The organism is Geitlerinema calcuttense NRMC-F 0142 (genome assembly GCF_030285425.1).
In genome coordinates, this window is sequence record NZ_JASVEJ010000036.1 from 1 (window position 1) to 40,703 (window position 40,703).

At 49.3% G+C, this 40,703-nt stretch carries 29 protein-coding genes and 1 riboswitch; of the genes, 18 read left to right on the top strand and 11 right to left on the bottom strand.

Annotated features, from left to right (window positions below):
- Positions 1-189: 189 nt before the first annotated feature.
- Positions 190-1,032, bottom strand: coding sequence for a nitrate ABC transporter permease (ntrB, locus tag QQ055_RS09320; RefSeq protein ID WP_286004599.1), 843 nt, complete (start codon positions 1,030-1,032; stop codon positions 190-192).
- Between the two features lie 104 nt (positions 1,033-1,136).
- Positions 1,137-1,308, bottom strand: a riboswitch (cyclic di-AMP (ydaO/yuaA leader).
- Positions 1,309-1,587: 279 nt separating this feature from the next.
- On the opposite strand from ntrB, the gene QQ055_RS09325 reads away from it, so the two are divergent.
- The 4 genes from QQ055_RS09325 to QQ055_RS09340 all read left to right on the top strand — a co-directional run bounded on the left by QQ055_RS09325 (position 1,588) and on the right by QQ055_RS09340 (position 7,246).
- Entirely contained in the window at positions 1,588-3,543 is a 1,956-nt protein-coding gene (locus tag QQ055_RS09325; RefSeq protein ID WP_286004612.1) for a cation:proton antiporter domain-containing protein, read from the top strand.
- A 151-nt stretch (positions 3,544-3,694) separates the two neighbouring features.
- On the top strand, positions 3,695-4,510 hold the full coding sequence (locus tag QQ055_RS09330) for a phytoene/squalene synthase family protein (protein WP_283358090.1): 816 nt from the start codon (positions 3,695-3,697) through the stop codon (positions 4,508-4,510).
- 121 nt (positions 4,511-4,631) lie between these two features.
- Positions 4,632-6,269 (top strand): tetratricopeptide repeat protein, encoded by a 1,638-nt coding sequence (locus QQ055_RS09335; RefSeq protein WP_286004600.1) that lies wholly within the window; start codon positions 4,632-4,634, stop codon positions 6,267-6,269.
- Positions 6,270-6,496: 227 nt separating this feature from the next.
- A complete protein-coding gene (locus QQ055_RS09340; protein ID WP_432806011.1) occupies positions 6,497-7,246 on the top strand; it encodes a hypothetical protein in 750 nt (249 codons plus the stop codon).
- Here the strand turns inward: QQ055_RS09340 and QQ055_RS09345 are convergent.
- The 3 genes from QQ055_RS09345 to QQ055_RS09355 all read right to left on the bottom strand — a co-directional run bounded on the left by QQ055_RS09345 (position 7,243) and on the right by QQ055_RS09355 (position 13,066).
- Positions 7,243-8,280 carry a CHAD domain-containing protein gene (locus QQ055_RS09345; RefSeq protein ID WP_286004601.1) on the bottom strand — a complete coding sequence of 346 codons (1,038 nt, stop codon included), beginning with the start codon at positions 8,278-8,280 and terminating at the stop codon, positions 7,243-7,245. The two genes, QQ055_RS09340 and QQ055_RS09345, sit on opposite strands and share 4 nt — an antisense overlap.
- Before the next feature lie 18 nt (positions 8,281-8,298).
- Positions 8,299-11,523 carry an EAL domain-containing protein gene (locus QQ055_RS09350; protein WP_286004602.1) on the bottom strand — a complete coding sequence of 1,075 codons (3,225 nt, stop codon included), beginning with the start codon at positions 11,521-11,523 and terminating at the stop codon, positions 8,299-8,301.
- A gap of 109 nt (positions 11,524-11,632) precedes the next feature.
- Positions 11,633-13,066 carry a sensor histidine kinase gene (locus QQ055_RS09355; protein WP_286004603.1) on the bottom strand — a complete coding sequence of 478 codons (1,434 nt, stop codon included), beginning with the start codon at positions 13,064-13,066 and terminating at the stop codon, positions 11,633-11,635.
- Positions 13,067-13,413: 347 nt separating this feature from the next.
- Here QQ055_RS09355 and trpB point away from each other — a divergent pair, with 347 nt between their 5' ends.
- From trpB to QQ055_RS09375, 4 genes are all read left to right on the top strand, one after another.
- Complete coding sequence (trpB, locus tag QQ055_RS09360; protein WP_283358084.1) at positions 13,414-14,655, top strand: tryptophan synthase subunit beta; 1,242 nt, start codon at positions 13,414-13,416, stop codon at positions 14,653-14,655.
- Between the two features lie 289 nt (positions 14,656-14,944).
- Positions 14,945-15,829, top strand: coding sequence for a hypothetical protein (locus QQ055_RS09365; RefSeq protein ID WP_283358083.1), 885 nt, complete (start codon positions 14,945-14,947; stop codon positions 15,827-15,829).
- A 136-nt stretch (positions 15,830-15,965) separates the two neighbouring features.
- Positions 15,966-16,595, top strand: a complete 630-nt coding sequence (locus tag QQ055_RS09370) for a ribonuclease H-like domain-containing protein (RefSeq protein ID WP_286004604.1) — start codon at positions 15,966-15,968, stop codon at positions 16,593-16,595.
- A gap of 226 nt (positions 16,596-16,821) precedes the next feature.
- Complete coding sequence (locus QQ055_RS09375; protein ID WP_283358081.1) at positions 16,822-17,781, top strand: Npun_F2552 family protein; 960 nt, start codon at positions 16,822-16,824, stop codon at positions 17,779-17,781.
- Positions 17,782-18,069: 288 nt separating this feature from the next.
- Here QQ055_RS09375 and QQ055_RS09380 read toward each other — a convergent pair whose 3' ends face one another.
- Positions 18,070-18,561: a peptidoglycan-binding domain-containing protein gene (locus QQ055_RS09380; RefSeq protein WP_069968822.1), complete on the bottom strand. Its 492-nt coding sequence runs from the start codon at positions 18,559-18,561 to the stop codon at positions 18,070-18,072.
- A gap of 478 nt (positions 18,562-19,039) precedes the next feature.
- Here QQ055_RS09380 and QQ055_RS09385 point away from each other — a divergent pair, with 478 nt between their 5' ends.
- Positions 19,040-19,231 (top strand): hypothetical protein, encoded by a 192-nt coding sequence (locus QQ055_RS09385; protein WP_284474475.1) that lies wholly within the window; start codon positions 19,040-19,042, stop codon positions 19,229-19,231.
- A gap of 23 nt (positions 19,232-19,254) precedes the next feature.
- Here the strand turns inward: QQ055_RS09385 and QQ055_RS09390 are convergent, their stop codons facing one another.
- Together QQ055_RS09390 and QQ055_RS09395 are read right to left on the bottom strand one after the other, a co-directional pair.
- Positions 19,255-19,908, bottom strand: coding sequence for a response regulator (locus tag QQ055_RS09390; RefSeq protein WP_069968824.1), 654 nt, complete (start codon positions 19,906-19,908; stop codon positions 19,255-19,257).
- 85 nt (positions 19,909-19,993) lie between these two features.
- Positions 19,994-20,662, bottom strand: a complete 669-nt coding sequence (locus tag QQ055_RS09395) for a ComF family protein (protein ID WP_284474474.1) — start codon at positions 20,660-20,662, stop codon at positions 19,994-19,996.
- 543 nt (positions 20,663-21,205) lie between these two features.
- Between QQ055_RS09395 and QQ055_RS09400 the strand changes: the two genes are divergently transcribed.
- From QQ055_RS09400 to QQ055_RS09430, 7 genes are all read left to right on the top strand, one after another.
- Complete coding sequence (locus QQ055_RS09400; protein ID WP_284474473.1) at positions 21,206-23,527, top strand: putative PEP-binding protein; 2,322 nt, start codon at positions 21,206-21,208, stop codon at positions 23,525-23,527.
- 59 nt (positions 23,528-23,586) lie between these two features.
- On the top strand, positions 23,587-25,110 hold the full coding sequence (gene trpE, locus QQ055_RS09405; protein WP_284474496.1) for an anthranilate synthase component I: 1,524 nt from the start codon (positions 23,587-23,589) through the stop codon (positions 25,108-25,110).
- A gap of 75 nt (positions 25,111-25,185) precedes the next feature.
- Positions 25,186-25,527 carry a (2Fe-2S) ferredoxin domain-containing protein gene (locus tag QQ055_RS09410; RefSeq protein WP_284474472.1) on the top strand — a complete coding sequence of 114 codons (342 nt, stop codon included), beginning with the start codon at positions 25,186-25,188 and terminating at the stop codon, positions 25,525-25,527.
- A gap of 172 nt (positions 25,528-25,699) precedes the next feature.
- A complete protein-coding gene (locus QQ055_RS09415) occupies positions 25,700-26,743 on the top strand; it encodes a hypothetical protein (protein ID WP_284474471.1) in 1,044 nt (347 codons plus the stop codon).
- Between the two features lie 432 nt (positions 26,744-27,175).
- Positions 27,176-27,559 carry a hypothetical protein gene (locus QQ055_RS09420; RefSeq protein WP_284474470.1) on the top strand — a complete coding sequence of 128 codons (384 nt, stop codon included), beginning with the start codon at positions 27,176-27,178 and terminating at the stop codon, positions 27,557-27,559.
- A 47-nt stretch (positions 27,560-27,606) separates the two neighbouring features.
- On the top strand, positions 27,607-28,395 hold the full coding sequence (locus QQ055_RS09425) for a YdcF family protein (RefSeq protein ID WP_286004605.1): 789 nt from the start codon (positions 27,607-27,609) through the stop codon (positions 28,393-28,395).
- A 58-nt stretch (positions 28,396-28,453) separates the two neighbouring features.
- Entirely contained in the window at positions 28,454-28,678 is a 225-nt protein-coding gene (locus tag QQ055_RS09430) for a hypothetical protein (protein ID WP_069968828.1), read from the top strand.
- A gap of 156 nt (positions 28,679-28,834) precedes the next feature.
- Here QQ055_RS09430 and QQ055_RS09435 read toward each other — a convergent pair whose 3' ends face one another.
- On the bottom strand, positions 28,835-32,095 hold the full coding sequence (locus tag QQ055_RS09435) for an NACHT domain-containing protein (RefSeq protein ID WP_286004606.1): 3,261 nt from the start codon (positions 32,093-32,095) through the stop codon (positions 28,835-28,837).
- A 123-nt stretch (positions 32,096-32,218) separates the two neighbouring features.
- Here QQ055_RS09435 and QQ055_RS09440 point away from each other — a divergent pair, with 123 nt between their 5' ends.
- Entirely contained in the window at positions 32,219-33,904 is a 1,686-nt protein-coding gene (locus QQ055_RS09440) for a protein kinase domain-containing protein (protein WP_286004607.1), read from the top strand.
- A gap of 39 nt (positions 33,905-33,943) precedes the next feature.
- On the opposite strand, the gene QQ055_RS09445 is transcribed toward QQ055_RS09440, so the two are convergent.
- From QQ055_RS09445 to QQ055_RS09455, 3 genes are all read right to left on the bottom strand, one after another.
- Positions 33,944-35,851 carry a WD40 repeat domain-containing protein gene (locus QQ055_RS09445; protein ID WP_286004608.1) on the bottom strand — a complete coding sequence of 636 codons (1,908 nt, stop codon included), beginning with the start codon at positions 35,849-35,851 and terminating at the stop codon, positions 33,944-33,946.
- 98 nt (positions 35,852-35,949) lie between these two features.
- Positions 35,950-36,813, bottom strand: a complete 864-nt coding sequence (locus QQ055_RS09450; protein ID WP_286004609.1) for a thermonuclease family protein — start codon at positions 36,811-36,813, stop codon at positions 35,950-35,952.
- A 138-nt stretch (positions 36,814-36,951) separates the two neighbouring features.
- A complete protein-coding gene (locus QQ055_RS09455) occupies positions 36,952-39,477 on the bottom strand; it encodes an MASE1 domain-containing protein (RefSeq protein WP_286004610.1) in 2,526 nt (841 codons plus the stop codon).
- A gap of 391 nt (positions 39,478-39,868) precedes the next feature.
- Between QQ055_RS09455 and QQ055_RS09460 the strand changes: the two genes are divergently transcribed.
- Positions 39,869-40,684, top strand: coding sequence for a J domain-containing protein (locus QQ055_RS09460; protein WP_286004611.1), 816 nt, complete (start codon positions 39,869-39,871; stop codon positions 40,682-40,684).
- Positions 40,685-40,703 lie beyond the last annotated feature (19 nt).

The following is a 40,703-nucleotide window of genomic DNA, read 5'->3' on the forward strand; positions in this document are numbered from 1 at the left end:
AAAAGAGAGGAAGACTTGATGACTATCAACTCAGCACTTTCTTCTCACTCGGAACACCGCTGCTTGGCGTGCAAGCTACGGAACTCAGAACCGACTCAGCACTTCCTCTTCTGACTCGGAACACCGCTGCTTGGTGTGCAAGCTACGGAACTCGGAACTTTTGCACTCGTTTTCCCCACTCAGCACTCTTTAAGCGGCTTTGCGGTGGGTGACGAGGAGTTGAATTTGTCCGAGGGCGTAGTCTAGGAGGAGGCCGGTGACGCCGATGACGAGGACGGCGAGAAATACGGAGTTGAGGTTGAGGCGGTTCCATTCGTTCCAGACGAAGAACCCAATTCCGACGCCTCCGGTGAGCATTTCTACGGCGACAATTACTAGCCAAGCAATCCCTAAGCTAATTCGCAGGCCGGTGAAGATGTAGGGGAGGCTGGCGGGGAGGATGATTTTGTACACTTGCCGCCACCGGGGCATTTCTAGGACTCTAGCAACGTCGATGTAGTCTTTGGAGACGCTTTGAACCCCTAACGCGGTGTTGATGATGGTTGGCCAGAGGGAGGTGATGAAGATGACGAAGATGGCGGAGGGATCGGCTAGGTTGAAGATGGCGAGGGCAATGGGCAACCAGGCTAGAGGGGATACGGGTTTAAAGATTTGAATTAACGGGTTCAAGGCCAGCATGGCGGGTCTGGACATGCCGATTAAAAAGCCGAGGGGGATGGCGACTAGTGCGCCAAGTCCAAAGCCAATGAGGACGCGTCTGAGGCTGGCAATTAGCAGCCAGCCAATGCCTAGGTTGCCGGGGCCGCGTCGGAAAAAGGGGTTGAGAACGTAGTCGAGGTTGGCGGCGAAGGCTTCGGGGGGGGTGGGCATCAGTTCGGGCTTGAGCCATGCGACCACCCACCACAGCAGGATGATGCCTAAAAAGCCTAAAGCCGGGTAGAGTAAAGTCTCTTGCAGGAGGGCGGGTTTGGCTTTGCGCCATGCGGCTTGACCTGCGATCGCGATCGCAGATACGTTTAGTTGCACTGACATCTTGTGTGACCTCAGAGTCGAAGGCGGTTATCTTGCACCAGAACAGAACCAGCCAGGGACACTGATGGATGTCAAAACATTTTTGAGTAAAAATGCTGACTTTACCAGTCTCCTCTCAAAGCCTACGAAGTTAGCTGACGGGCGAGGACTGAGAGATGTCCTTCAAGAAGAACCTCGATAATTTCTGGAATGTCGAGGTTGCGGATCTTGATTAGCCCCTTGATGGGTTCCTCCGCTCCAGCTTGGGCGACAAGCTAGATTAGGCTGACTTATTTGGTGCTATTCGGCTTACTATAGCATTGCTTTTCTCCGATGTTCAATCCCTCTTAAGTCAGAGGTTAGATTTTTTTCTAAGAGCGTCAAATTTGCTACAAATTCTTGAAGAATTCAGATAATATCGTCATCAGGCCATTTTGGACTAGGAGTAAATTTGTGAGCGATTTCGGGTTCAATTTTAATTTTGGGCCAGCGTTATTTCTTCAGGCTGCCTCAACGCATAACCTAGCCCAATTAAACGTTCAGCCAATTACTGAACCCGTTCCAGTATTTTTGATTATGATGGCAATTATGTTAATTGCCCCGCTCTTGTTTGAGCGCATCAAGTTACCTGGAATTGTGGGGCTAATTATCGCAGGTGTGGTTGTTGGTCCCAATGGTTTAGGAATTTTAGAACGCGATGCAAGTATTGTTCTATTAGGAACCGTTGGTCTGTTGCTTTTGATGTTTATGGCGGGTTTGGAAACAAGCCTAGATGACCTCAAATATAGCGCAGATAAAGCTATTGTTTATGGCTTGGCAACCTTTGCTTTTCCCATGCTAATTGGTACGGGAGCTATGTTATTAATGGGTTATGGCGTTTTGGCTTCTATTTTGGTTGCCTCCTGTTTTGCCACCCATACGTTAATTGCACTTCCTATTCTCTTAAGATTGGGAATCATGCGAACGACGACGGTTACAGTTACGTTAGGCGGTACATTAATTACTAATGTTTTAGGATTATTAGTCCTCGCTGTCGTCATTCGGGCGCATGGCGGCGATCTAAACCTCGGCTTTTGGTTATTCTTGATCCCTTCCCTCACCATTTATACTTTTGCAACTTTATGGGGCGTTCCCAAAGTTGGGCGATGGTTCTTTCGTCGCTTTGGTCATGATGAAGGTGCAGAATTCACTTTTGTATTTGCAACCTTATTGGTGGTTTCATATGCCGCAGAACTGATTCAAATTGAACCCGTCATTGGAGCCTTTTTAGCTGGAATTGCGATTACTCAATTAATTCCTACCCTGAGTCCGCTGATGAACCGGATTCAATTTATTGGGAATAACTTATTTATTCCCTTTTTCTTGATTTCCGTGGGGATGTTAATTGACCCGATGATTTTAATTAACGAACCGCGATCGCTCTTAATTGCTGGGGTGATGATTGCCGCCGAAGTCACTGCTAAATTCCTTGCGGCTTGGGTTCCCAGTAAATTCTTAAAACTGCAATTTCCTAACGTCATGGTGATGTTTGGGCTATCAGTTGCTCAAGCCGCCTCTACCCTGGCAGCCATTACCGTTGCTTACGAAGTTGAACTGGTCGATCAACTGACCGTAAACGGGATTATTGCCATGATTTTAGTCACCTGTATTGCTTCTCCGTGGATTACCGCCCGTTGGGGACAACAGATGAAACCCCAAGAAGCGGCCGCTCCGGTTGCGGTGGAAGATATACAATTAGGCGATCGCGTTTTAGTCCCCGTCGCCAACCCCAACACCGAAGACAACCTGCTGCGACTGGCGATGATTTTAGCCAAAAAGGTGAATGGCACCCTGCTTCCTCTGCATGTTCTAATCGATCAAGACGGGAGAGTCACAGAAGCCGCTAAAATTCAGCAGCGCCAACTCCTAGAAGCCGCCGAAACCGCCGCTAACGCCGCCGTCATTGACGTAGAACCGATTGGACGGGTAGACGACTCCATCGATAAAGGAATTATCCGCGCTGCGGCAGAACACCAAGCCGGGTTAGTGATTTGCGGTTGGAAAGGTTACTCCACCTATCAAGAAAACTTCTTTGGCAGCGTTATTGATAAAGTAGTGCGTCGGGCAACAGTTCCCGTCTTAATTAGTCGCTTTCCCCATTCGATTAATAATACCGCCCGCGTGTTCTTGGCGATCGCCCAGATGGAAACCACCTCCGCCGCCTTCCGCCAAACCATCGGTTTAGCCAAAAATATCGCCACAGAACTCAAAGCCACCCTGCACCTCGTCCTCCTGGTGAATACCACAAAAACCAATCGTCCTCCCCTAGATGTCGAAGACTTTGGCTTAGAATCTGATACCCCCGTGCAACAAGTACGCGGAAACTTTGTCGCCAAACTCAACCGGATGCTGCAAACCGATGACTTATTAATTCTGACCGCCGGAACCCATCCTCACATCTGGGGTTTACCCGCGCTGGGTGTAGAACCCGAAACCATTGCCCGCAACCATCAAAACATTGCGATTATCGTAGTTCACTTTCCCCGCAGATAGCCCCCCAACTCCGCAAATCTGCGGATCTATGAGGGTTCGCTATGATAGGCTGACTGCAAGCTGGGTTCATCAACGGGTTCAACCCAAAGGTGTAACAAACCGAGCAAACAAGATAAGCTTTGCTTGGTGGATATTTGGAGGAGTGATACGGATGGATTTACGTACAGATGCACTAGAAATTCTTAAAGAAACCAGCCGCACGTTTTATATCCCAATCAACCAACTGCCCCCCCGCTTGCAGGAAGCTGTGGCGTCTGCATACCTCTGTATGCGAGCCATTGACGAGATTGAAGACCATCCCACCTTAGATAATCCAACAAAAGCTAAACTGCTCAAAGCGATTAGTTTAACGTTGCAAGCCGCCGTGGATGGGTTTTCGCTCGATGCATTTGTTAGCGATCTTAGCCCTTACAAAAATACCTTAGAAGAGGTAACGGTACGGATTCGCGAATGGGCCTTACTTGCGCCCGAAAGTATCGCCCCCCGCATTTGGGATGCCACCGCCGCGATGTCCGATCGGATGGCCTATTGGGCGGAACGCAATTGGCGGGTGGATACGGAAGCCGATTTAGATCGTTACACCTTTGGGGTGGCGGGAGCGGTTGGGTTGCTGCTATCTGACCTGTGGTCGTGGTACGATGGCACGCAAACGAACCGAACGCAGGCGATTGGTTTTGGACGCGGATTGCAGGCGGTGAATATTCTCCGCAATCATCAAGAAGATGGCGTGCGGGGGGTAAGTTTCCTTCCAGAGGGTTGGCAAGCGCCGGAGATGTTTGCCTATGCTCAACGCAATTTAGCTTTAGCCGATGCTTATACCGATGCCTTACCCGTGGGGCCCGCGCTGACTTTCTGCCGCATTCCTTTGGCGTTAGCGCATGGCACCTTGGATGCTTTGGCGAATGGCAAGGAAAAACTCAGCCGTTCTGATGTGATGGCTTTGTTGGAACAATTGAGCCAAAAATAGTGGCAATTTTGGAGGTTTGCGGATAGGGTTGTTGGTCAGATAGCGCGATCGCTCTTATCGTATCGGTCTTTGCGGTTGAGCGCGATCGCCTCAGCCCCTCTTAAGCTTGTTGAATTGTCCTATGCGTCGCTTTTTCTTGGCATTGCTTCTGCTGGTTAGTCTGTTGTACTCTCCTCTGGCTGCTGTAGCCGTTGAGTTGACGCCTCAATGCGATCGCCTTGGTGAGTTCCATCATCCGATCTCGACAGACTCCCCGCTAACCCAATGCTATTTCGATCGAGGGTTAGTTCTCACCTATGGGTTTAACCACGCAGAGGCGGCGCGTTCTTTTCAACAAGCGGCTCAACTCGATCCCGACTGTGCGATGTGTTACTGGGGAATGGCTCTGGTTTTAGGCCCCAATATTAATGCAGCAATGGATTCAGAAACCATTCCAGAGGCTTGGCAGGCACTTCAGAGGGCGCTATTGTTAAGCCCAAAGGCCAGTCAATCTGAAAGAGATTATATTCAAGCTTTAACTCAACGCTATTCTTTAGACGCCACCGCAGATCGAGCGAGTCTGGATATTGCCTACGCCGAGGCGATGCGGGAACTCTCCCAGCACTATTGTGAAGATTTGGATGCGGCGACGCTGTTTGTCGAAGCGCTGATGGATATAACGCCGTGGGATTATTGGACTCCCACCGGGGAACCCAACCCGAATACAATGGAGATTCTGACGACGCTAGAGTCCGTGTTGGCACGCAACCCCAACCACATCGGCGCAAATCATTTATACGTCCATGCGGTAGAAACTTCACCCTACCCCGAACGCGGTATAGAGAGCGCGGATCGATTGGGTGACTTGGTTCCGGCTTCTGGTCATTTGGTTCACGTTCCTTCCCATATCTATATCCGCGTGGGGCGATATCATGATGCGGCGATCGCCAATCAACGCGCCATTGAAGCCGATCGAGCCTATTTAAGTCAAGATCATGCTCAAGGCATCTATACCCTAGCCTATGTGTTGCATAACTATCATTTTCTCTGGGCAAGTGCCACAATGGAAGGTCAGTCTCAGGTTGCAATTCAAGCTGCACGCGATCTGGCGGCTAGGGTAAACCGTCGGATGATGCGCCAGCCGGGATATGGCACGTTGCAACATTTTTATGTGCTACCCCTTTATGCGCTGACTCGGTTTGGCAAGTGGGATGAAATTTTGATGCAACCTTCACCCGCAACTGATTTGGAGTATCCTACGGGGGTTTGGCATTATGCACGGGGGATGGCGTTTGTAGGGAAAGGGGAGTTGGAGAAGGCGGCGCAGGAGTTGGAAAGCTTGAGCGCGATCGCATCTCATCCCGCTTTAAAGGATGTCACCATTTGGGAAGTGAATAATACTCAAAGTCTATTGCAAATTGCTTCAGAGATGTTGGCAGGTGAGTTAGCCGGGAAACAGGGAGAGGAGGAAAGGGCGATCGCTCATCTCAATCGCGCTTTAACTCTGGAAGACGCTTTAAACTATGATGAGCCGGAAACCTGGTACTCCCCAGTACGCCAATCTCTAGGCGCTATCTTACTAGAAGCCAACCAACCCAACGCCGCCGAAAAGGTCTATCAAGCCGACTTAGCGCAACATCCGGAAAACGGTTGGTCGTTATTCGGTCTAATGCAGAGTTTGCAAGCCCAAGGTAAACTAGCAGAAGCTAAAGCCGTGCAAAAGCGTCTAGAGACAGCTTGGCAATACGCCGATGTCACCCTCACCGCCTCGCGTTTCTAACGGTATCCTCGGTAAAGATCGGGTCAATACCTGGTTGACTGACAATCAAGACAGTCGCGTTGGGTTGAGGTACGAAACCCAACCCTGGCTGCTGTTGAGTGACGCTAACGCTCACCCACCCTAGGACTTTCAGCAGTGAGTATCAGCCAATCAGCTTGGTTAGTCTCCCAGTAGAAGTTAGGCAGGAGAGGGTTAGAGTAAATGGAGGGCGAACAGGGAGTTAACCGTTGTCTGTGCTGGCGTTTATCAGCCTAATCGTAGCCATTGGACTGGCTTGGATTCACATTCTGGCGAGTCGGATGCGCTTTCTCGATACTCTGCCGCGCAGCCGTTGGCTTTCTTTGGCGGGGGGCGCTTCTGTGGCGTATGTCTTTGTTCATATTTTCCCCGAACTCAGCAAAGGACAGCAAACCCTAGAGTCTGTTTCCTATGCAGCCTTGGGTTTTCTGGAACATCACGTCTATTTAGTCGCTTTGGGCGGATTTTCGGTTTTTTATGGCTTAGAACGATTGGCAGCGCGATCGCGTCAACATAATCAAAAAAGCGGTATAGGAAACTTTACCACCCTGGAGGTGTTCTGGCTGCATATTGCCTCCTTTGCCGCCTACAACGCCTTGATTGGGTATTTGCTGTTGCACCGCGAGGAAGCCAATGGGTTAGGGTTATTGTTTTTTGCGATCGCAATGGCTCTGCATTTTATCGTCAACGATCGCGGCTTGAGCCAACACCACAAACACAGCTATCAAAAAGTCGGACGCTGGCTCTTAGCCTCTGCGATTCTGGTGGGATGGGCATTGGGTTATGCTACGGAAATCCCCCAAGCCGGAATCGCCCTATTGTTTGCATTTCTCGCAGGCGGAATTATTCTAAACGTTCTTAAAGAAGAATTGCCAGAAGAACGAGAAAGCCGTTTTTGGGCCTTTATTTTAGGCGCTTTCGTGTATGCCGCGATCCTGTTGATCGCCGAAGCCGGTTAGGATTCCCGTTGGGGACTCAAATACACGGGAGTGGTACCATTAGGCGATTCTTCAGCACCCGGTTGCAAAATCGTTAGATAAAACTCCGATCGCATTTGCGCTGTTAAATAGCGATGCTGCAAGGTTTGCCAAGCTTGCCAAGCCTGATGGCGAACTCGTGCCAGTTGACGCGTCAATTCGGGGGCTGCCGCGCTCCACTGGTTGCCTAACACATGGGCGATAAAATGGGTTAGCACCAAATTATCCTGCAAATCGCTTAAAACAGCTTGTAACTGCTTGATATCCTCCTCGCAAGTTTGATAAGCCCTGCCATACAAGGGGCGATAGAGGTGCATTCGATCGCGAACCTGTTGAGATTGCTGGCAAAGATCGCGCAGTTGATGACTGTATAAAGCTAGGTGCGTTTCCACAGATTTTACAGGAATGGCTGGGGGAATATCGGCTTCCCAATTCGTTTTCTCGATGCCCACCAGCCACCCCGGTTGTAAAAACAGTTGGCTCACAAAAGGGGACAGCAAATCCGGTAAAATCGGCTCGATGGGCATGGGAGCAAGGGGGCTGTAAGCGGGGGCTTGCAACCACTGGTGCAACGCTGCTTTGAATTTGGCGTAGCGTTTAGAACGCAATTCCTTGTGGCTTTGTTTGTCGGCGCGCTTGCACTGCTTTTTCAATTTCTTGAGAACTTTGCGGAGGGCTGGCTGTTCGGCTGGGGGCAGGTGCGGCTGATAATGGGTTTGCAACGTTACCTGCAAGTTTTCCAGTTCGCAGAGGTTGCTTAAGGCTTGAGTCACTTGGGCGAGTTGTTTTTCCTGTGCTGCTTTTGGCAGAATAATGGCACGATCGAATCCCGCGATCGCCGTTTGCAAGCGCCGCATTCCTACGCGCATTCGTTTTAACGCCACCAAGCGCTGTTCGCCCCCTTCTGTTTTCATCACCTCCGCTTCATCGGCGAGTGTTTGATTGAAATGGGTGGCGATGGCTAAATGCGCCCAATCACCAAAGGTTGGTGGCAAAGAGAAAGAAAGCTGATTCATATTTTTAATGGGTAAGTTTCAGGCTTGTTGATATTGCTGCAAAAGCTTCTGGGCTTGCATCGCATCCACCGGCTTGGAGAACAAATATCCTTGTCCATATTTGCATTCTCCGGGTAATGCCATCAAACGATTCACTTGTTCTGGGGTTTCCACGCCCTCTGCAATTACATCTAACCCCAAACTCTCCGCAAGGGTGACAATGGTAGCCAGCAGCTTACAGCTATTTTGCTCAACTTCAATCCCGCTGACAAAAGAACGGTCAATTTTTAGAGTATCAATGGGGAGTTTGTGCAAGCGACTGAGGGAAGAATACCCGGTACCAAAATCATCAATACAAAGCTGAATCCCCCGTTGTTTGAGTTGTTCGAGCCGAGAGAGGGTAGAAACAGCCGTTGCCATAATCGCACTTTCGGTAATTTCCAGCTTCAGGCAGTGCCCTTCTAAATCCGTTTCTGCGAGAATGCGATCGATGCATTCGACTAAATCGCCTTGATCGAGTTGAATCCCAGAAAGATTGACGCTCATCATCAGCGAGGGCGTCTGGGGAAGGTTGAGGTTGGTGTAACCTTGATATTGCCATTGTTTAAGCTGGCGACAGGCTTCCCATAAAATCCAATGGGATAGCGGCACAATTAAACCTGTTTCTTCGGCGAGGGGAATAAATTCGATCGGAGAAATTAACCCTCGCAGGGGATGTTTCCAGCGTACCAAAGCTTCAAAACCGACAATTTGACCCGTTGCCAGCAAAACAATCGGTTGATAGTGCAGAATAAACTCAGATTCCGCCTGCGGTTGAGCAAGCAGAGCATCGAGCGATCGCCGCAAGTCGGTTTCGAGTTGCAACCGCCATAGCGCCCCCGTATGCATGGAGGGTGTAAAAACGGCATACCCTCCTTTACCAGAAGCTTTGGCGTGATGCATTGCTGTATCTGCCGCCCGCAAATAGTCCTCTGGGCGATTCCACTGCACGAACGGATCGGATTGTTCAAAGGCAATTCCTAGATGAGCGGTGATAAAAACCTCTCGCCCTTCAATCTGAAAGGGGTGTTTGAGCAGGGCTTGCAGGGTTTGGGCAAGCTGGATTGCGGTTTCTGGGGCGTCTACTTGTTTGAGTAAAATAGCAAAATCATCGCCCCCGATCCGAGCCAGCAAATAGCTGGAGTGCAGGCAATCTGGGTTCTGTTCGATAAAATCGGATAAACGCTGACCGATGAATGATAATAGCCGATCGGCAACTAAGTGACCGAGGCTATACTTAATCACCTTGTAGTTCGAGATTTCTAAAAATAAGAGGGCGAACTGGGGGCGGGAGTTGACGGGAGTTGGACAGCGTTGCGAGAGGGTTTCGATGGGAGAATCCCTGCGAGAAGCGATCGCTCGCGCGCTGTCTAAGAGTTGTTGTAATTCTTCTAAAAATAGGGTGCGATTCGGCAAACCCGTAAGGGGATCGTAAAAGGCATAATAGCGAAGTTTTTCTTCCGCCATGCGCCGTTCTGTAATATCGCGCACAAAGCCTTCGTAGTATAAGACATTACCTTGCTCGTCGCGTACAGTTCTGGCATTCTCGACAATCCAGACGACGTTTTGGCGATCGCCCATCCCACTTTGAGGATCGCGGCGATAAATCATCGCTTCAAAATTGGTGACAGAATCAGATTCTTGAATGGCTGAGATAAATTCAGCCCGTTGCTTGGGGTTGACGTAGAGTTGTTGTCCAATATCCGTGATGGAGGCGATCAGCGCTTCCGGAGAGTCATAACCGCAAATCCGTGCAAGAGCCGGGTTCGCCTTGAGGAAGTACCCTTCTGGAGTGGTCTGAAAAATACCTTCTACCGCATTTTCAAAGATGTTGCGATACTGAGCTTCGGCGCGTCGCAAGGCTTCTTCCATTGCTTTGCGTTCGGTGATGTCGCGCCCCACCACCACTAACCCCTGACGGGAACCATCGGCATTAAATAAAGGCACTTTGGTAAAGTCAAACAATTGCGAGGTGCCATCCGGATGGGCGATCGCCTCTTCATATTTATAGAGCGATCGCAACTCCCAGGTTTGGCGATCGGACGCGTCTAAAGCCAAAAAAGTCTGTTGACAGGCTTTGGCTTGTTCTGCAAGCTGAAGATGGGTTAAGCCTTGATATTGACCTTCTTCTAACCCCAAAAGCTTGAGGGTGTAGTCATTCGCCACGAGCCAGCGCCCGCGATCGTCTTGCAGGCTAACGAGTTCGGGAACGGCATTAATCAGAGTTTTTAACCAATGTTCTTGAGTTCGCAACGCCTCTTCTGCTTGCTTGCGTTGCATAACGCTGCCTAACTGAGTCGCAACCGCGCCGATCAATTGCACGAGGCTGCTATCGGCTGGACGGGCTTCAAACATGAAGAACACCAGCACGGCTAGGACTTGGCGGGTGGGGTGAACCTCCGATCCATCTGCCAGAATGGGGACGCCCAAGGTGGCTCGCAAACCGCATTGTCGCGCCTTGAGCGATCGCCCCGATACCTCTGGCGCGAGTAAAGAAATATCTTGATGCCATTCCGCTTGTTGCGTTTGCCAAATCCGCCCGACAATATCTTGATGGGGCTGAAAAGTCAGGGCTTTGCTGTCGGCGTGAAATTGGGCAATTTGCGGGTTATTCTCGCCATACCAAGCCGAACACGCGATTAGACTCGACCCTTCGGCGTTGGGTATCCAAGCCTCGCCGTAATGCCATCCCGTCAGTTCGCAAACCTGGGAAATGGCGACTTGCAGAGCCTCGGAAAAGTTGGAGGTTTCGCTAATGGCAACAATCAGCGATCGCAACAGTCGCGCTTGTCGCTCTAGGGACTGGCGTTCTCGGCGTCCGGCCGCCTCCTTGCATTCGCGTTCGACGGCCGGTAATAGGCGAGCCAGATGACCTTTAATAATATAATCGTGCGCCCCGGCTTTCATCGCAGCTACGGCGGCCGGTTCGCCAATTTCACCCGACACGATAATAAAGGGAATATCAAACCCCGTTTGTTGCAGCAGTTCCAAGGCTTCCGTAGCGCTAAATTCGGGTAAAAAGTAGTCGGCCAGAATAATATCCCAATAGGGGCGATCCGGGAGATCGTTGAGGCGTTGCAAGGCTTCCTGCATGGCGGTGCGATTTTCCACGCGTTCAAACAGGATTTGATACCCCCCTCGACGGAGATAGCGCAGTATTAAGAGGGCATCATCTTCTGAGTCCTCAACCAACAAGATGCGAAGCAGCCGATCGATCTTAGTCATAGCAGTTCTGATACTGCGCTAGCGATGAGAGAGCTTATTGCTCAAGATTTCTCACACCAGGGGACACATCAAGAGTCAGGTGCGGGAAATACCTTTATTTTAGTGGCACTCAGGGTTGCGAACGGCTTTTAGATTCGGGGGGCAAGGCTAAATGACCTAAAGTTACGCGGGGCAATTCTGGATCGGTGGGATTGAAGGGTAAACAAAAGAAGAATGTGGCTCCTTGTTCCGGCGCGGCTTGGGCCCAAACTCGACCGCTATGTCGATGAATGATGCGTTGAACAATGGCTAAACCAATTCCCGTTCCTTCAAATTCTTGAGCGTTGTGCAAGCGTTGGAAGGGGGCGAAGAGTTTGCTGGCATAGTGGGGATTAAAGCCGATGCCATTGTCTCGAATGAAAAAGGTGAGGGTTTGGGGTTCGGGCGATCGCAGTCGGTATTGCGAGTCTAGGGAACGCGTTTCTTCTAATCTCGGTTGCCAGGGGAGGGTATGGGGTAAGATGCCAAACTCGATTGAGGCGGCGGCTTGCTTGCTGGTATATTTCCAAGCATTTTCTAGGAGGTTTTCTAGGGCAATTTGCAGGAGGCGTGCATCTGCATAGGCGATCGCTTGGGGGGCTATTTTAAATTCGACTGGGCGCGAGGGGTTGGTTTGTTGCAACTCGCGGGCAATCTGAAGGGCGATCGCGCTGAGATCGACCCACTGGGCGTTGAGTTCTTGCAAGCTCAGATGCGACAAACTTAATAAGTCATCGATCATCTCTTCCATGCGTTCGGTTGAGTGGATCGCCCGCTGTAAATAACTTTGCGAGATCGGGTTCAGCTCGTCCGCGCAGTCTTCTAAGATCGCCTGAGAAAATCCGGCAATGCGGCGTAAGGGCGATCGCAAATCGTGAGAAACAGAATAGCAGAATGCTTCTAGTTCTTGATTGGCAACTTCTAAGGCTTGAGTTCTTTCCTGAACGCGCTGTTCAAGCTGACTGTTCAATAGACAAATTGCATTGGCCGCCTGTTTTTGGTCGGTAATGTCTTGAGCTACGCATAGAACCCGGTCTAAATCGAGGGGGAGAAGTTTAGCGGCAAACCACACCAATTGACCCGCGATCGGTAGCGTATACTCAATGCGGACGGGTTGCTGAGTGTCTAGCGTTTGGTGAATGTGCTTTAAAAAGAACTGAGCGCGATCGCTATCAAACAAATCTGCAAGCGTCTTCCCAATCACTTCAGCCGCCGGCCGATACAATTGCGGCGCTTGAGTGGGGGCGATCTTAAGATAGCGACCTTCGCGATCGAGAACTAACACCACATCGTTCAACGCGGTCAGGATCTTGCCGATTTCTAAAGAAGAGAGTTCCCGATCTCCCTCAACCGCAGGACAACGTATCAAACGAGACTGCAAGCGGTGAAAGCACCACTGAACTAAATTTCCCAAGAGGATTCCTACCCCCAAGATCCCCCATAGACGCCATTCTCCCCAATCCAGCAGTGAAAAAACGGCTGGGTACTGCATCCCTAGGGCAAATCCATCAACAAAATATGGCATCGTCAAACTGCAAACTTAGATGACCTGGCAGGCAAAGCTCAAGGGGTAAAGATTTAGTCGCTCGCGACGTATCACTCAACATTGCAAGAACGATGTTGCCGAAATGATGGATAGAGCCTCTAAAGTTTGAGAGATTTACCCATCAAAGATATTATCAGGCATCTATCTAAAGTTAGGAATATTTAAATGTAATCTGAATCATTAATTTTGTTCGTCTGAGGACGCTTGAATATCGTTCAATTCAATCCCTTAAGATTTTTTGAGGAGCGGTACTGCACGTCCCCTCTCCGCATTCAGCAGTAAAAAGTGGCAAAATTGGGTAATGTTATCATTCTTTGCATCGAGCCGTGACCCAAACTCCCCTTCATCCCTCTAATACCGGAGCCATCCAATATCCTGATGCGTTAGGACGCTTTGGACAATTTGGCGGTAAATACGTCCCTGAGACGCTCATGCCAGCCCTGAGCGAGCTAGAGCAAGCCTACGCGCAATATCGCCGCGATCCGCAATTTCAAGAGGAACTCCAAAATTTACTCAAAGATTACGTGGGACGGCCGAGTCCCCTCTATTTTGCCGAACGCTTAACGGCTCACTATGCCAAACCCGATGGTAGCGGCCCGCAAATTTATCTCAAACGAGAAGATTTAAACCACACGGGCGCGCATAAAATTAACAATGCCCTCGGTCAAGTGCTGTTAGCCAAGCGCATGGGCAAACAACGCATTATTGCCGAAACCGGGGCCGGACAGCATGGCGTAGCAACGGCGACGGTGTGCGCCCGTTTTGGTCTAGAGTGCATTATTTATATGGGCGTTCATGACATGGAACGCCAAGCCCTGAATGTTTTTCGGATGCGCTTGATGGGGGCGGAAGTTCGTCCTGTGGCAGCCGGGACGGGAACGCTCAAGGATGCGACCTCCGAAGCCATTCGCGACTGGGTAACGAATGTGGAAACCACGCATTACATTCTCGGTTCAGTGGCCGGGCCTCATCCTTACCCGATGCTGGTTCGCGATTTTCAAGCCATTATCGGTCAAGAAACTCGCGCCCAAGCTCAAGAAAAGTGGGGCGGTTTGCCCGATATTCTCCTGGCTTGCGTGGGGGGTGGCTCTAATGCAATGGGGCTATTTTATGAGTTTGTGAAGGATGCTTCGGTACGCCTGATTGGGATTGAAGCGGCCGGAGAAGGCGTCGATACGGATAAGCACGCGGCGACCCTCACCAAGGGGCGGGTTGGGGTGTTGCATGGGGCGATGAGTTACCTGTTGCAAGATCCTGAAGGTCAGGTGATCGAGCCTCATTCGATTAGCGCAGGCTTAGATTATCCTGGAGTGGGGCCGGAGCATAGCTATCTCAAGGACTCTGGACGCGCCGAATACTATAGCATTACCGATGAAGAGGCTTTAACCGGATTTGAGCAATTATCGAAGTTAGAAGGGATTATACCGGCTTTGGAAACGGCTCATGCGATCGCCTATTTAGCTCAACTGTGTCCTCAATTGACAGGTAGCCCGCGCCTTGTGATTAATTGTTCGGGACGCGGTGACAAAGATGTGCAAACGGTTGCTAAATATTTTAATCCGGCGTAATTCAATTATTTTTAACGTTTTTTAGGGCGAATTTAGGTTCGCCCTTTTTTCATCCTTTGGGAAGAAGATACAACGCCCTCTAATTGATAGTCTAGGAATTGAAAGCCACATCCAATAGAAGCCCAATCGTACCTCTCTATTAACAGAATCAATTCTGAAGAGAGAAGACACTAGGCTTTGGTTTTCCGAGGAGCGAATACTCGTCTATTCATCAGATCCAAAACTTTAAAACTATCGATTTCCAGGCAAGATTCCTCAGTATTGTTGTTGGTTGAAGGAGCATAAATCAATGTTTAAAAGAAAAAATACAAACAGCGAAGCACAAGTCGTTGCTAGCGCTATCTCGCATTCCGATACTTCTGAGCGCAACCGCATTTTCCAACTCTCCGCAGTGGTTGGCTTGTCTTTAATGGCGTTAGTGCTTCCGGCTTGCACCCCTGGCGATACAGCACGGGATGACGACGCCCAAATCACCACCGAAAACGTTACTGAAGATACGCAACAACTCATCGGTCAAACTGTAACGGTCAGAAGCGACGTTGACGATCAAATCGGACCGAATACTTTTACAATCAGCGATAGCGGTCTATTTGGTGCCGATCCAATTGTGGTCGTTAATGCCACCGGAACGCCCTTTGTTTTACCGACCGATATTGATGCAGATGTGCAAGTCACGGGTGAAGTTCAACGGTTTGTGCTGGCTGATATTGAGCGCCAATATAATTTAGGCTTAGATCCAGCCGTGTATGGCGAGTATGAAAACGAACCCGTCATCATTGCTCAATCTCTGGCGCTAGCACCGCGTGCGGGCGATATTACCGATAACCCAGAACGCTACTATGGTCAAACGATCGCCGTTCAGGGTGAAATTGATGAAGTGATGGCCAATAATAGCTTTACCCTCCAAGATGGCGCTTGGATTGGCGGTCAAGATTTATTAGTCTTGAAAGTAGGTCAACCTACAACTGCAATTCAAGATGGTCAAGAAGTGGTTGTCACTGGCGAACTTCGTCCGATGAACGTGGCGGAAATTCAAAGAGACTATAACGTCACTTGGGATGGAGAAATGCAACAACGCCTAGAAGCAGAATATCAGAATCGCCCCGTTCTGATTGCAGAGGCCACTTATCCTTTAACGCAACAAAATGGTGGAACCCGCACTACCACTCCCTAGGAGAGGGTAACGCTAAAGGGACTTAGAGCAGTCGGGAGTTGGGAGTCAGTGTTTCCCAATTCCCGATTCCGCTTTAAATGTGCGATAAAATTTCCCGCATCCTCGATAATGGCTGTTGATGCGTGATGAGTAACGGATGAGCCAAGAGAATTTTCAGGTTTGCGATCGCGATCTTTCCCCAGAGTGGTTAGAACGCTATCAAAAGTGCGATCGCCTTGCCGTCGATACTGAGACAATGGGATTGCTACCGATTCGCGATCGCCTTTGTCTAGTACAACTGTGCGACGAACAAGGCTTTGTCTGTGCGATCCGCATCGCCAGAGGACAAACCGACGCCCCCAACCTCAAGCGCCTTCTAGAATCAGAACAAGTTCTGAAAATCTTTCACTTTGCTCGGTTTGACGTAGCCATGTTGCGCCACCACCTAAACATTACCGTCAATCCCATCTTTTGCACAAAAATTGCTAGCAAACTCGCCAGAACCTACACCAACCGCCACGGCTTAAAAGATTTAGTCAACGAACTCGAACAGATAGAACTCGACAAAACCGCCCAAAGTTCCGACTGGGGAAACGCTGAAAATCTATCGGAACAGCAATTAAGCTACGCCGCCAACGATGTCAGGTATCTAATAAACGTTCAGCAAAAGTTAGTGAAAATGCTAGAACGCGAAGAACGCCTAGAACTCGCCCATCAATGTTTTAACAGCCTACCCGTCATCGTTTCCCTTGATTTGCTGCAATATCAGGGCGTGTTTGAACACTAACAAAGAGGGTGGGGGGAAGAAGAAGGGAGTTGGGAGTTAGGAGTTGGGGGTTGGGGAGAAGAAAAGGTAGGAAGACTTGATAACTATCAACTCAGCACTCAGCACTCTTCTCCCACTCGGAACTCGGAACACCGCTACGCGGAAGCAAGCTACGGAACTTTGCACTCACTTCTCCCTCAACAGGCGTTACACTAACCCAAAGACTTGTTGAGATTGAAAAAAGCGCATGAAAGCAGCGACGGTCAGCTTGTGTCGAGCAAATTCCTACGATGATTTAGTCTTGCGAAATGCTTTAATTCAAGTTTTGGAACCCTTGGGGGGAATATCTGCTTTTGTTAAACCCGGTTCCCGCGTTCTCCTCAAACCCAATCTTCTCACGGGTGCGCGTCCCCAGAAAGAATGCGTTACCCGTCCAGAAATTGTACGCTGCGTGGCTCAACTGGTTCTAGAAGCCGGGGGAAAGCCGTTTTTAGGTGATGGGCCGGCTTTTGGTAGCGCGCGCGGGGTGGCGGTTGCTAATGGCTATCAACCCCTGTTAGAGGAATTGAATTTACCCGTGGTTGAGTTTAGCGGCAAGCGCTATCAAACCGTTAGCGATACGTTTAATCATCTGCTGCTGAGTAAAGAGGCGATGGAAGCCGATGTGACGATCAATTTACCCAAGGTGAAATCTCACGTCCAACTGACGATGACGCTGGGGGTGAAAAACCTGTTTGGCTGCGTTCCCGGTAAGATGAAGGCTTGGTGGCACATGGAAGCGGGAAAAGATAGCGGGCGGTTTGGCGAAATGTTGGTGGAAACGGCTAGAGCGATCGCGCCTGACCTTACTATTTTAGATGGGATTATCGGTCATGAAGGTAAAGGGCCTAGTGGTGGCGAACCTCGCTTTTTAGGCATTCTCGGTGCGGCGGATAACGTTTTTGCTCTAGATCGTGCCTTTTTAGAGATTCTACAGGTCGATCCGGCAACTGTACCGACTGCGGCGGCCGCTTCTCGGCTCAATCTTTGTCCAGCAACGGTTGATTTTCCCTTACTCACCCCCACAGAACTGCAAGTTTCAGACTGGAAGTTACCGGAAGCATTAGTTCCTATCGATTTTGGGATGCCTAGGGTGATTAAGTCTACCTTCCGCCATTTTTATATTCGTTTTATCAAAGAACCCCTCGCCGTCTACGGCCGTTCTTAAGCGATCGCAATTAGCTCAATAGCAAAAAGCAAAAGCGCTTGGGAAACTGGACTCCCAAGCGCTTGTTTTTACAGAGTTAATTCTGAGAAAGGTTTAGGATTTTTAATCTCAATCTCAGCAATTCAGTAAAGGGTCTGGGCTGAGGTGGGATTAACTTAGGAAACCCAATCTACAGCGTTTTTCAATTCTAGGAAATACTCTTTCTTTAAGCTTCCCCCAACTCAGAGAGATTTAGGCAAACCGTGTGGTATCTCTCCAATCAAAAAAACGCGATTTGTGGGAGTTTATCTAACAGCCTTCGCGCGGAATTTTACTTAAAGCGTGCCAAGTTCTGTTCCCGACAACTCCATCTGCAACTAAGCCAACTCGCTTTTGAAAAGCTTTGACAGCTTGCTCAGTCATCCAACCAAAATCACCGTCAATTTTGCCATTATAATCGCCGCAAATTTGTAAAACTTCTTGCACTTTACTCGTTGCTAGTCCATAATGACCCCGACGCAGTTCGGGCATATTGACGGGTGCGCCTGTATAGAGGGATTGCCAGGTTAATGAACCGACAATACCATCTTCTGTTAAGAAGACGCGGCGTTGATAGGCTTTGACACTATACTCTAAAATTTCATCAAAAACGCCATCGATAAAGATGTCATAAGAACCCAATCCCCAATGAATAAGCAGGCGTTGAAGTTCGCGAACGTCGTTGCCTTTAGAACCCCGACTTAGGGTGGGTTTATTCAGAGCAATTGAGTTAGCAGATTGAGTGTTGGTAGGTAGTTGCATATTTTTTTGATTTGATTTGTGTTTGACAATTCCTAAGTTACTTTGGCTCTTTTCTCAGTCACCTCACCTTTTGGTTTCATCCAATCGGGTGATTCAAAAAGTAGAAAAAAAGGGGTTATTCTTGTTCGAGATCGCTGAAATGTTTTCCGGACAAAAATGAGAAAATTAATGTATGTTTGTTGAATGGATGCCAAATAAAAAGGTATCACCCAATCGGGCGATGCTATTAAGAGGAATTTTTGCTGCGATGGAAGTAGAGCGATCGGAAACTTAACTCACTTCAGTCAGTTTCATCGCTGAAATTGTATCGGCAATAGACGCGATCGCGCCCAAGACTTGAGCCTGGAGTGAGTATATCTACTTAAGTCTTTAGAGAGTTGCAGAAAACTTTGACAATTGCCCTCTAGAAAGGCGATCGCTTTGGTCAAATTCTGTTATCTTATTTAACATTACAAAAATTTACTTATAGGATTTGAGTATGCAAAGAAGCACGCAAGCCAAACTCGGTAAAGTTCTCGCCATCGGAGGAGCCACCCTGCTGTTAAGCAGCGGCATTAGCGTTGCATCCGGCTTACTCGCCATCAAGCATATTCCCCCCGGTTTAACGGGCGTTGCTTTGCTGATGGAAGTTGCCGGGTTAGGTTTATCCGAAAAAGTCAAAGATTGTTAGGCTAGTCGATAGGATGAGCCAGCTTAAACCAAACCGCTCCGAAGCGCTACAACAGCGGCTTGTACGCGGTCATCCACCGCTAGCTTATTCATAATCCCGCGAACGTGAGTCTTCACAGTATTGGGACTTAGATAAAGCTCGGCAGCAATTTCTGGATTGCTATATCCTTCCACCATTAACTTGAGAACTTCTAATTCTCGCTGAGAAAGCTGACCAATATTGCTCGTTGGGGTTGGTGGTTTTAGATGTTCGATGACTTTACGAGCAATTTGCGGATCGAGATAAGTGGCCCCTTCTTGAGCCGCCGCGATCGCAGCTAGCAAGCGGTCTACATTCGCCCCTTTAATACAATACGCATCAGCCCCACTCGAAAGCGCCGCAATAATTTCCGTTTCCGTCGTGTGGGAAGTCAGCATCACCACGCGTACATCAGGGAGGGCTTGCTTAATTTGCTGAGTAGCGGCGATCCCATCCAACCGGGGTAAACCAATATCCATCACCACCAAATCGGGTTTGAGTTTCAGCGCCGCTTCTACCCCTAAATACCCATCCTCTGCTTGTCCCACGAGCGTTAGGTTAGGCTGTTCCATCAAGGTTTGTTCTAAACCTAATTGCATCATCGGGTCATCTTCAACAATCAAAACCCGAAGGGACGGCAGATCGTCAATCTCAGTCATGAATCTCTCAGAAATCAACAAGCCCACAGAGCTACCTAGCACTCTAACCGATCTCCGGGTGAAAAACTACGATTTGTCGCAAGACTCAAGATTGACCCGCCAGCGCGATCGCCCCAATTCCCAACACCGAAATTCCTTGTTGTTGCAGGGTTTGAGCGGCAGAGCGAGCGGTTGCTCCGGTCGTATAGATATCATCAAGTAATAAAATAGGAGAGTTGCGCTTGAGGTTTCCCACCACAAACGCCTCGGTCAAATTGAGCGATCGCGCTGAAGAAGATAAACCAAACTGGGCTTGTGTTTGGCGAACCCGCTTTAACCCGGAGGAGTATAAACGCAGACCCGAAATCTCACAAAATTGTTCAGCCAGCAATTGCGCTTGATTGTAACCCCGCTGCTTCAGCTTCGTTTCGTGGAGGGGAATAGGGACAACCCCCGTTCCGCGCGGATAAGAGATCCCAGAAGCCAGCCAAGCTTGTGCCAACTCCGTCCCTAACACGCGAGCTAATTGAGGTTGATTTTCATACTTTAAAACCGCGATCGCCCGCTTGAGCAAGCCTCCATAAGTACCCCAAGCAAATACAGGGAATTCTGCTTGCCATAACCGTTGCGGATCGGCTAACTGGCAGCGCCGCAAGGACTTTAAGCAAGCCGCACACAACTGTCCCTCAGTAGGGCGATCGCACAAAGGACAGCTTGACTTTAAAAATAAACCCGACCAAGCTTTTCCAATCAACTGCCAGCGACCCATACTCATCGAAAACCTCTGAGAAACCCTGCCGTTCTAGTGCCCGGAGGAATAGGAGCAGCAATTGAGCGGTTCGATGCCGCGAAAATTGCCAGTTTAGTAGCTGTATGCATAACCATCCTTATTTGGGCATAGTCTTGCAAAACTTGGGGCTGATTAAAATAGGCTGCACCGTACACCGATTAAAACTACTTTAACGATAAGATTTGCAAAGCGCAAAATCGAGCCGCCTTTTGCTCCTCCCACCCGGAACGACCAACCGCGTATACATCAGTCTTCTAGTCTTGTTTTACAAGGTTTCGATCCCCCCTAGCCCCCTTTAAAAAGAGGATTTAGGGGAATCTCAGCTAGATGTGGGATTCCTACACTCAATGTGTATGCACGGTAGCCGCAATGACTGAGCGCAAAGATAGAACGGCTGGCTAGCCAATTGATTCACATTCAATTCTTAGATTCTTCCAGTAGGGTTTAAAAACCCCGATCTCAGAATCAACAAAAACCAGAATTCACCAAATTGTCCGTACGCTCTTGCACGTCCGCAAGCAAAATGCTGTGACCGTTTTAGAATGGCTCGATCGAATTCATCCCCAGGATCGGTTTGTCGTTGGAGACAAAGCCTTTTATCTGGGTCAACTGCTGCAACGAGGCTATCCGGTCATTCCGGGATTTGTTGTCAGAAGCTCCATTTTACGCAATTTTTTAGCCGAGATTGACTGGTTAGAGCCGCTCTTCTCCGACCTGTCTGACTCTGCCTTACACTTAGATGTCAACAACCCGCGTCAGTTACAAGCGATCGCCCAACGAATTCGCGATTCAATTCAAACAGCCCCATTACCTCCAGACTGGCTGGCCTCATTCAGCGAAGCCGCAGAAGAGTTGAGCCGCCAAACAGAGTTGTCTACCTTCATCCTCAGACCCTCTTTAGCCTTACAAACCTCGCGCCCAGACAATCACGCCTTCAACCCCGAACCCTATGCAACATCAGGGTTGTGGCAATCCCATATCTGCTCTGACCCGGTGACTTCCCTAGAAGCTGGGATCAAAAAAGTCTGGGCAGAACTCTTTCGCGCCCGCAGCCTCCTGTATTGGCAGCGCTGCGGCGTCAAACTCCACCAAATTTACCTAGCCGTCTTAATCCAACCCATTGCCAACGCCAAAGCATCAGGCACCCTCAACGCCACCACAGACACCTTTGAAATTCAAGCCACCTGGGGGTTAGGAATGTCCCTCGTCAAAGGCGAAGTCTTGCCCGATCTCTACCGCATTCAGGCCGAAACCGGAACCTTACAAGACACCCATCTGGGGGAAAAAACCATTCTCTACGACTTAGCCGCCGAAGCGTTGCATCCCCAGAACCCTTTACAGACGCAAGCTCTCGCCGAATCCCTCAGCACTCAAGCCGTGTTAGGCGATCGCGAATTGCAACAACTCGTCCATTTAGCCCAACAGCTTAAAGCCAACATCGCCTCCCCCTACACCTTGGAATGGACGATCGCGCAACCGCAGTCCACGCTATATCTCACCCAGGTGGAGGTGCAGCCCCTTCCCGTCCAGCACCCTTTAGCCCTGAAGCCGCCCTCCTTAGAAGTCTCGGTCCCCTTTCTTCGGGGATTAGCGGCGGCCCCCGGTCAAGTGCAAACGCGCGCAACCGCAATCGGGCCAACGCAGACCCTCACGGAACCAATTGTACCCGGTCGAATTTTAGTGGTTAGCGCGATCGCCCCCGAACATCTGCCGCTATTGCAACAGGCCGCCGGTATTATTGCCGAACAGGGCAGTTTAACCAGTCATGGAGCCATTGTTGCCCGCGAACTGGGGATTCCCGCCATTGTCAGCGTTCAGGGGGCAACCCGCCTGATTCAATCGGGCGAGGTGATATTTATGGATGGGAGTACGGGCGAAATTTATCGTCGGGATGCGCCAGCGATCGCCCCCTTGCCTCGACCGCAACTGCTAGCAACCCCGCATTCCTACCGCACCAGCACCCAACTGATGGTCAATCTCAGTCAGTCTACCTCCATTGAACGGGCGCAAGCCTTACCTGTAGATGGGGTGGGGTTGCTGCGATCGGAGTTGATGGTACCCGAAATTCTAGAGGGACTGTCGCCGTGGGATTGGTTGCACCAAGGACGGGGGGCAGAATTTGCCGAACGCTTGCAACAGCAGATCGCTCGATTTGCCTCGGCGTTTGCGCCTCGACCCGTCTTTTATCGGGCGTTAGATTTAAATATCAATCCAGAAGGGGAACCGCTACCCGCCTCCCAGAACGCCATGCTGGGATTGCGCGGCACGTTTAATTGCCTGTTGAACCCCGATTTATTTGATTTAGAGTTGAGAGCGATCGCCCAAGTGCATCAGCAAGGCTTGCATAACGTGCATCCGATCCTGCCCTTTGTGCGAACGGTCGAAGAATTTGTCTTTTGTCGCAACCGCCTGCCCCTAGCGGGTTTAGACCCGGAACGGCTGCAACTGTGGATTATGGCAGAGGTGCCTTCTATCCTCTTCTTATTGCCCGAATACGTGCAAGCAGGCGTGCGGGGAATCTCAATTGGTACGAACGATCTCTCGCAACTTTTGTTAGGCATCGATCGCAATTTAGGCGTTCTCGCCTCCGCTTTTGACGGGCTGCATCCTGCGGTTTTAAGGGCAATTCAACAACTGATTCAAACAGCGAGGACTTGTGGCATTCCCTGTTCCATTTGCGGCCAAGCGCCCAGCCTGTACCCCGAATTAGTCGATTTATTGGTGCAATGGGGAATTAGTGCAATTTCCGTCGATTTACAGGCCGTTCCAGCTACCCTGGAGGCGATCGCCCAAGCCGAACAGCGTATTGTCCTAGAAGCGGCTCGTCGCCAGTTACACCCGGAGGACTAGCCGCTATCTGCTACGATTGGATGTTACATTCGACAACCTCCGCTGCCCCTCAACCCCCGATGATTTATCCTGAGTTTTCTCAATTTGCTGAACTCGCTCAACAAGGTAACTTTGTGCCGGTCTATCAAGAATGGGTAGCCGACCTCGATACGCCAGTTTCAGCGTGGTATAAGGTGTGTGCAGGGCAACCCTACAGCTTTTTATTAGAGTCGGTTGAAGGGGGAGAAAATCTCGCCCGCTACAGTTTATTAGGATGCGATCCCCTCTGGATTTTAGAAGCGCGGGGCGATCGCACCACCCAAACCTTCCGCGATGGTTCGGTTCAGGAGTTTCAAGACGATCCCTTCACCGTTTTGGCCCGCTGTCTAGAACCCTATCATCCGGTAAAATTACCGCAACTCCCCCCCGGAATTGGCGGTTTATTTGGCTTTTGGGGCTATGAGTTAATTCATTGGATTGAACCCCGCGTTCCCGTTTACAGCGGCGGGGAAAACGATTTACCGGATGGCGTCTGGATGCAGGTGGATAACCTGTTGATTTTTGACCAAGTGAAGCGGAAAATTTGGGCGATCGCCTATGCCGATTTACGCAACACGCCCGACTTAGAACAAGCCTATCAGCAAGCGCGCGATCGCGTTCGCCAACTCGTCAACAAGTTACAATCCCCCTTATCTGCCAATAGCACCTTACTGGAATGGAACCCACCGAGCCAGAACAGTTCGCCCCTAAACTACACCAGTAACATCTCCAAAGCCGATTTCTGTCAGAACGTCCAAAAAGCCAAAGACTACATCTTTGCAGGCGATATCTTTCAAGTGGTTCTCTCGCAGCGCCTTAGCGTTCCCTATCCCGGCGAACCCTTCTCCCTGTATCGTTCCCTGCGCCTCATTAACCCCTCGCCCTACATGGCGTATTTTAACTTCCGGGATTGGCAGATTATCGGCTCATCCCCTGAAGTGATGGTTAAAGCCACCCTAGCACCCGATGGCACCTCCACGGCCTTACTGCGCCCCATTGCTGGAACCCGACGGCGCGGACAAACCCATCAAGAAGATGTTGCCCTGGGGGAAGACTTATTGCAAGACCCCAAAGAAGTCGCAGAACACGTCATGCTGGTAGACCTAGGGCGCAACGACTTGGGGCGGGCTTGTACCATTGGTACGGTTAAAGTAGACGAATTAATGGTGATTGAACGCTACTCCCACGTCATGCATATTGTGAGTAACGTTATTGGCGAATTAGGAACCGGAAAAACTGCTTGGGACTTGTTGAAAGCCTGTTTCCCCGCCGGAACCGTTAGCGGCGCGCCTAAAATTCGGGCAATGGAAATTATTCACGAACTCGAAGGTTGTCGCCGGGGCGTCTATTCTGGGGCTTACGGCTATTATGATTTTGACGGACAACTCAATAGCGCGATCGCCATTCGGACAATGGTCGTCCAAAACCAAACCGTTTCCGTACAAGCAGGCGCAGGCTTAGTTGCAGACTCCGATCCCGAAAAAGAATACGAAGAAACCCTCAACAAAGCCAGAGGTTTGCTAGAAGCCATTCGTTGCCTGCAACCCGCATCCAATCCCGCCTAAAAAGTCGGTGCTAGGATAGGCTAATAGGAACGCCCTTAATTTTCTGTTGTCTTTCCTTTCCCGTATTAGCCACTCGTGGATCGCAAATCTTCAGAACTCGCTGAAAATCAGACCGAGGAGCCTGAAAGACAGGTTCTGGTCTGTCAGCATCGCACCTGTCAAAAAAATGGTTCCCAAGCAGTGCTTAACGCCTTTCAAGCTGCTGTTTCGGATCGGGTAGAAGTGGTAGAATGCGGCTGTCAAGGACAATGCAGCCTCAGCCCTACCGTTCGCGTTTTACCGGACGAAATCTGGTATTGTCGGGTACAACCCAGCGATATTCCAGAAATTGTCGAGCAACATCTCCAACAGGATCGTCCTGTCGAGAGATTGCTGCATCCCCGCATCCACCCGCGCATCTCCTTCTTTGAACCTTGACTTTTGGGTGGAGTTTCCCCCAAGAAAAACGATCTCGCTCTGAGTGATGCATTCAGCAGATTCGTAGACCCAAAATTCAAAAGTGCCTTAAGGCTCCAAGGGTGTCAAACTGGAAGGATTGAGAGTAAGGTTAACGCAACTGAGTTAGGCTCAGGTAAGATAGGCCATCCCCATGTCAGAGCAAATCGAGAAAATCAAACAATTAATTAAAACTGCTACAAATTCCAAGCAAAAGGCGATGTATCAAGATTTGCTGGTGAAACTAGAGTCCGAGTCGGACGAGCAACCCCCCTCCCCTGCAAAACCGCCATCGCCTGCCAAACCTATATTAAAATCCAAAAAACAGCAAGCGGCTTCATCTTCTCCACCCCCCGAACCCGCAGAAACGGCCGCGCCAGATGACGCTTCCGGTGAAGCCGCAGAACCCTCCCAGGAACTAAGCGATGCTTCCTCAGAATCTGAGGGAACCGAACCCAGCGCCGACGAACCCAAGACAGATGCGTATTTTCAGGGAATTGGCATCATCCAAGGAGAAGTGACGCTTACTGAAGAAGAGTCAACGGTTCGCTTAGGGAACGTGCAATATCCGTTGTTTTATCTTCCCAATAAACGCCGTTATGCCTATGAAGCCTTGAAAAAGGAAATTGAAACCACAGGCAATTCGACGCAACGATTAATCGTCTATCCCAAAATCTTGCATTTTCCTAAAAAGGATCAACCCCATAAAGTCGCTTTTCAGCTTGTCGGATTTATCGGTTCTCAAGCTTCAGCCAGCCAACTCAACAACGAATTAAAGGATGGGGAATTCAAATTTTCGGGACTGTGGCAATTTATCCCCGTCTGTCGCTTTCCCTGTATTACGGTACTGCGTAACTTCAATCAAGAGCGACTCACTTGGATTAAGCAAGCTGAAGCACCGCAGAAAGTTAAATTCATGAAGGCGTCTCATATTCCGCTGTTGTGGCGAGATAGTCCTGTTAAACCGTTTAGATTCAATCCCAAATTGAAAAAAGAACAGCAGGCGCAAACCTATTTCGTACAAGTCAAAGCCAGATTCTTACCCGAACGGGATGTTTTTGAATTTATCGAACAGTTTCACGAACCAATTAAGGAAGCACCTGGATTTTTGAAAGCCTCGAAGAAGCTAAAAGCCGAAGCACTCAAAGTCTTGAGTGCAGCCAAGCAGCTTGAGGAGTCAACCGCCGACGAGTCATAATTCTGGACAGGCTGAACTTCTAGGTTGTCAATTGCAAGTCGCCCAGCACTCCCCTAGGAACTACCCTGTATGCATAAGTTTTCTACTATTGTCCTACAGGGTGCGATACTAGCCCCCTGACCAAAGGCATGACTGTGTATACATAAGTTTTACTTAGTATTGTTCTACAAGGTTTCGATCTCCCCTGACAAAAGGGGGAACCGGAATCAAAGTCCCCCTTACTAAGGGGGATTTAGGGGGATCTCAATTAGATTTAGGGTTCTTACACTAGATGTGTATACACGGTAGCCTTACAAAGGGGAGGAACTGAAGTCAAAGTTCCCCCGCTAGATGTGTAGGCGCGGGAGTCCCTAGAAGGGAGGCAAATTTTGTTGTTCGTCTCCCCAAAACTGACGAATGTGCCAGAAAACCTTTGTGTTGAGCGTACTTTAAATGAACCCCAGTCCCCTTCCAGAAAAGCCAAAACTTCCCATTCAACAATGGCCTGCTGAAAAGACCAATGGTGCCAAAGTGGGTCTATGCTTCTTTATGGCTTTTGTGTTGCTGGGATACCCCTTAGTCATTAGTTTAGTGTTGGGAATTGTCGGCGCGATCGCGACTGGCTGGATTATCTTTGCGTGGAGAACCCCAGAAGAACTCGAACAGTTACCCCTACTCCCCACCCTAGAAGACATCCTAGAACCCGTTGAAGAACGCACCCGCCTAGAAACCTGGCGCAAAATGGAATCTCAATCCCGCCTTTCCACTAATGCGGCGAAAATTGGTTGGAAAAAGCTGATTAACTTCTTAGGCGAGGATAATCGTCCCCAACAATAAGACAAAGTAGCACTAGATACTATCTACTCCCAATTCCCTTCTTCCCCATGTTCCTATTCCTCTCCAAACTGCTACCCATTTTCGTCTATCCACTGGGGTTAGCTTGCGTTTTGATTGCGGTATCTGGGTTTCTGGTGTGGAAACGTCCCCGATGGGCGGTTATTCTGTTGGGGATAGCGTTTGCGGTATTGGTTTTGGGGGGAAATGGTTGGGTTTCTACGCAGTTCGTGCGATCGCTAGAATGGCAAAATATTGCTAGTGGCGAACTCGATAGCGCGGGTGCAATTGTGGTATTGGGGGGAGGGATTAAACCGCACGTTCCGCCGCGTCCTTGGGTGGATTTTGGTGAAGCAGGCGATCGCATTATCCACGGTGCCCAATTGTACCGTCAAGGCAAAGCCCCTTTGCTGGTTCTGTCTGGGGGAAGAATTGACTGGAAGGAAGGCGGCGCGCCAGAATCGAGCGATATGGCTGCAATTGCTGAATTGATAGGCGTTCCGGGTTCTGCGATTTTACAAGACCCCACCTCGCTGAATACGTATCAAAATGCGGTGAATGTCCGCAACCTTTTGGAACCTTTAGGCGTTCGGCGAGTTTTGCTGGTGACTTCGGCTTTACACATGCCGCGATCGCTGTTAATTTTTCAGAAACAAGGGTTTGAGGCCATCCCCGCCCCTACTGATTTTCTTTCAACCCAAGGGGATGATATCGAGTCTGCAACCCTGGAAGGTCTGATCCTCAAACTCGTCCCCGATGTCAGCAATCTGCAACAGACCACCAATACCCTTAAAGAATATATCGGAATGTTGATTTATCGCCTGCGGGGATGGCTGTAAGCGACCCTAGCTGGCAAAGTACGCTAGCCTCAGAAAGTGGCGCAAACACTCCAATTCCATGAGCAACCCCTTGCAACGCATTATTCCTCTGTCTCCCCCTGAAGCGCACGAGTTTTTTCAGGTGCATCAAGTGAGTCACGCCTTTTATGAAGAGGTGAAGCATCGCGAGGAACTCGAACGTTACGCCCAATGGTACGCCCTCACCGCCCAGCAACACCAGCGAGAACTCGAACAGATGCGCGGTGAGTTTAATTTATTTCGACTGTTTTCCCGCAGACGGTAAGCGCGATTAAGTCTATATACTGGGTTTCAAGGCAAATTCTCTCCAGCAAAAATCCCAAATCAGCCGATTGCACCATCCTGCAAGCTGTTGTATTTTCTCCATGAAAAAATAAAATTGCCAACTTGAGAACCTTGCAAGCTCAGATTAATATTACACCTAATTAAAGTTATCTTGATGCCAAGCCTGATAAAATTGAGGGTAAGGCAGCTTGTCAGCACAGTAGAAAAATATTTCTCCAGAACATTTATATGCATCAGAATTAAAGTCAATAACTTCTCCCTTTAGATAATCTTTTAATATCTTGATAACTGAAATATACATTGAATCATCAGTAATAATTTGTTGACATAAATTAATAGTTTGATTACATAGAAAATGGCTGGGTTTAGTGAATAGTAAGTGCAGTATAGCTCGAAGAACACTTATTTTTCCTACCCCAATCTGCGCTAATCTAGTGTGAGCAGCTACAAAAGTATGTTTCATATGTGTTCCTCCACGAGTTTGTATTTCAAAACCGTTTCTTAGTTGACAAATCAAATAGTTTACATCATTACATTCTGTTAGATTTTTAATTGCCTGTAACCGCTTTTCTTGATGAAGGCTTCGTTCTTTATTCCATCGGCGATTTATCTGAGATTGTAATTGTTTACCGAGTATTTGATTTGCGGATGCCAGTGATATTTTTTGTTTTTCAACACTTCTTTTTACTTCTGGATGATCAATATTCTTTGCACTCAATATTGATATAGCTGCTTGTCTGTAACTTTCATTACTTAATAAATTAATTAGAACAGTCTTTGACTCAGTATTTTTAGAATCGATATCTAGAATAAAAGCAGCTACTCTAAAACAATCTTTCTCACTTTTATGCTGTAACATTTTTAATAAATCTGTCAAAGCATGGATTGCCTGTAGGCGATTAGTTTCCTTTAAAGCTTTAACAGCAGATTTTTCAATGTAATTTGAGTACATCAACCATTTTCTATCTTCTATTTTAGGAAAATCAAACCACCATCGAATAAGTTGGTTTATAATTTCGTTATTATGTTGACGTGCATCAAATTTATCAAGCTCTGCAATTCCTGCTGCTGCTAGAAAATAAGCTCTATATTTATAAAATTCTCCACATCCATCGTCAAAATTTACCAACTTATCAATAAACCTCTCCTTTTCCTCATCTGCAACATCACTACGCCCCAGCCAAAACAAAACAACCTGCTTCCACTGCGGTTCAAAAATCCGGTATTCCTTCCCCTCCACCGGAAAATCAACATGATTTCGAGGTAAAAAATTATCCCAATCATCCACCGCCAACGCTGCAAAATACTCCTGAAACGTGGCATGATAAAACACGCAAATCGCTTCTGGAAAGCCCTCTACTCGATACAACCCCCCCAACTTCGTCATTGCCTGAAAAATCGGGCGACTTCTCAAAACCTCTAATACCCAACTTTCCTGCAACCGTAACCGCGAAACCTTATCCTTCTGTTTCATCGCCGCCAACGCCAACCGCGCCAACGCTGCATCAATGGCTTTCCGTTGATCTAAAATCTTCTCATCCGCCGTCCAACGATACATCCAATCGACAAACTTCCTATATAACCCCGCCTGCGTTTCCGGTAAACCTCCTCCTGTCTGCCAAATTCGACACAACATCCACAACCGCAAAGGATTCTGAATCAACTCCTTGAGACGGGAATTTTCTGACTGTGCTAACGCCGCCTCTAAACTCTCCCCTGTCGCTGCATCTCCCATCTCCGCAAACCAACGGCGAATATAGTCTGTCACCTGTTCAGGGTTAAACTCCAAATTGCGAAACACATCAAACCCCGAAAAAGCATTCTTATCCGCTTCCCAAACATTCACCCGACAAGTCACCACCACCCGCACCGCTTGCACCCATCCCCCCAACAGTGTGGTAACATGGTGCGTTTCTACCCTCGATGTCATTTCATCTAACCCATCCAATAATAACCAAATCCGTTCTTTATGTTGGGTGAGTTCGTCAATCGTGAGGCTTTTACCTGTTTGTTTAAGCCAAATTTTTTCAATATATTGAGTAATTGTCGGTTGGGTTAAATCTGTCAAAGATATCCAAATCGGCAACCCTAAACCCTTATCTAAAATCTCATAAGCAATCTTCTGTAACCGCGTGGTTTTCCCCGAACCCGGTTCGCCAATAATCGCTATTCTTCGCCCTTGACTAATTTGGCTTTTCCCTTGTCGCAATACATCCTCAAAAAAGTGTTCTTCAGCAATAGGAATGAGTTTTTCTTCTTCCTTTTCTTCTGGCTGATTTCTTGAGGAAGGTTTAGGCAGTTTGCGTTCAACAATCGCTAAACGAACATAAATGTCATCGAGTTGCGGTGTCACCCCGTAGGTGTTGGTAAAGGGGTTAGTGGTAAGTTGTTTTTGTTGGGTAAGGTTTTGGCTACAAATTTCTTTCCAGTCTTCTACTGTCAAGGATTTGGGTTTGAGGCGGTTATGAATATCAGAGACTTTTTGTTGTATATCTTTAACTGATTCTTCTAAACCCTGTAACAGTTGGGTAATTGTTGTCTCAAGCACTCCTAACCGTTGACACATTTCAAGAAAACCGGAATTAATTTCTTGGCTAATTTGGCTGAAAACAGCTTCTTGTTGTGTTGCTGTTCCTTGTAACTGGGTTTCTAAATGCTGGAAACGCTCAATGATTTGGGACAATTCTCCTGTATTTATCCCTAAATTTGTGTTTCGCAGTTGTTCGATTTCCCCCTTCATCCCCGTGAGTAACTGCAAGGTTAATCCGACAAAAGCTTTACCATCTTTGGCAAAGTCTTCTTTGAGGGTTTCTCTTAAAGCTTTCGGGAAGGTAATATGCAGTAAGTCTGCTACTTGGGGATAAACTTGTGGCGGCAGTTGAAAGCCACCCCCTTCACAGGTTGCCATGTTTAAGCGGATGAAAATATCCTGCCATTCTTGCGGGGTAAGGTTGCCATCTTGGGTGAGGCGGTATTCTTCCGGGGTGAGAAATTCGTCGAGTTTGGCTTCTCCCAGTTGAGGATAGCGTTCTTTCGTGAGTTCCTGTTGGGCAATTTTCACCCAGTTATCTTTGGCTTGGGCGGCGATTTTCTCTAATAATTTGCGGTGGGTGTCACCTGGGTGTTGTTTGGCAGCTAGAGTAATGACGGCTGCGATCGCTTTTCCCACTGCTTCCGTTAAATCTTCATTGTCTAACGAAACCCCTCCACTTCCCGTCCCATCAACTAACGCGTCGATCGCATTTGCCGTATTCCCAGCCGCGATACTACTTAACGCAGTCGCTAAGACTGTCCCCCAAACAATTCCTTCTGCTGCGCGAAGTGGTGGAAACACCAAGCCACCCAAGACACAGCCACTAGCAACAGTTAATTTAACAAGCGATCGTGCCACGTCCATAGATCGTTTATTTTGGGATTGCAATTTCTAGGATAAACGAGCAACCGAGGGGAGTCCCATTGAAAGGAAAGGGCGTGAGAAGATGAGTTTGGTAAAATCGAGCAAACCCCTGGCTGTACTTGTATGGCGATCCAGCCTGTTGTTCATACCATTCATTGTATTAATCCAGATTGCCCTGCCCCGTATCCTCAACCAGGGGCGAATCGATTTTGCTTGAGTTGTGGCGCACCGTTGCGTTTGAGCGATCGCTATATTCCCCTGACTCGCCTGGGATCGGGAGGGTTTGCCCAAATTTACACCGTTTGGGACTTACAGACGCAAACCGAACGCGTCTTGAAAGTCCTGATTGAAACCGCCCCAAAAGCCATCCAATTGTTTGAACAAGAAGCGGCGGTGTTATCGCGCCTGCGCCATCCGGGAATTCCCCAAGTTGAACCCCAAGGTTACTTTCAAATTGTCCTCGGAACTGGAAACCAGATGCGCCAGTTACCCTGCTTGGTGATGGAAAAGATTACCGGGAAAACCTTGGATGAAGTTCTCACCCATGACTACCCCCAAGGTTGCCCGGAAGCCTTAGTCATCGACTGGTTTAAGCAAGCCTTGGATATTCTGCAAACCCTGCACCACCAGGGCATTATTCACCGCGATCTCAAACCCTCTAACTTAATGTTGCGCCAAGGTACGGGGCAGTTAGTCGCCATTGACTTTGGCGGGGCGAAACAAATTGGCATGACAGGATCGGCTGCCAATAGTTCAACGCGCCTGGTGTCTCCCGGATATAGCCCTCCCGAACAGATCGTAGGCGAAGGCGTTAGCCCTGCAACGGATTTTTATGCTTTGGGGCGCACAATCATTCATTTACTCACGGGACAATATCCAGCAGACTTAGAAGATCCCACCACGGGGCGGCTGCGCTGGCGACATTGCGCGCCCGTGAGTTCAGGGTTTGCGGCTTTGTTGGATCGGATGGTGGAGTTGGATGTTCAGCAACGCCCAAGTTCTGTAGCAGAAATTCAACAGGCTTTGCGGGTTGCACCCGTTCAACGCCAACCGAATATTTTCCAGTCTGTTCCCCGCCAACTCTTGAAACTGGCGACGCGATCGCTTAATTTGGCGTTTCGCCTCACCTGGGGCACCCTAGCCGCCTGTCTGACTACGGTGTGGGAAATGGTTTTGGGAGGCTTAGGGGCCACTTTGGGGACATTAGCGGGATTTGCGATCGCCTATGGTACGCCTTTAGGATCGGTGTTTGCCCAGTGGGTGGGGGCGCAGTTCCCAGGGTTGCTAGGGAGTGCGGGGGTAGCCGTTGTACCTCAGTTAACGTTATTGTTTGCGATCGCCGGGATCGGTACGGCTTGGGGCATTAGTTTGGGTGGGGGATTTTCCCAAAAGCGGCGGTTATTATTTTCTGGAATTGCGGGCGCGATCGCTTTTAGCTTTGGCGGCTTGATTTTTCCTCTGTCTCTGGCAATTGGCACCATTCAAGGGATACTGATTTGGAGCGCGATCGCGCCTGCGTTCATTGCCATCTCGCTGGGCTTACCCAGCCATCACCTGATTCATGCCTTAATTTCAGGAATGGGGACTAGCAGCACGCTATTGGCGACTTTCTCCATCTTACAGGCCGTTTTTGCCAACCTTCGACCAGAGCTAATGGCGATCGCTCAAACCTTCGCCACCAGTCCCACAGGAACCGCTTTAGGTTTAAGCATCCTTTTCTTTAGTAGTTTCGCCATCCTCTATGCCCTCTGGCTTGGCATCAGCTACTATATCTGCGTTCCCCTGCTGCGCTTTTTGGGATGGCGCTAGAGAGGTCATTCTTTTAGCACTTGCGAACGCTATCCACCTTTAAGGAGACTGCCAAATCTGAATTTCTTGGCCTGCACAGACTAGCATTTGACTATCTGGGCTAAAACCTACAATTCCCCCGCATTGATAATCTGTATCTAAATAACTGATGCGGGTTTGGGTGGTTAAATCCCAGAGTTCGTTGCGAACCTCCAGGCTAGGATAGGCGAACGTATTGATGACTAAGTATTGACCATTGGGGCTTAAGATAGCAGATTGGATGCCGACATCTTGCCACAGATTGCTGCTGAGAAGGCGGTGTAACTTGCCGGTGGCGACTTCTAAGCGATAGGTGCTACCTTGGTTGCCATCGGTGGCGATCGCATCTCCTCGATCGTTAAAGGTAATCGCAGGCTGAATACTTTTTAGATTAAACGTTTGCAGCAGTCGTCCCGTTTCGCTTTCCCAAATTTTCGCTTCGCTTTCGCTAATGCTGGCTAATAACTTACCATCTGGACTATAGGCGATATCGCGAACGGGCAAACGATGCCCCGTTAGGGTTTTTTCGAGTTCTCCAGTTTCCCAATTCCAGAGTTTAATCGTTTGATCGATACTGCTGCTAGCTAGCGATGAAGAGTCAGCGTTTAGGGCGATCGCGCTGACAGCATCTTGGTGACCTCTCAGGACGCGCAACGCTTCCCCAGTTAGGGGATTCCAAACTTTTAGGGTACTATCGCGATGAGCCGTAATCAGTCTAGGACGCAGCGTTGAGGTAAAAACAGCATCGGCGATCTGGCTGCTATCTTGCCCAAAGCGACAAACCAATTGATTCGTGCTTAAGTCCCATAGGCGTACCCCAACCCCCGCCTGGACAAACAAAGTGCGATCGCCATTAAACCGTAGCGCATCCCATCCCGCCGTTGACGGTTCCTCTAGCGGTAGGGGCAAGCGATACAATAGGCGATCGGCGTTAGGTAACTCCCCAGACTCCTCTAACGGACGCATCGCCACGGGGGTGCAACTCGGTTCCGTTGTTACCGTTGCAGCAGGCAGAGATAACTCCCAAATTTGTAGGCTTTCGGCATCGGCTGCAATCAAGGTTTGACCATCGGCACTCGTCGCGATCGCGCCACAGTCGCTTAAAATTGCCCTAGCAGCCGGAAGTTGCTTGGCTTCCCCAGAATTAAAATCCCACAGTTGCAGCGGATTTTGACAAAAGACCACGGTTTCCCGTCCGGGAATAAAACTAACGCGATCGTCGCGAAATTGCTGCCAGCGGCGCATCCGTTCCCCCGCGCGCGGTTGCCAAATACTCATGCTGCCATCCGCACTTCCCACGACTGCATACACCTCACCGTCGGGGGCAAACCCCACCGCATCCAAAATATCCGATAATTCTGTAAATTCTGGATTCTGGGCGATCGCCTCAAACGTTTGCAACTGTCCGGCGTGCAGATCCCAAACGCGCACGCTACCATCTTGCGATCCCGCCGCGATGCGTCTCCCCTCTGGACTAAAGACGACCGAACGGACAAACCCCTCGCTAGTCAGCGTTTGTTGCAATTGACCCGTGCTTAAATTCCACCGCCTCACCGTATTATCGCTGCTGCCACTCACTAAGCTTCTGCCATCAGGACTAATGGCCACAGACTGAACGACATCGGTATGGCCCCTCATTTCCCGGATGCGTTCGCCCGTTTGCACGTCCCATTGTTCAATCTTGCCAGAGGGATAGGCACGAATCAGCGTTCGGCGATCGGAACTAATGGCGATCGCGCTAACGGGTTCGCCGGTATGCGTCAGCGTTCGGACAAGCCTCAGCGGTTGCGAAGCTGTGGAAACAGCCGCCATACTCGGTTGGGGAAGCGTTGGGTTACTTTGGGCAAACCAGCGCTGTTCGGCCAGCATCGCCGCTTGCACAGCACTGCTGAGAAGCACCAGGAGGAAAAGTAATGAGGGGCGTTTCATGGAAATTTTGGCAGTTCAACGTCTCACCATCTTTAACGTTGACTCAAAGCTTGAATCCGAATGTTCCGCAAGCGATTCCCACACAGGATTGCTCAATCCTATTTTTCCATAAAAACTAGGTCTTCTGGCGCGGTTGTGAGACAGACTTTGTTCTGTTCAACCTCCACCACATAATCAAAGCCGGTGAGGTGCCCTTGGGAAAGGATTAAAATGCGATCGCGTCGAGTTTCCAAGTATTGAGAAAAGCCGCCTAGATCGTAGCTTCCCTCATTAATGGCCAAGTAGTCGAGCAATCTCCGAAAGAGTTTTGGCAAAATCACCCATTCTTCAGTCAGGCTTTCTAGATCCGCGACAATAAACCCAGTTTGCGTGCAATCTGCCGACCACAACCCGCACGCCTGCGATCGCGCTTGTTTCGTCGCCTGGGTCATTTCCTGCCGCAGATCGGGAAACAACTTTGAATAGAATGTCGGATAAGCTAAACCCGTTGCCAAAAGATGATAGTTGGCGCTTTGTTGCAGCAATGACGCATCGCAGTAAACTTCGCTGCCATCCGCCGCATCGAAATGACCTTTAAAAACAAACGCGACCCCCCGACCGTAGGCATCGGCATAGCGCGTCAGAATATAGCCGGGGACTTGTTCGGGTTCGGCGATGGCGATCGTGTCATTGCGATCGCGTTCTACCGTCTCAAATCCTAGAAAACTCAACAATTCGCTGCAAGCTGCTTGAGCATATTTCCCAGGCTGCTGTTGTTTGCCAATCGTACCAATTCGCGGTTGATAGTGCGTTTCTAAGGCATCAATGCCATCTAAGCGCAACTGAGCGCCCCCTAAGCGATTGGCACGCACGCGCCCCAATTTTTTCCAAAGCTCCGGATTATCGGGGTAGAAGCGAATAGAATCGCCATCTGGAGAGGTTTTTAAGATGCGATAGCTACCTTGGATTAAATGCATGGGCATAACGATTCTCCCGGTTGCATAGTAGTGGGAATCCATAGCGTTAGGACAGAACCCAAGCTATAGAAACTCCTTTACCAAACCAAGGCTCTATTATCCTGACACTTCGCAAACAGATACCAGATTGCTCTCACCCCTTTTTTAATTTTGTTCCGATTTTGGGGCTTTGGCGGGCAAATAAATCATAAACGTCGAACCCTTACCCGGTTGACTGGCCACCAGAATATCGCCGCCCATCATTTGACAAAACTTTTGGGTAATGGTTAATCCTAAACCCGTTCCCCCATATTTGCGAGTCGTGGAAGCATCCGCTTGGGTAAAGGGTTGGAAAACCCGCGCAATTTGTTCTGAAGTCATGCCAATTCCCGTATCCGTCACCAAAAAGGTGATAAACGGCGACAAACTCGCCGAACTCAGACCATTGCTATTACTGTAATTATTGGCATCGGGCAAAACCTCCTCTCGGCTAACCATGAGGGTAATGGTGCCTTTTTCAGTAAACTTAGCCGCATTGCTCAACAAATTCAAGAGCGCTTGGCGCAGTTTGCTTGGATCGGCTTCCATAAAGCCAATCTCATCGGGACATTGCACCGAGAGGACATTGCTATTTTGGTTAATCATCGGTTGAACCGTATTCACCACTTCGCGAATTAACACCGGAATTTCAAAGGTTTCCAGGTGTAAATCCATCCGGCCGGCTTCAATTTTAGACAGATCGAGGATATCGCTAATTAAGCCGAGGAGTTGTTGTCCGGCGGATTTAATCTTATTTAAGTCGCTTAACAGTTGGACTTGGCCGAGTTCTTCGGCTTCTTCCTGCATCATTTCGCTATAGCCAATAATGGCATTGAGGGGCGTGCGTAACTCATGGCTCATATTGGCCAGAAACATGCTTTTGGCGCGGTTAGCGGCAACGGCTGCTTCCTTATCGCGCTGCAACTCTTCGGTGCGCTTGCGCTCGGTGATATCTGCTAGCATGGCGAGGACGCAGGGAACCCCCTCTAAATCGATCAGTTCGCCAGAAAATAAACAGTCGCGCAGTTCTCCAGATTTAGTTTGAACCTGAATTTCCAGGTTGCTAATTGCCCCTTGGCTGCTGAGAATTTGAGCCAGTTTGGTCGGTTCGGTGAACGGATGCGTCCAAATGAAGAGTTCCGTAGAGGTTTTACCGATCACCTCGCTAGCCGTGTAGCCCAATAAGCGCAGCAAGCTTTCATTGGCATCTAGAAAACGTCCCGCTTCTAGGGTGAGAATACTAATCCCAATCGGGCTAACGTGGAAGGCTTTAGAAAAGCGTTCTTCGCTCGATCTTAGCGCCGCCTCAGCCCGCAGGCGTTCGGTGACATCTTGTACAGTTCCGGTGATGTGGGTTTCCCAAATTTTAGATTGTTCGGACACTAGGCGTTCCTCTCCATCAGGGCGGACGATCCGATAGTCAATTTTATGAGGTTTGCGCTCGTGGATGGTGCGATCGCGCGAAGTCTTCACTAAGTCGAGATCGTCGGGATGTACAAATTGGAGATAACTTTCTAGACTCGGTTCAAAGGCGATGGGGGTACAACCCAGGATGCGATACATTTCATCCGACCAGTACCATTGATGGCGGATCAGATCGTAATCCCAATTTCCCAAATGGGCAATCCGTTGGGCGTTGGCTAGACTTGCTTGGCGATCGCAAGAGTGTTTTTCTGCCATGCGTCGTTCCTGCACGGTGCTAGCCAACACAAGTGCAGTCACAATCATGACACCTAGAAAAATTTGAAGAGATAAGTAAGCCTGAGTCGAAGTCCGTGCAGATTCAAGAAAAGGACTGCTTTCTCTCGCCATTCCCCACAGCGCCAAACCCGATGTGAACAAATTCACCAAAGAGGTTAAACGCGGTCCAAACCGCAAAGCAGCCCACGCAATTAAAGGAAAAGGCAGGTACTCTAAGGGATAGCGAGCCACCGCAGCCCGCGTGCGCGAGCAAAACACCAGCCAACCGATCGCTAAAACCAGAAGAATTAAAACGATCGCTTCCACAATTCGCCAAGGGTTGCGGCTAATGGGCGGCCAGTAGGGGCGGCCGTTGGGATCGCCAATGGTCCAAGTGAGCAAAACCGGAGTCACGATCAAAATCCCAATCGCATCGGCTAGCCACCAAGTCCACCACACTTTGACAATACTCGCGTGAAGATTGGCATCATACAGGTAGCGGTTAAGGGTTCCAATGGTGGCATTGGCTAACGTCGCAAACCCAGCCGCCAGTAAGGTAAAGCCCAAAACATCTTGCAGGCGTTCTAAAGCTGCTCGAAAGCGAACCTTTTGCAGAAATGTGGCCCCTAAAACCGCTTGCAGCGTGACGCCAACCGCTAAACCCAAGGCTTGAAAAAAGCCCATCGGGATCGCGTCGCGCATCGCCCAACTGGGTTCTGTGAAAAACCAAAATGAGCCTAACGCAATACCGGGCCACAGCAGCCGACCTTGGAGGATCAACACCGCTTGCGCCACACCCGCCGCCGGCCACACCGAAGACGCGCCAGACTCAAAAGAGGGCACAAACAGAGTCAGTTGAGCCACGCAGTAGTAAGCCGCCGCCACGATCGCCACTGTAATGAGATACTGACACCGCTTTTTCTGGAGGAAGTTCACAGACAGTTTCCGGGTATGCAAGAAAGAAATACTCACTAGCAATGTTCAAAACCTACTTTCTGTCAAGCGATTATTGAATAACTGAACTGGAGTTAGACTGATATATCCGTTTGCTTCTAGTGGGAGGATAAGGTTGTTTTTGCGTGGAATAAACTAGAGTCGGCGAATCTGCGTTCTTGCGAACCGCACCACCGAAACTCCTTTACTTTGTCTAGTCTTCAATGAGAAGTTGTAGCTACGCCCTGAAAATGCACATTTAGACGATCCACACCGACCAGAAGGAACCAACTATTAGCAAGATAGCTTAATTCTCCAGGCAAACTGGGGAATAATCGCCCGTACTAATGGCGATATCCCTCGCCTAGTTTAGGGTTCCCGAATTAATCCTCCCTCTCAAGGGGAGAGTTGGAAAAATCGGATAAAGTTTATGAATAGTACCCATGAATCCGGAAAGCCAACAGCGAGTCATTCCTCGTTAAGGCGATCGCCCTCGTCCCCCCAGTCTGAACTCGAACAACAGCAAGCGATCCTGGCGGCTTTAGAACTTCAGTGCGCCGAACGAGAGTTAGAACTCATTACTCAAGTGAGTGAGTTACGCCAGTTTGAACAAGATTATTTTCAAACAATCGGTAAGCGCTGTGTAGAACTCGATCGCGCCGAAGCCCAACTCGCCGAATATCTCGCGCATTTACACCCCAAAGATTTGCGGCTGCGACAGCGCGCCCAACAAGCTTGGACAAAAGCCCAAGAGACGGAAGCCGCCAACCGCGAATTGCCTTTAGAGGGGGTGGTTCATTTCCGCCCTTCAGAAGGGCTAAAAAAGCTGTATCGAGAAGTTGCCAAACGCATTCACCCCGATCTGGTGACAGATGAAGCGGAACGCCAGCGCCGTTTAGAATTAATGATTGCTGCTAACCGCGCCTACGAACAAGGCAACCCAGAAGTGCTTGAAGCAATTCTCGCGGGGTGGGAAGATACCCAGGGTTGGCAGCAAAGCGAAACCCCAGATGCTCAACTGTTACGCACGCGCCGTCAAATCGAACAAATTCAGCTACGCTTAGTGGCGATCGCCTCTGAATTGAGCGAACTCCAAAATTCTGCCCTAGCCCAACTCCACGCCCAAGCCCTAGAAGTCCAAGCCCAAGGTCGAGATTTACTCGCCGAGTTAGCCTTTCAGTTAGATGAGGAAATTGCAGCCATAGAACGCCATACGCAAGAGATTAAAACCAAATTAGCCCTCTAAACTCACGACCGGGATCGTG

What these genes read in the sequence shown, in the direction of transcription:
- QQ055_RS09445 (WP_286004608.1), bottom strand. Translation starts at nt 35,851, where the DNA reads ATGAAACGCCCCTCATTACTTTTCCTCCTGGTGCTTCTCAGCAGTGCT.
- QQ055_RS09420 (WP_284474470.1), top strand. Translation starts at nt 27,176, where the DNA reads ATGAACCCCAGTCCCCTTCCAGAAAAGCCAAAACTTCCCATTCAACAA.
- QQ055_RS09365 (WP_283358083.1), top strand. Translation starts at nt 14,945, where the DNA reads ATGTTTAAAAGAAAAAATACAAACAGCGAAGCACAAGTCGTTGCTAGC.
- QQ055_RS09430 (WP_069968828.1), top strand. Translation starts at nt 28,454, where the DNA reads ATGAGCAACCCCTTGCAACGCATTATTCCTCTGTCTCCCCCTGAAGCG.
- QQ055_RS09395 (WP_284474474.1), bottom strand. Translation starts at nt 20,662, where the DNA reads ATGAGTATGGGTCGCTGGCAGTTGATTGGAAAAGCTTGGTCGGGTTTA.
- QQ055_RS09330 (WP_283358090.1), top strand. Translation starts at nt 3,695, where the DNA reads ATGGATTTACGTACAGATGCACTAGAAATTCTTAAAGAAACCAGCCGC.
- QQ055_RS09415 (WP_284474471.1), top strand. Translation starts at nt 25,700, where the DNA reads ATGTCAGAGCAAATCGAGAAAATCAAACAATTAATTAAAACTGCTACA.
- trpE (WP_284474496.1), top strand. Translation starts at nt 23,587, where the DNA reads ATGATTTATCCTGAGTTTTCTCAATTTGCTGAACTCGCTCAACAAGGT.
- QQ055_RS09345 (WP_286004601.1), bottom strand. Translation starts at nt 8,280, where the DNA reads ATGAATCAGCTTTCTTTCTCTTTGCCACCAACCTTTGGTGATTGGGCG.
- QQ055_RS09355 (WP_286004603.1), bottom strand. Translation starts at nt 13,066, where the DNA reads ATGCCATATTTTGTTGATGGATTTGCCCTAGGGATGCAGTACCCAGCC.
- QQ055_RS09335 (WP_286004600.1), top strand. Translation starts at nt 4,632, where the DNA reads ATGCGTCGCTTTTTCTTGGCATTGCTTCTGCTGGTTAGTCTGTTGTAC.
- QQ055_RS09385 (WP_284474475.1), top strand. Translation starts at nt 19,040, where the DNA reads ATGCAAAGAAGCACGCAAGCCAAACTCGGTAAAGTTCTCGCCATCGGA.
- QQ055_RS09450 (WP_286004609.1), bottom strand. Translation starts at nt 36,813, where the DNA reads ATGCCCATGCATTTAATCCAAGGTAGCTATCGCATCTTAAAAACCTCT.
- ntrB (WP_286004599.1), bottom strand. Translation starts at nt 1,032, where the DNA reads ATGTCAGTGCAACTAAACGTATCTGCGATCGCGATCGCAGGTCAAGCC.
- QQ055_RS09380 (WP_069968822.1), bottom strand. Translation starts at nt 18,561, where the DNA reads ATGCAACTACCTACCAACACTCAATCTGCTAACTCAATTGCTCTGAAT.
- QQ055_RS09440 (WP_286004607.1), top strand. Translation starts at nt 32,219, where the DNA reads ATGGCGATCCAGCCTGTTGTTCATACCATTCATTGTATTAATCCAGAT.
- QQ055_RS09435 (WP_286004606.1), bottom strand. Translation starts at nt 32,095, where the DNA reads ATGGACGTGGCACGATCGCTTGTTAAATTAACTGTTGCTAGTGGCTGT.
- QQ055_RS09370 (WP_286004604.1), top strand. Translation starts at nt 15,966, where the DNA reads ATGAGCCAAGAGAATTTTCAGGTTTGCGATCGCGATCTTTCCCCAGAG.
- QQ055_RS09375 (WP_283358081.1), top strand. Translation starts at nt 16,822, where the DNA reads ATGAAAGCAGCGACGGTCAGCTTGTGTCGAGCAAATTCCTACGATGAT.
- QQ055_RS09325 (WP_286004612.1), top strand. Translation starts at nt 1,588, where the DNA reads ATGATGGCAATTATGTTAATTGCCCCGCTCTTGTTTGAGCGCATCAAG.
- QQ055_RS09425 (WP_286004605.1), top strand. Translation starts at nt 27,607, where the DNA reads ATGTTCCTATTCCTCTCCAAACTGCTACCCATTTTCGTCTATCCACTG.
- QQ055_RS09460 (WP_286004611.1), top strand. Translation starts at nt 39,869, where the DNA reads ATGAATAGTACCCATGAATCCGGAAAGCCAACAGCGAGTCATTCCTCG.
- QQ055_RS09390 (WP_069968824.1), bottom strand. Translation starts at nt 19,908, where the DNA reads ATGACTGAGATTGACGATCTGCCGTCCCTTCGGGTTTTGATTGTTGAA.
- QQ055_RS09350 (WP_286004602.1), bottom strand. Translation starts at nt 11,523, where the DNA reads ATGACTAAGATCGATCGGCTGCTTCGCATCTTGTTGGTTGAGGACTCA.